Below are 54,830 nucleotides of genomic sequence, written 5' to 3'. Positions count from 1 at the left end.
TTGTGAAAGAGCGGAGCGCTTAAACTTTCCGTCGATAGGAGGCAAGCGACGGGGCTGAAACTATGGCGAACCGGGCAGGACGCCCGACCACAAGCTTTTGCCGATCCCGATTTAGCGGTGGCGCTCAGCTGCGCTCGAAAACGGCGTCGAAAATCGTGGAGCCATCCGACCGTTGCCGCTCGCTCCATCCTTCCTTGTTCAGGAAGGCGACGATCTCCGATCCATGGTGCTCTCCGCGGATGTTCGAACTGATCTCGATGATGATCACGTCGATTTTCTGAAGGAATCCGAGATTCTTGAGCACACCGAGTACGATCGTCTCGGCGCCTTCGACGTCTATCTTGGCGATGATGCGCGATCCGCGGCTCGAATCGAAGGCCCGGGCCATATCGTCGGAAGAAACCGAGGGGACGGTGATGCGGGTGCCTGTCCCGAACATGCTCGCGGCGCCGGAATGCTGGTCGGGAACGGAGAGTTCGACCGACGGCGTTTCCGCGATCGCGGCGTTGAAAGCCGTGACCAGGTCGCGACGCCCGTTGGCCTCGATATTCCGCGCGAGATAGGCGAAAGTCGCAGGATTCGGCTCAAAGGCGAAAACGCGCTCGCAATTCGGATTTGCGGACGCGCAGAGCGCGTACAAGCCCTGATTCGAGCCGATATCGAGGAAGGTGAACGGCTGGTCCTGCGATGCGATAACGTCGCTGATGAAGCACCCGTAGGCACCCACCATGCAGGCTCTATAGGTCGAATCGGTGGGGTTCCATGCCATCCGCGGTCCGTAATAGGACCGCCCGAACTCGCACGGCAGGGATCTCATCGCCTTCAGCCCACGCTGCTTGCCCCGAAATCGCGGCAAGCTTCGGCAATAGAATGTCACGATATTGTCTAGCATTGCGACGGGCTACGTGGCCCGGGCCGAAAGATCAATCGGGAACGGAACGCGGTCGAAGCCCTCTTCAGCGGCCGGGATGCGAAACGGCATCGGCCACCGCCGTTCAGGCGGCATTTTCCATCTGTTCCCCGCGCGCGAAAAGAAACCATCGTTTCCGGCCCTGCAGGCCGAGCGCCGCGAGCGTACCGCTACGAAAGGCCCCCACGTCGATGCCGATGCGATTCGCCTGTTCGTCGGGCTGCAACGTGATACTGTGCCCATGAACTATCATTTTGCCGTGATCGCCCAGATCGTCGAGGAAATCGTCGCGGATCCACCTGAGGTCGGACAGCGACTGTTTTTCGAGAGGGACGCCTGGGCGAATTCCCGCATGCACGAAAGCATAATCGCCAATCTCGATGACATCCTCTCCCTGCCCCAGGAAGTGGACATGGTCCGGCGGAACGAGTTTCGGCAGGCGCTCCGCCACCTCCTCGAAAGATGCTTCGGCGAAACCTGAATCATCCTTCCAATAGCTACGGACCGTCGCTTCCCCACCGATCCGCATGAAATAGCGCAGCCGCCGGACGTCACCGGTCAGCGCGGCGAGAAAGCATTCTTCGTGATTCCCGATGATCAGGCGCGTATCGGGAAATTCGTCGCCGAGCCGCATGGCGCGATCGACGACTTCGGCTGACTGAGGGCCGCGATCAACCAGATCGCCCAGCAATATGAGGGTCACATCGGCAGGGTCCCGAGCGGCATTGTCCGTGCGAATATGATCTACGATCTGACCGAACAGATCGTCGCGGCCGTGAATGTCGCCGATTGCGTAAACGCGCTGGCCTTCGGGGATGGAAAAGCCGCCGAGCGCCGGTTGGGCTGGCCGGCTTTTGCGCTTCCAAAACATGACAAGTGGGACCGATCTACCTAAATTTAATCAACATCGATGCGGAAAAACTGGGCTTTCCAGCGAAAGCTCGCCCTTACCCCCCCATAAGGAACGTGGCAATATACGCCGGGCAAGTCGAAGCGTTGCATTGCTCGTGCGCTGCTGCTGGCAATGGTGTGGCTATGTAGCCAAGAGAGTCGCACCTGGCGCTTCTCTTGACCCCGGTGCGGCGACGTCACAAGGCAGGGACATGTTCGTTCGACTGCAAACATCCGTCGTCGAAAAGCCATGGGGCCGCACCGACATTCCGACCGATTTCGGCGATTTCAGCGGGCGTCGCATCGGCGAAATCTGGTTCGCCCATCCCGACGGCGACGACGCGCCGATCATGGTCAAGTTCCTCTTCACCTCGGAGCGGCTCTCGATTCAGGTCCATCCCGACGACGAAGCCGCGCGTGCCGCCGGCTATCCGCGCGGCAAGGAGGAATGCTGGCTGATCCTCGATGCGAAGCCGGGCGCCGAACTCGGGGTCGGCCTGAACCGCGAGATCAGCCGCGAGGAACTCCACGACGCCGCGCTCGACGGCGGCATTGTCGATATGGTCGACTGGCGCCAGTCGCAGACCGACGATTTCGTCTATAACCGCGCCGGCACGATCCACGCCATCGGCGGCGGACTGACCGTCGTCGAGGTGCAGCAGAATGTCGACTGCACCTATCGCCTCTACGACTATGGCCGCCCGCGCGAACTGCACCTCGACGAAGGGCTGAAGGTCGCAAGGCCCGGCCCGGTCCACGACCCGCGCGACACAGTTGTCGATCCGCATGCGAACCGCATGCTCGTCAGCGGCCCGCACTTCTTTCTCGCGCATCTCGCCGCGCCGGTTGATTCCGCCCTGCTCGCACAGGCACAGGGCGAGCTGACCTTCGTACCGCTGGCGGCGGGCTGCCGTGTCGCCGGCGAACGCGTCGCGCTTGGCGAAGCCGTGCTGCTCACAGACCCCTCGGAGATCGAGATCGACGATGGGGCCCGCGCGCTCCTGACCTGGCCCGCATGACCACCAGCCAGCCCTCCCCTTGCGGCCCCGGCGCCCATCGCCCATATCCCGCCGCATGACCAATCCTCATGCGCAAAGTGCCGCGCCCTGGCACGGAACCACCATCCTTTCCGCCCGCAGCGAAGACAAGGTCGTCATTATCGGCGACGGCCAGGTGTCGATGGGCCAGACCGTAATGAAGCCCAACGCCCGCAAGGTGCGGCGCCTCCACGACGGCAGCGTCATCGGCGGTTTCGCTGGCGCGACCGCCGACGCCTTCACCCTCTTCGAACGGCTCGAGGCCAAGCTCGAGCGCCACAACGGCCAGCTCCTGCGCGCCGCGGTCGAACTCGCCAAGGACTGGCGCACCGACAAATATCTGCGTAACCTCGAAGCGATGATGATCGTCGCCGACAAGGACGTCACGCTTGTCATCACGGGCAACGGCGATGTGCTCGAACCGCTGGGCGGCATTGCGGCGATCGGGTCCGGGGGCAATTTCGCGCTCTCGGCGGCGCGCGCGCTCGCCGATTATGAAAAGGATCCCGCGGTGCTGACGAAGAAGGCGATGGAGGTCGCCGCCGACATCTGCGTCTACACCAACGACCAGTTCACGGCCGAGACCATCGACATCAAGGGCTGACCCTCTATGGTCGCGGGGTGATTCAAACGCTCCCCCGACGCCATTTCGTCGCCGCCTCCGCCGCGCTCGCCCTCCCCGGCTGCGCGACCACGACCGCGCGAACCCCTTCTACCTGCTTGATGCCGGTGAAGGCGTCACCCGACCGCGTCATCCGCACCGTCGCGGGCCTCCGCCCCTATCGCCCGGGCGGCTTCGTCGTGCGCGCCGACACGCTCGGCACCAAGCGCCTCGTCCACAACTACGGCCACGGCGGGTCGGGCATCACGATGAGCTGGGGCACCGCGAAGCTCGCGGTCGAGATGGGCGCGCCCGGCCACAGCGGCCCAGTCGCGGTGATCGGCGCCGGCATCGTCGGCCTGTCCACCGCGCGGCTGCTTCAGGAAGCGGGCTTCCCGGTCACCGTTTATGCCAAGGCGTTGCCCCCCCACACCACCTCGAACATCGCAGGCGGGCAATTCCACCCCTTCGGCCTGTTCAAGGCCGATGCCGTCACCCCCGAATGGCGGCGGCAATTCACTGCGGCGCTCGATTACAGCTGGCGGCGTTTCCAGATCATGGTCGGCGACGATTATGGCGTACGCTGGCTCACGACCTATTCCGAAGGCACGCCCGAGGAACCCAAGCTTCCGACCTTCCCGCCCGCAATGCGCGCGCTTCGCCGGGACGAGCATCCCTTCCCGATCGAGCGGCTCTGGCAATATGACACGATCTACGTCGAAACGGGCCGCTACCTCCGCCAGATGATGCGCGATATCGAGGGTGCGGGCGGTCGCATCGCTGTGCGCGGCTTCGCTTCGCCCGTCGAAATCGCGTCGCTGCCAGAAACGCTCGTCTTCAACTGCACCGGGCTCGGCGCGCGCGACCTGTTCGGTGACACCGAATTGATCCCGATCCGCGGCCAGCTCGCCGTGCTGATCCCCCAGCCCGAAATCCAATACGCCTTTACCGGCGATGCCGGATATATGTTCCCGCGCCCCGACGGGATCGTCATCGGCGGCAGCTACGAACGCAATATCTGGGAGGCCGAGCCCCAGCCCGAGCGCATCGCGCGCATCGTCGCCGCGCATCAGCGGCTTTTCTCCGGATTCCGCTGCCCCGCTTGACTTGAACCGCCCCCTTCCCATCTAGCGGTCACATGAATTTCTTTCTGGAACTCTCCACAAAATGAATAAAGACCTGACCCCGAAGGCGATCGTCGCCGCGCTCGACACGCATATCATCGGCCAGACCGCGGCGAAGCGCGCGGTCGCGGTCGCGCTCCGCAACCGCTGGCGCCGCCAGCAGCTTTCGCCCGACCTGCGCGACGAGGTCAGCCCGAAGAATATCCTGATGATCGGCCCCACCGGCTGCGGCAAGACGGAGATTTCGCGCCGCCTCGCCAAGCTCGCCGACGCGCCTTTCATCAAGGTGGAGGCGACCAAGTTCACTGAGGTCGGCTATGTCGGCCGCGACGTCGAACAGATCGCGCGCGACCTTGTCGAGGAAGCGGTGCGGCTCGAGAAGGATCGCCGCCGCGAAGCCGTGCGCGCCGCCGCCGAGGAGGCCGCGATGGAGCGGCTGCTCGACGCACTCACCGGCAAGGGCGCCAGCGAGGCGACGCGCCAGAGTTTCCGCCAGCGCATCCGTGAGGGTCACCTCGACGAGAGCGAGGTCGAGATCGAGGTTGCCGACACCCCGAGCATGAACTTCGAGCTGCCCGGTCAGCCGGGGCAGATGAGCATGATCAACCTTTCGGACATGCTCGGCAAGGCGATGGGCGGCCCGCCCAAGAAGCGCCGCAAGCTGAAAGTCATCGAGGCCGCGACGCGGCTGATCGAGGAAGAGCAGGACAAGCGGCTCGACCAGGATGATGTCGCGCGCGTCGCGCTCGCCGATGCCGAGGCGAACGGCATCGTCTTCCTCGACGAAATCGACAAGATCGCGGTCAGCGACGTGCGCGGCGGCTCGGTGAGCCGCGAGGGCGTCCAGCGCGACCTGTTGCCGCTGATCGAGGGCACGACGGTCGCGACCAAATATGGCCCGATGAAGACCGACCATATCCTCTTCATCGCGTCGGGTGCTTTCCACGTCGCGAAGCCGAGCGATCTCCTTCCCGAACTTCAGGGCCGCCTCCCCATTCGCGTCGAGCTCGGCGCGCTCTCCGAAGAGGATTTTGTCCGTATTCTCAGTGAGACGAAGGCCGGACTTCCCGAACAATATGCAGCATTGCTCGGCACCGAAGGCGTGACGCTGAACTTCACCGGCGAAGCCATCGCGCGCGTCGCGAAACTCGCGGCCGAAGTGAATGAAAAGGTAGAGAATATCGGCGCGCGCCGCCTCCAGACGATCATGGAACGGCTGGTCGAGGAAATCAGCTTCACCGCCGAAGACAAGGGCGGCACCACGCTCGACATCGACGCCGCCTATGTCGACAAGCAACTCGCCGATGTCGTGGGCGACACCGATCTCAGCAAATATGTGCTTTAGGGTGCAACGGCCAACCGGCGGTTGCGGCCTCTCTTTTCATCGTCATCCCGGACTTGATCCGGGATCCAGAGTCGCGCCGTCATAAGGGCTCCCGGATCAAGTCCGGAATAACGAAGCCAAATAAACGCCTGATCGCTCACCTCAAAGTCCCCCTCCCTCAAGCCGCCACACACTCGAATCCACCCCCGACCAGCAAACCCAAATCCCGCTTCTTTTCAAACCGTCCATTTACCGAACTTCATTTGACTTTCGCGCGCCGTCAGTGCGATGAACGAGTGACACGGTCGAACCTGGGTCAAACGGCCGGCACGGAGACAGCAATGACGGATGAGGACGTCGCCCCCGAACAGGGCGAGTTGGCGATCACGCGCACCGGCGATCGGCTTCGGCTGGCGCGGGAAGCGGCTGGTCTGTCGCTCGCCGACGTGGCGACGCGCACGCGCATTACCCAGCGTCATCTCGCCGCGATCGAAAAGTCCGATTTTTCGGAACTTCCGGGCCGGACCTATGTCACCGGTTTCGCGCGCGCCTATGCCCGCGCTGTCGACCTGCCCGAGGCCGAAATCGGTGCCGCGGTGCGTCAGGAACTCGAAGACGACGAATATGGCTCGCGGCCGCTTTACGAAGCCTATGAGCCGACCGATCCCGCGCGCCTGCCCACCGCGCGGCTGACCTGGACCCTGGTTATCGTCACGCTGCTCCTCGCGTCGGCCTATGGCGTCTGGCGTTTCCTTTCGGTCGAACCCGACGAGGCATTGATCGCCGCGCAAAACCGTGCCGCGGATGAATCCGAAGCGCCACAAGCCGACACCGCCGCGGCGCCTGAAGCCAAAGCGGGCGCCGCCGCCGTCGCGGCGAACGCGCCGGTCGTGCTGACCGGCCTTTCGGAAGTCTGGATCGGCTTCGACGATGCCACTGGCAAAACCGAGAACTGGCGCACGCTCGATGCGGGCGAAGTGTATCAGGTTCCGCCCGCCTATATCGAGCAGTTCACGCTGCGGACCAGCATCCCTCAGGCGCTGCGGGTCACCGTCGGCGGCCGCGATATCGGATCCATCGGGCCGGCCGACACGCTCGTGAAGGGCGTTTCGCTGAAACCCGCGGACCTTGTCGCGCGCACCGAAGGCGGCGCAGCAATCCCCGCGGGACCGCGCCCCAAGGGCTGACCAACAGGGACAATCGGGACCGAAACCCGGTCATTCGGGCCGGTTCGAGCGGCAGCGCACCGAAATGGGTTTGCGCTGGCGCCGATTGCCGCGTTATGGACGGCCAAATTGGTTAATCAGTGGGGACCTAACGGCAGATGATGATGACGCGTCAGATCACTTTCCTCGGAGCCGCAACGATCGCGCTCGCCGCGGCGATGCCGGCGGCCGCGCAGGACACGAATATCGGCAAACGGGTCGAACGGCTTGAAAAGGAGATGCGGGCGGTCCAGCGTTCGGTCTTCCCCGGCGGCAGCCCGACCTTTTTCGAAGGCGAGATCGCGCCCGACAATACGCCCGGCGAACGCTCGCGCGCCAACGCCCCGGTGATCGACCTGACCGCACGCGTCGACGCGCTCGAGGCCCAGTTGCAGACGCTGACCGGCCAAACCGAGCAGAACGCGTTCCAGCTGCGTGAGCTCGAAAAGGCGTTCACCGCCTACAAGGCCGAAATGGATAAGCGCTTCGCCGATCCGGCGGAAGTCGATCCGGCCGCAACGCCCGCGGGCCTCGCACCCACCGTAAGGCCGCTCACGACCGTATCGACCGCGGCAGCGGCGCCGGCGAAAAAACCGGCTGAAAAGCCGGCGGCGAAGCCCGGCGCTGCCGATGCCGCGCGGCTCGCGCTCGTCAAAAAGGTCGAAGTGCCGTCGACCGGCAACGAAACGCAGGATGCCTATGACTATGGTTTTCGCCTGTGGGGTGCGAAACTTTATCCCGAGGCGCAGGCGCAGCTGAAGAGCGTCGTCGCCAAATGGCCGAAGACCAGCCAGGCGAGCTTTGCGCAGAACCTGCTCGGCCGTGCCTATCTCGACGAGGGCAAGCCGAGCCTCGCCGCGGTCGCCTTCTACAATAATTACAAGGATCGCCCGAGCGGTCCGCGTGCGCCGCACAGCCTGATGTATATGGGTGTCGCGCTCGACAAGCTCGGCCGCAAGGCCGACGCCTGCAAGGCGTTCCGCGAACTCGACGAAGTCTATGGTGACAAGGCGCCACAGGATGTCCGCACCGATGCTGCCGCCGCAAAAGCAAAAGCAGGCTGCTGATCGCGACATCGCCGGCCGGCTCGCCGGCGATGTCGCGGCGCTTCTGGGCCCCGACTGGCACCGGCTCCACTATGGCGTGGCGGTGTCGGGCGGACCCGACAGCATGGCGCTGCTCTGGTTGATGACCAGCCTGCTTCCCGGACAGGTCTGGGCGGCAACGGTCGATCACGGCCTGCGCAAGGGGTCGGACGACGAAGCGCGGATGGTCGCGGGTTTTTGCGAGCGCGAGCATATCCCGCACTCAACGCTGCGCCCGCCGACGCCGATCACCGGATCGCAACAGGCGGCGGCGCGCGCCGAACGCTACCGCCTGCTCGAACAATGGCGCGAGGCGAACGCGCTCGACCATATCGTCACCGCGCATCACGCCGACGACCAGCTCGAAACGATCGTAATGCGCCTCAACCGGTCGAGCGGCGTCGGCGGCCTCGCCGCGATCCGCGCGAAAAACGGCCTGATCCTGCGTCCGCTGCTCGACTGGCGGCGGCGCGAACTCGTGCAGGTCGCGCTCGAAAACGACCTGCCCTTCGTCGACGATCCGTCGAACAGCGACGATCGCTTCGATCGCGCGCGGCTGCGCCATGCGCTGCAATCGCAGACCGCGCTCGATCCCGTGGCCTCGGCGCGGTCGGCGGCCTGGCTCGCCGAGGCTGACGAAGCGCTCGACTGGGCGGTCGAACGGCTCATCGCCTCATGGCCCGACGCGTCGGATATCGCGGTGATCCGCGACGAAAGTTATCCGCCCGAAATCTTCCGTCGCATCGTCGCGCAGCGCCTGCGCGCCAACGCGCCCCAGCTCGTCCTGCGCGGCGCTTCGCTCGAAGGCGTGATCGCCGCGATGCACGAGGGTCGCCGCGCGATGGTCGGCGCGCTGCTGATCGACGCCGTGCGCGGGCTCGAAGGGACGATCTGGCGCATTTCCGCGGCACCGCGCCGGAACACGACGAAAAAGGCCTGATTGCCTCATTGTCATTTAACCCGATTATCCTATCTTGATGGGATCAGTTTCGCGATGTTCGCGGGCGACAGGAAAGATTTCCGAATGCAGGACGACAAGGAACCGCAGGGCAACCCCTGGATGAAGAGTGTGATGATCTGGAGCGGCATCCTGCTCGCCATGCTCCTTGTCGCCTCGATGTTCGGCGGTGCTACGCAGCCCGCGGGCAGTCCGCTTGCCTATTCGGAATTCCGTCAGAAGGTGGAGGAAGGCAGCGTCAAGGACGTCGTGCTCTCCGAAGACAAGGTCACCGGCACGCTGTCGAACGGCGACCGCTTCACCGCGAACGTCGTGCGCGACCCCGAACTTTTGAAGATGCTCAACGACAATGGCGTCAAATATGACGGAAAGGCGGCCGAAGTGCCGAATTTCTGGATGTATATGCTCGTCCAGTCGCTGCCCTTCCTGCTGATCCTCGGCATCGCCTTCTTCGTCTTCCGTCAGGTGCAGAAGAACAACGGCTCGGGCGCGATGGGCTTCGGCAAGTCACGCGCCAAGATGCTCACCGAAAAGCAGGGCCGTGTGACCTTCGACGATGTCGCCGGCATCGACGAGGCGCGCGAGGAGCTCGAGGAAATCGTCGAATTCCTGAAAGACCCGACCAAATTCTCGAAGCTCGGCGGCCAGATTCCGAAGGGCGCCTTGCTCGTCGGCTCTCCCGGCACCGGCAAGACCCTGCTGGCGCGCGCTATCGCGGGTGAGGCGGGCGTTCCCTTTTTCACCATTTCGGGCTCGGACTTCGTCGAAATGTTCGTCGGCGTGGGTGCATCGCGCGTCCGCGACATGTTCGAACAGGCGAAGCGCAACGCGCCGTGCATCGTCTTCATCGACGAAATCGACGCGGTCGGCCGCCATCGCGGTGCCGGGCTCGGCAATGGCAATGACGAACGCGAGCAGACACTCAACCAACTGCTCGTCGAGATGGACGGCTTCGAGGCGAACGAAGGCATCATCATCGTCGCGGCGACGAACCGGCCCGACGTGCTGGACCCCGCCCTCCTCCGTCCCGGCCGCTTCGACCGCCAGGTCGTCGTACCGCGCCCCGACATCGAGGGCCGCCAGAAGATCCTCGAGGTCCACACGCGCAAGAAGCCGCTGGCACCCGACGTCGACCTCCGCCGTATCGCACGCGGGACGCCGGGCTTCTCGGGCGCCGATCTGGCTAATCTTTGCAACGAAGCCGCGCTGCTCGCGGCGCGCAAGGGCAAGCGCCTGATCGCGTCGAACGAGTTCGAGGAAGCCAAGGACAAGGTCATGATGGGCGCCGAGCGCCGGTCAATGGTCATGACCGAGGACGAGAAGAAGGCGACCGCCTATCACGAGGCGGGCCACGCGCTCGTCTCGCTCCACGTCGAGCACAACGACCCGCTGCACAAGGTGACGATCATCCCGCGCGGCCGCGCGCTGGGCGTGACGTGGAACCTGCCGGAGCGCGATCGCTATTCGCAGAATATGAAACAGATGAAGGCGCGCCTCGCGCTCTGCTTCGGCGGCCGCATCGCCGAGCAGCTGATCTACGGCAAGGACGAGCTCAATACCGGCGCGTCGAACGACATCCAGCAGGCGACCGACATGGCGCGCTCCATGGTCATGGAATATGGCATGTCCGAAAAGCTGGGCTGGCTGCGCTATCGCGACAATCAGGACGAGGTCTTCCTTGGCCACAGCGTGTCGCGTGCGCAGAATATGTCCGAGGAAACCGCCAAGCTGATCGACGCCGAAGTGCGTCGCCTCGTCGAGGAAGGCGAAAAGGTCGCGCGCAAGGTGCTGACCGACCATATCGACGAATTGCACCTGCTCGCGGGCGCGCTGCTCGAATATGAAACGCTGTCGGGCGAAGAAGCGAAGCGCGCGATCAAGGGCGAGGACATCGGGCGCGAGGACGATGCCGACAAGCGCGGCACGCCCGTTTCGGGTCATGCGGGCGGCATTCCGCAGATCAAGCGCAAGCCGCGGCCGTTCGGCGACGCCAATCCCCAAGGCGCATAGGCTTTCCGGCCTAGCCCTTCGATTCAGGGACTATTCATTGGCGGGGGACAGGTTGCGGCGCATGATCAACGCGAAACATGCGCGCCGCCTCCTGCCCGTCCTGCTTGCCGTTCCGGTGCTGTGCGCCATGAGGCCGGGCGACATGAGCGTGGCGGCTTTCCTCGCGCGCGCGGCCTCGATCGAACGGCTCGGCCCGCTCGCGCTCGCGACGCCGCAGGGCAATGAGCTCAAGGGCGAAGTCGTCGCGGCGGGCAAACGCTACAAGGCGCGGATCGACGCCGAACGCCGCGCCGGCCGCAAGACGACAAGTTGCCCGCCCGAATCGGGCAGCCTCTCCCCCGATCAATGGCTTTCACACCTGCGCAGCTATCCGGTTGCCGTGCGGAGGAAGGTCAGCATCTATTCGGCCTTCGACGCGCTGATGAAGAAACGCTATCCCTGCCCCGCCTGATGCGCCAAAGATCCGGGCAAGGACCAGGGGAGAAAGCGATGACAGGCAAGAGGTGGGGCGTTCTGGCTGCGGCAACGCTTCTGATCGCCGGCGCGCAGCCGGCTCTGGCGCAGAACGCCGGCGCGCTGACGAGCAAAGTAGAACTCGAAAAATCGGTCCCCGGCAGGGACGGCCAAGCCGCGACCAAGACTTACCTTACGCCTGACGTCGTCGTTCCGGGAGACCGGGTGCGCATCTCGCTCGCCTTCACCAATAACGGCTCGAAGCCCGCGTCGGGCGTCGTCATTGCCAATCCGATCCCGAAGGCGCTGCTGTTCGACGGCACGGACGACCCGGCGGGCTTCGGTGTCTCGATCGACGGCGGCAAGCAATTTGCGCCTCTTTCCGAATTATCGGTGCCGATCGACGGCGCGGTGCCCCGCCCCGCCACGGCGGCGGATGTCACGCACGTTCGCTGGAAGTGGACCGACGCGGTCGCGCCTGGCCAGACCCGGACGGTCGCCTTTTTCGGGCGCGTGCGGTAACCCATCGGAATGACGATCTATTGCGACGAATCGGGCGGGCTGAACGCGGGCGCGATGACCTTCTCGGCCGTAATGCTGACGCCTCAGGCCGCGACCGAAATCCACGACCGGTTCCGGGGCGTTACGGGGCTGCGCGGCGAGCTCAAAGGCAGCCGCATCAGTATCGTCGAGCGCGCCTACCTGCTTGAACTGTTCGACCGCGCCGGCGGACGGGCGTGGGTCGCGGTCGCCGAACGCGACAAGCTCGCGCGGAACCCCGGCGGCACGTTGCCGAGCGACCTTGCGCTTTATGCCGCCCTGCTCGATCTCGCGATCGGACGCTGGCTGCCCGAGACGGGCGGCGTCTGCACCGACGTCGTGATCGACGATGGACGTTACGATCCCAAGATACTCGCGGGCGTCCGCGAAGAAATACAGGCAGGCCTTGGCCAATGGGGCCGCGCTTCTCTCGCCGACAGTCGTCGCAGCGACGGCGTCCAGATCGCCGATGTGATCGCCAACAGCCTGTTCAACATCGCGGTCGGCTCGCAGCGCGCGCACCGCATCCAGCGCATCCTCGACCCCATGCTGACATCGCGTGCAATCCGCGTCGCCGAACTGACGCACCTCGAATGAGAAAAGGGCCGCAGTTGCCCGCGGCCCTTTTGGGTGATCGATTGTCGGCCGCTCTTATTCGAAGTCGCCGCCGCCACCGGCAGGGCTGCGCGGCGGCGCTGCGGCGGTCAAGCGAAGCGCTTCCGCCGAGCGGCTGATCGAGCTGATTTCATCGGGCGTATCGTCATCGTCGACGACGACCTTCTGCATCGAACCGACGAGCGTTTCCTGTAGCTCCTTGGGGCGAATCGTCTGCTCGGCGATCTCGCGCAGCGCGACGACGGGGTTCTTGTCGCGGTCGCGATCGATGGTCAGTTCCGAACCGCCCGAGATTTCGCGCGCGCGATGCGCGGAGAGCAGAACCAGGTCGAAGCGGTTGGGAATCTTGTCGACGCAATCTTCGACGGTAACGCGGGCCATATTGTTTCCTTAGATATCGGAGAGGCCAGCCCATGGGGCATGGCGGCAAGCGCTGCGCGCTAGCAGCCCGGCCCTTCGATGTCAATCAAACCCCGTCACCGAAGCCGCCCGCAGATGCAGCCGGAGGCCGTCAGGACAATTGCCGGATTGCTCCTAGTCGGGCGATCCCAGCGCTGGGAGGCCCGGCGCCGCGTTCCCGTAGACGTCGGGCTGGGCCGGCCGCGCAGCGAGCGTCCGAGCGGTTTCCGGATACCAGGTGAACCGGTGGTTTTCTGCAAGAACGGCTTTCACAGGCGTTCCGGCCGGGAGCTCGGCGCTGGTGCCGTGAATGAAAAATCCGCCGAGCGGTGAGACAAGAAGCATGGTGGCGACCGATGCGGCAGTGCCGCTCTTGCCTTCGTCATAGGCCGAACCTGCCAGCCGAACGGGACCGTTGGGCGTTTCGACATAGAGCAACCGGATTTCCAGCTTCCCTTTCTTGCCGACATGGCCGTTGCGCTGCGCCCGCGCTACCTCGCCGACGACCGGAGCGCCGATCGGGATGACGGTTTTTCCGCGAAACGAGATATTTTCGGTGACCTCCAGATAAACCCGATCGCCAGGCTTGTTGTGCTTTGTCGAAAGATCGGTTCGCGTACGCAGCATCACCGGAGTGCCCATGGGCATATAATAGCGCTTCGCCTCGCCCGTCGGAGGTGCCTCGGGCGCAGGCCAATAATATGTCGTTTGCGCCTGTGTTGTTCCAGCGACCATCAATGCAGCCAGCGCCGCCCCTGCTTTCCAAGCCCGCATCTAACTTCCCCTTGGTTTTCAACCCCATGGAAGCCGGGTAACGGCTAAAAGTTAAAAAATATGGGGCGGATCCGCCGCGGACCGGCATGGCGTGACAGGCTGGAGCGGTTATCCCGTCACCGTTCTCCATTTCAAACGACTTCGCCGCCGACGCACTTGCGGCCGTCGCGGCCGCCCGCCTATGAACGGTCAATGAGTGACGCCTGTCCCCCCGCCGACCTGCATCAAAGTCTGTCGGCGGATGTCGCGGGCCACCGCATCGAACTGCTCTTCGACGGCAGCGACCGGTTGGCTCGCCTGCTCGACCTGATAAACGGCGCCGCGCACAGCGTCGATATCATCATGTATATTTTCGAGGGCGATGGTGCCGGCCAACGCATAGTCGATGCATTGCTGCTGGCGGCGAAGCGCGGCGTCCGCGTGCGCGCCGTTATCGACAGTTTCGGTTCGGGCGATACGCCCGACAGCCTGTTCGCCCCGCTGCGCGAGGCGGGCGGCAGCGTCACCTTTTTCTCGCGCCGCTGGCGGTCGACCTATCTGATCCGCAATCACCAGAAGCTGATCCTGATCGACGACTATATCGCGGTCACCGGTGGATTTAACATCGCCGACGACTATCTGAGCCCGCCCCGCAGCGACTGCTGGTTCGACATCGGAATGATCGTAAAGGGTCCGACTGTCGCCAACGCCGCGCGGTGGTTTGCCGAGATTCACGACTATACCGTCCACGACGACGGCAAGGTGCTGACTCTGCGGCGGCTGATCCGCGAATGGCCTGCCGATGGAGAGGCCGTCTCATGGCTCGTAGGAGGGCCAACGCAGCGCCTTTCGCCCTGGGCGCGCGCGGTACGCGCCGATCTGGAGGGCGCGCGGCAACTCGACATGGCGATGGCCTATTTTTCCCCCGGCCAAGGCATGCTGCGCCGACTTGGCCGCGTCGCACAGCGCGGGCGCGCGCGTTTCGTAATGGCCGGCAAGTCGGACAATCCGGCGACGATCGGCGCGTCTCGGCTGCTCTACGGCTATCTGCTGCGAAAGACCGCCGACGTCTGGGAATATCGGCCGTGCCGGCTGCACATGAAACTGATCGTCATTGACGATGTCGTCTATATCGGATCGGCGAATTTCGACGTTCGAAGCCTGTTCGTGAACGTCGAGGTGATGGTGCGGATCGCCGACGCGGGTTTCGCCGGAAAGATGCGCAATTTCCTCGCCGCGCTGCGGCCCGATTGCGAGATTATCACGCCGCAATCGCACAAGGCACGCGCCAGCTGGTTGACCCGGCTGCGCTGGACGCTCGCATGGTTCGTGGTCGGCGTTGTCGACTATACGGTGTCGCGGAAACTCAATTTCGGGCTCGGCGACCCCGACCCGGACGTTTAATCCTTCCAGCCCCAAAAGAGGAAGCAGGGCGGGACATTCACCCATTCGAACGCGTTGTCGATGCGTTGGAAATGCGCCGCGAGGAAGTCGCGCGCGCGCGCGCGGAACTGATAAACCAGAAAGGCGCCGCCGGGGCGAAGCACGCGATGTGTCGCGGCGGCGATCGCCGGACCGACGCCCTCCGGCAACGTCGAGAATGGCAGGCCCGAGAGGACGTAATCGGCCTGCTCGAACCCGTGCGCGCGAATGATCGCCTCGACATCGGCGGCCGAGCCATGAACCGCGATAAAGCGGCTATCGCGAATATCCTTGCTCAGATAGTCGATGAAATCCTCGTTGGTGTCGATCGCGATCAGCGTCGCGTCGCCCGCCATCCGTTCAAGGACGGGGCGGCAGAAGGTGCCGACGCCCGGGCCGTATTCGACGAAGAGTTTCGTGTTCTTCCAGTCCACCGGCTTCAGCATATGGCGGATCAGCGTCGGCGACGACGGCACGATCGATCCCACCATGACCGGATGCTTGATGAAGCCGCGCACGAACATGCCCCACGGCCCGAAAAAGCGCTTGAGGCCCACGCGCAGCCGGCGGGCCAGCGGGGCTTTCGTTTGTTGGGCCTGCGCCCGCGGATTGGTCATGATGGCTTTCGGGTTGTTGCGGTTGATCAAATGCGTGGCAAAATCGTGACGGTCGCGCAAGGAAAGAGTCTGTCTTGACTCTGGACAGACAGGCGCGCGCGTGTAGGGAAAGGCGGCGTTACCGACTGCAAACGAAGGGGGCGGACATGGCGACAAAATCGCGTTCCATCCCTCCGGATCGCATGGCGGTGCTGTTCGCGGTGATGCTCGTCGCCGCGGCAGGCAACACCGCGATGCAGTCGATCCTGCCGGCGATCGGGACCACGCTCCATATCCCCGACGTCTGGGTCAGCCTCGCCTTCAGCTGGTCGGCGCTGCTGTGGGTGCTCACAGCGCCGCATTGGGCGCGCCAATCGGACAAGCGCGGACGCAAGGCGTTGATGGCGCTTGGGGTGGTCGGCTTCCTTTCCTCGATGGCGCTCTGCGGCCTTGTCCTTTGGGCAGGGCTCAAGGGCCTGATCGGCGCCGGGGTCACCTTCATCGTCTTTGCTCTATTCCGCAGCCTATATGGTGGACTGGGCTCCGCCGCCCCGCCCGCCGTGCAAGCTTATGTCGCCTCGCGTACCGACCCCGACGAGCGAACCCAGGCACTCTCGCTCGTCTCGTCGTCCTTCGGACTCGGCACCGTGATCGGGCCGGCGATCGCGCCTTATTTCATTCTCCCCGTCGTCGGCTTGGCCGGACCGATGCTCGTTTTCGCGCTCATTGGCCTGCTCGTTCTGCTCATGCTGCGCTGGCGCTTGCCGAATGACACGCCGCGCTTCGCGGCGCGCGGTGCGATCGCGCCCTACCCCTTGTCGGCGGGGCCTTCGGAACCCACTGGCGAGGAGGAGAACGAGCCCGACGCACCGCCCCAAGAGCGACTTGGGTGGCGCGATTCACGCGTGCGCCCCTGGTTGGTCGCGGGCTTTCTGGGGGGACAGGCCCAGGCGATGATGCTCGGCGTCATCGGATTCCTCATTCTCGACCGCCTGCACCTGCGCGCAGAACCCGATACCGCCGCCAGGCTGACCGGAACGGTCCTGATGGCTGGCGCCTTCGCTACCTTGCTCGCGCAATGGGGGTTGATCCCGCTGTTCAAGCTGACCCCGCGTCCGACGGTATTGTGGGGCTCAGCGCTCGCCATATGCGGCATATTGATGACGGGCCTTGCCGAGGATTTGCACGGGATCGTGATCGGCTTCGCACTCGGATCGCTCGGCTTTGGCCTGTTTCGTCCCGGATTTACCGCGGGCGCTTCGCTATCTGTGCCGCGTCGCGATCAGGGAAGCGTCGCGGGCATGACCGCGTCGATAAACGGATCTGCCTACATCGTCTCGCCAGCGATCGGCGTGCTGCTCTACAACTGGCACCCGATGGTCGCTTACGGCCTGATGGCAGGTTTTTGCGGATGGCTGGTCCTGTGGGGCTGGAAAGCGCTCCGTCAGGACCAGCCAACCTCCTAGTCCTTTACATCGTCATGTTTGCGCTCGCGAACGGGCTTCAGCATGCCGGGCGCGAAGAAGCCGATCGGATCGACGCTCATCGCGGCCTGCTTGATCTCGCCTTGGATCTTTTCATAATCCTTCTCCATCGCCTCGGTCACCGAAGCGCGGGTGTCCTTCAGCGCGGCCTCGAAATCCTCCATCGTCACCGTGTCGCTGTCGAGCGAGCGCTTGAGCGCCGCCAGCCCGGCGCGGCGCGTCAGGTCTTCGAGGTCGGCACCGGTAAAGCGATCCGACCGTTCGGCGAGCGCTGCCAGATCGACATCCTTCGCCAGCGGCATCTTGCCCGTCTGGATTTCGAGGATGCGGCGGCGCCCTTCCCTGTCGGGGACCGACACATAGATCAGCTCGTCGAGCCGTCCCGGACGCAACAAAGCCGGATCGATCAGGTTCGGACGGTTGGTCGCGCCGATGACGACGACCGACTGCATCTCCTCGATCCCGTCCATTTCGGCCAGGATCGTGTTGACGACGCGCTCGGTCACCTGCGGTTCGCCTGACGTTCCGCTGCCGCGCGCGGGCACCAGGCTGTCGAGTTCGTCGATGAAGATGATCGTGGGCGCGACAGCGCGGGCGCGTTGGAAAAGGCGCGCAATCTGCTGCTCGCTCTCGCCATACCATTTCGACAAGAGGTCCGAGGATTTTATCGAGATGAAATTGGCGTCGGACTCGCGCGCGGCCGCCTTCGCGAGCAACGTCTTGCCGGTTCCGGGCGGACCATAGAGCAGAAAGCCTTTGGCCGGACGAATTCCAAGGCGCCGGAACGCAGCGGGGTTTTTCAGCGGCAGTTCGATCCCTTCGATCAGCTTGTCGCGCGCAGCGTCGAGCCCGCCGATGTCGCTCCAGCGCGTCTTGGGAGCCTGCACCATCACTTCGCGCATCGCCGAGGGCTGGACGCGCTTCAGCGCATTGTTGAAATCCTCGCGCGTGACGCGCAATTCCTCGAGCACCTCGGGCGGAATCGTCCCTTCCTCAAGATTAAGCTTGGGCATGATCCGCCGAACCGCTTCGATCGCCGCTTCGCGGGTCAGCGCCGCCATATCGGCCCCGACGAAACCGAAGGTCGTGCGCGACAGTTCGTCGAGATCGACATTTTCGCCAAGCGGCATACCGCGCGTGTGAATGCCCAATATCTCGCGGCGCCCCTTCTCGTCGGGGACGCCGATCACGATTTCGCGGTCGAAGCGGCCGGGACGGCGCAGCGCCTCGTCAATTGCATCGGGGCGGTTGGTCGCGGCGATCACGACCAGGTTCGTTCGCGGTTCAAGCCCGTCCATCAGCGTCAGAAGCTGCGCCACTAGCCGCTTTTCCGCCTCGCCCTGCACCTGTCCGCGCTTCGGCGCGATCGAATCGATCTCGTCGATGAACAGGATCGACGGCGCGGATTTCGCCGCCTGCTCGAAGATGTCGCGCAGCCGCTTTTCGGATTCGCCATAGGCGGACCCCATGATTTCCGGCCCGTTGATCAGGAAGAATTGTGCCTCGCTCTCGTTGGCGACCGCGCGCGCGAGCCGCGTCTTGCCGGTTCCCGGCGGCCCGTGCAGCAGCACCCCACGCGGCGGATCGACGCCAAGGCGGCGGAACAGTTCGGGATAGCGCAGCGGCAGTTCGACCATCTCGCGCAGCTGGTCGATCGTCTCCCCAAGGCCCCCGAGATCATCATAGGTGACGTCGGTGCGGCGCGCGTCCTGCGGCTCCTGATATTCGGGGAGCAGCTCGATTTCGGTATTCTCGTCGATGAAGACAACGCCCTTGGGGCTCGCCGACACGACGAGCAGCCGCACCTCGGCCAGCGCATAGGCCGGCGCGTTGAGCATCTGGCGAAGCTGCGGCGGCATGTCGCCCGACGGCAGTCGCTGCTGACCCGCGGTCGCGACCGTATCGCCCGCGACGACCGGGCGGCCGAAGAAGCTGCGTTTCAGCGCGTTGGCCGAGCCTTGAAGCCGCAGATTTTCTTGCGCGGGTGCGAATACCACGCGGGTCGCGGGGCGCGTCTCGGCGCGGCTCAGAACCACCATGTCGCCCGCCCCTGCCCCGGCATTGGCGCGCTGCAGGCCGTCGAGCCGGATAACCTCGAGCCCCTCATCCTCGGCATAGGGCGCGACGACGCGCGAGGCCGTCTGCCGCTTGCCGTTGATCTCGATGATATCGCCTTCGGTCACGCCGAGTTCGGCCATGGCAGAGCGCGGGATTCGGGCGATGCCGCCGCCGCTTTCCTCGGCACGCGAATTCGCCACCTGCAGTTTCACCTGTTTTTCTTTCACCGCCGCTTCGGCCAATGCGCGTCTCCCTCAAAAGGTCAGAATGCGAAACATAGGTTGTCGTTCCCGATTTGCGACCCCGCATCCCCGTCAAATCTATGACGCACTGCACAAAATTCTGGCATGTCCGCCACGCCCATGTCATCATCGCCAACCGTTATGCCACGCCTCCCCCCTCTCAGCAGCATGGAAGCCTTTCTTGAGGTCGCGCGCCATGGCACGGTCAAGGCGGCCGCGCTCGAACTCGGCCTGTCGATGCCCGCCCTGTCGCGGCGGATCCAGACGCTCGAACATGCGGTGGGGCGTCCGCTGTTCAACAGGCACCACCACGGGCTCAGCCTGACCGAGACCGGGCGCGCTTTGCACGAGCACTTATCGCCGATTCTCGATGAACTTCGCGCGGTGATCGGCCAGGCGGGCAGCCCCGACGCGTCGCTCCGCCTCCATCTCAACGTGCTGCCGCTGTTCGCGCAGCAGCGGCTGTTCCCGCGTCTGCCCGACCTGCGGCGACAACATCCCGAACTGCATATCGATATCGACACGATGTCGCATGGCGAAGCGCGCCTTGGCGAAGGTATTGACGCGGCGATCGCCCTCGCCCGCTCGATCGATCCGATGCTCTATGCCGCGCGCCTCGATCAGGACAAGGTCTTCCCGATTGCGTCGCGGACGCTGACCGACGGCAACCGCGCGATTACGGTGCCCGAGCAGATGCAGCGGATGACGGTATTGCTTCACCGCGAAATGCCCGAAACCTTCTCCGAATGGAAGAAGGCGATCGGCATGCCCTATCTGGAGCCGGCCGGGATCGACTATTTCGATTCGGGCCCGCTGATGCTGGAGGCGGCGGCTCAGGGGATCGGTGTCGCCTTCATGCACGGCCATCATTTCGACGATGCGCACGACCCGCGGCTAGTCCGCCTGTTCGACTTCGACGTCGACAGCCCGTACAGCTATTGGTTCGTCTGCCGCCCGCGCGCTCTGCGCCAGCCGGCGGTGAAGCTGTTCCACGACTGGTTGCTGGCCGCCAGGATTTGACACGCCAATCGTCTCGAAGTGAGGGGAAATGGTGCTGCTGGACAGGATTGAACTGTCGACCTCGTCATTACCAATGACGCGCTCTACCACTGAGCTACAGCAGCAACCGGGATGCCCGCCAACGCATGTTCGCTGGGCAGGCGCGGCCTATGGCGGGGCGCCCCTCGCCTGTCAAGATGCGAGGCTTGACGATGCGGCGATTTCGCGGGCATGGCCTCGGCGTGAGCAAGACGCCCTCCCCCGCTGATCTCGAACGCGAACGCCGCCTCGCCGAAGCGTTGCGCGCCAATCTGCGCAAGCGCAAGGCGCAAGCCCGCGACGCGAAGGCCGAAATGCCGCCGCCTAAAGACTGACCGCCACGGTTACCTCATCGCCTTCGGCCAGGCCCTCCGCTTTGCGGACCGCGGCCTTGACCGGCAGCAGCCAGCCGCCACTCTCCTTGTGCGGGAACACCGAAGTCCGCCACCGGGTGCCGCCGATTCTCGCCTCGACGCGCGCCGAGCCGAATCCCTTTCGTCCGTCCATCCACTGGCCGGTCATTGCCGCCATGCGAATCCTGTCGGCTTCGTCGCCCGCGATCGTCACAAAGAACCAGGCGGCAGGCGCCGTCGCCGATTGCCAGCGCCAGAGCGGCGTCGTGACCGTGAAGTCCTCCACCACCCCTATTTCGCTGCGACCGGACGAACGGGAACCGGGATATTGCAGATATCGGCACCGCCTGCGGGCTGGATGAAGAAGGGATCGCGCCGGTTCGCGCGCGCATCGGCATAGCGTGCAAAACTGTCGCTTTCGGTCGACAGAAATTCGAACCGCGGCTGCTCTGCGGCCGGCAATTCGCTCGCGATGCGGATCGAGACGATCGGCGTGCGCTCGGCCTCGGTTCCATAAAAGCCAAGCGCCTCCGTCCCGCGCGGCAGGCTTGAAAGATGCTCAATCCCGCTGATGACCCGCCCGACGACGGCGATATTGCGATCAAGATGGCGCGGCGCATGGCCGATGACAGCGTAGAGTTCGGCGCCGCTGCCGGTATCGGGTGACATATTCCGTCCGACCCCGACGGCGCCGTAACAATGGATGGGCCACAATCCCGTACTGCCCGCTATCGGCCAACCGTGCGCAAAGCCTTGAAAGTCCGCATAAGGGTCAACTTTTACCCGCATATCTGGTGCATAGATCTTGGGGGGAGCCGACCGTCGCTGCTGCCTGATCAGTTCCTCGATGCGCACCTTGTTGTCGTGCATCGTCTCGATAATCGACATAAGCCGGGCATTATCCCGAACCTGATATTCGGGCTCGGGGACGGCTGCCAATCCTTGGGGCAACGCCTTCTTCTCGGTCGCATCGCCCCATTGCACGACATAATTGTCCTGCACCCGGTTGATGCTCGTCCCGTCCCACCAATGCGCGGAGGCGAGTTTGCGCATATTGCCGATCCAGCCTTGACTGAACGGCGCGGGCATCAGCTGGATGACGATGCGTCGCGGCTTGCCCCCCGCATCGGGCACGAGTTCAATCACCAACAGGTCGGATGGCGCGATCGCAATCCAGTCGCTCACCGGCGCCGCCTCGGCGATTTCTCCGGGCGACGGGATCGGCGACGACTCCAAAGCGCTGACGGGGAGGATGAGCGACGCGGCTGCGGTTGCCGCCAGCAACAGATGTTTCATGCCCGATGTCTGCCACGCCCAATCGGCTTGCGAAAGCCCCGCCAAGCGATTAGGGCGCCCCTTCCAGAGCAAATGCGGAGCGGTGGCCGAGTGGTCGAAGGCGCTCGCCTGGAAAGTGAGTATACGTCAAAAGCGTATCGAGGGTTCGAATCCCTCCCGCTCCGCCACCTCGCTTCAACATTCCGAACTTCGGTGAAGCGCGACGGAAGCTCGGGCGCTGCCTTTTCATGCCGGCCTATAATCCATGTTGCAGGCGAAGCGGCGGGAATGGGCTAATAGATGCTGCACTGACACCGGCCTAGCGACCCTGGACGGTGATGGGCATCCTCTTGCGTAGCCATATCCAAGAGGATTGAAGGGCCCTGCCGCGACGCAGGGCCCTTCTTGCTTTCCGGGCTTCCCGATCGCTAACCCGCCCGATCGGAACCTCGGACAGCGTTTACGGCAGCCGGTCCGCAACCCTCAGCGACTTTGTGACGTTCGGCAAGGTAAGGCGGGAAGGCACCGGCATTTCCGGCGCCATCGGCCGCCGGGAGAAATGGAAAGCAGAGGGATGAACACGAAATCCGAACAGCCGGGGCTGGACATTTTCCTGCGCAAGCTGCTCAGCCACAGCCCGCTTCCGGCGGAGGACCAGGCAGCCATCGCGGCGCTACCCCACAGCGTACGCCACCTCGAGCCCAACAGCTATATCCTGCGCGAAGGCGAACGATCGGGCGTATGCCCGATATTGTGCGCCGGCTTCGCTTATCGGCAGAAATCCACGCAAGAGGGCGGTCGACAGATCGTGGCGCTCAAGATTCCGGGCGACGCCCTCGATTTCCAGTCGCTGTACGTACGAACGATCGATCACAACCTTCAGGCGCTCACCACCGTCGATCTTGTCATCGTCGCGCTGTCCGATTTCGAAAAGTTGATTGCGAACCGCCCTGCGATTGCCCGTGCGATCATCGTCGATATATTGATCGAAGCATCGATCGGCCGCGAATGGCTATTGAATCTCGGCCGCCGGAACGCGCTATCGCGGCTCGCCCATCTTCTTTGCGAACTTCATTACCGCCTTCTCGATACGAAGAGCGACGGACTCGACGCACGCGATGTCCCGATGACGCAGGAACAATTGGCCGATCTTCTGGGCCTGACGCCCGTGCATATCAATCGCACCTTGAAAGAGCTCGAGCGCCGCGGCGCGGTTGCCCGCCACGGGCGCGGCGTTCGCCTTGGCGCGATTGCGACCCTGCGTTCGCTTGCCGACTTTTCCGACACCTATCTCCACCGCAGCAATCTGGCCGATTGAGAGCATCTCATTGGAGTGCGATGACATGACGCGCTATTACTTCCATACCAGCGACGGGTCGCGAGAGTATGACGACGTCGGCGTCGAACTGGCCGACGACGACGCCGCGCGGCGGGAGGCGGTGCGCTACATTGGCAGCCTGCTGCAGGATGAGCCCGACATCATCGAGAACGAGCATGGTTTGCGGGTCAATGTCGTTGACGAGGCGGGACGCGTAAAATTTGCGATCGCAGTCACCGCGCTCGACCCGCGATGGGATACCGCCGAAGAATAATCAGGCTTTTCGCGCCCTCACGGCTTCGGCAATCAATGCAAGTGCGGCGGCGACCGAATGCTCGAGCACGGCTTCGCGCCCGACCTCTCCGAAATGACATTCCTGTTCCCAAAGGCCCTCGCAACGGTCTGCGCAGGCGAGGAACACCAACCCGACCTCCTCATCCTTTTCCTGCGGTCCGCAAAACCCGGTAGCGGCGATAGAGATGTCGGCCATGCTATGTCGAAGCGCACCGCGCGCCATCGCCACCGCGACCGCGGCGGATACGCCTTCGTTTCTTTCGGCCAGGGCACGCTCGACCCCCAGTTGCTCGCATTTCGCGTCGGTGGAATAGGCAACGAAGCCACGCTCCAGACGGGGTCCGAGCGCGGCGTCGCCTGCAAACACGGCGGCGATCCTGCCCCCGGTGCAACTTTCGGCGGTCACGAAGCGATCGGATCGATCAGAAAGACGACGAGCAAGCTTTGCCTTCCGCCGTTCGATCTCGACACGCGGCATCGCTACATTGTGACCAGTTCGGCAGGGGGCAGCCCAGCGGTTTCCGCCTGCCGCTTCAACTCGTCCTTGCGCGCCAGCAATCGCTCGCCGAGCGCTTCGAGGTCGACATCGGCCGCACGCGCCTGCTGGAACATATTGTCGTGCTGCTTTTCTTCCTCCTTTACGTGATGTTTGATCTCTTCCGACAGCACCGTGACCTTGGCTTCGAAATATTCATCGTCGGGTCCCGACGCCAAAATATCGTTTATCAGAAGCTTCGCGCCATCGTGCTCGACATACGCCTCCTTCAACAGATCGTCGTCGATTTTGCCTTTCAGCGCCGGGTAGAAGACCTCTTCCTCGACTTGCGCGTGGATCTTCAGCTCGGTGCAAATTTTTTCGGCGATTTTCGCCTTCCTTTCCGTGCTGCTCGCCTTTTCGAATTCTTCGAACAGCGCTTCGACGGCCCGGTGATCGGCCGCCAGAATATGGGTAACGTCCTTGTCGGTCGGTTGCATTGCAGTCTCCATTCTTGCCCCCGCACCGGCTCAGCGAAAACCGGGCCGTGCCGCAAAAACGCAGCCCGACCTCCAAAGTTCGACGCCTTCTGCAATTCTTGCGGCACGCGCCGACCCGGCGCGTATCGCTCTCGTCAGACGGCCGGCGAAATCGTTCCGTCATTCGGGCGATCCAGCGGGCGATCCAGCTTGTAGGCCTCGGGCGAAAACAGCATCCGCACCCGTTCGATCAGCGCCGACGCTTCACCCAGATGGAGGTAGGTCGCATTGAACGACGCCAATGCCGCCAGCTGAGCGAAATCGGGTATTTCCAGACGCATATTGCGGATTTCCACCGCACAGCGGAGGCGCAATTGCTGGACGATACGGTTCACATGGACCTGCGTCAGACCCATGGCCTCCGCCATCTGTCCTTGGGTCAGCAAAAAGTCGCAGGCCCCGCCGGCAGTGGACGGGACGTCGCGCTGGCGGACATAGATTTCGCAAAGAAGCTGCGCCACGCGCTCCAGCGCATTCCGTTGGCCGATGTTTATGGTCCATTCGCGCTGGACCGCCGTACCGACGATCGCGGCCCAGCATAGCGCCGGTGCCAGATTCGGACATTTCTCGAAAAGCCGTTGCGCTTCCCCACGGCTGATTTCCGCAACCGTCAGGCGCCGCACCGCGGCTAGCGAATGATCGGTGCGCGCGACGGTGAAGAGATCAAGGTCGCAGAGTTCGCCCGGCAGGACGACCCCCAGTATTTGCCTCCGGCCATCGGGCATCTGCTTATATTTCTGCGCCCAGCCAGCCAATATCACCCGGAGTGCGCCGGGCTTTTCGCCTTCGCGGGCGAGATCCGCACCCTTCATATAATCGCGCGCGTTGCGCGCCAGGCTGGCTTCCCAGACCAACCGCTCCCGCGAGGTCAGCAGCCCGTTCACGATTTCACCCAGCCCCATGCGTCCCCCTTGAATTAGGGGGATCAGATGCGCGTTGCGCGCCGCGCCGACATTCACCCATGTTAAGTTGCCGCAAGACTGATGATCGCGCGCGGGGCGGGCATTAACCTATGTTGATGATAGCGGCCGATCTCGCGTCCGACAGAGGCCGGTCTCGCTGAAGCCGCCGGGGCCCGCAGGGGCCGCGGCTACCGCAGTTCGACCCGAATACTGTCGTTATTTGGCATTACATGCCCCGGTCCGGGGACATCGTCGTTCGACGGAAGCAGCTTCCAGACATTATCGGCCGTTTTGGTCATACGCGCCAAAAGCGCCTCGCCTTCCCAAAGTTCGACATGGACGCCGTCGATCTCGTTGCGTGCCACCTGAAAGGCATGGTCGGGACTTTCCGCCTGGAATTCGACGCGACGCGGCGCATTCGACTGATCATCAAGCATCATCATATGAAAAGAACGCATGGCTTGCTCCAAGACCGTCGGGAGCAAGCGCGACCAGGCTCTCGGTATCATCTGATCGGCTGACCCCTTCCAACGGAAAGGCGATAAAGGCTAATGCCGGAACCACGAAAAGCCGAAAAATGTGGAACCGCAGCCGTGAAGCGACGATAGCATCGAACGCTAACCCGCCCTACGCAATTCGTCGTAACATAGATCAACTTTTGGCAGTTTTCGGCCGTTTCTTCATCGACACCCGACCGATTGCTACCAAGGCAGCGAAGCACCAATCGTCGAAAAATGCCCTTCCGCTCTACCACATGACAACGACGAGGAAGGAATGGCGCACCCGGAGCGATTCGAACGCCCGACCCTCAGATTCGTAGTCTGATGCTCTATCCAGCTGAGCTACGGGTGCGTGGAGAGGCGCCTTTAAGGGCCCGTGCGCGGGGGCGCAACCCCCTATTTCGGATTTGTGACCGGCGTGCAGGAAGATTGGCGCCGCGCTGCGCCCAGCGCCCCGATTTCCGAGGGATCCTTGAGCAGCAGGCGGATCAGCGCGATGCCGCGATCGTGGTTCGTGCGCACGATTTCGGAGCCCGCCGAGACAGCCTGACCTTCGCGCGCGACGATGATTCGATAGGGCTTGCCGCGCGCCTCGACATCGTTGCGGACGAAAATGACGTCGGTCGCGGCATCGAAGATGCTGAGCGAGCTGTAGCGCCCCGCCACCGGCGCGACGTCGATCGCGATCGGGCCGGCGGACAGATCATAGGGGCAGCTCGAATAGGCGAGATCGGGGCTTGGCCGCACGACCGGCTGCCGCTCGGGCGCGGCGAGGTTGCCGTGCGACATCTGGTTGACTCCGCCCTGCCCCAACCGGTCGATCGCGATATTCATCAGCCCATAGGGAATAGCGAGAATCGCGGCATAGCCGGTCGCGGCGGCGCCGATCAGGCCAAGGACGAGCGGGCCGAGCCAGCGGCGCATCTCAGCACCCCTCCTTCACGAGGCGCGGCAGCGCGGCCTTGGCCGGATCGGCGCGGAACGCCGCGCCGGGGTTGTACATCCGCAAGGTCAACTGGAAGGGCTGCCCCTTGATCCCCGGTAGCCATGCGGCGTCTCCGGGCTTTTCGGGCGAAATGGTGACGCGCCATTCCCCTTTGTCATCGAGCGGGACATTGGCGCCGTTCACCGACCAGACGCGTGCCGGATTGTCGACCAGATAGCCCCTGTCGTCATAAACGGTGACGCTCCACCACCGCGCATCGAGCGGTTTGCCCGACAGGCTGTAGCGGCAATGGCCGTTGAGCGGCTCGCCGGCAGCATCGCTCCTTGCCATCCAGTAGACGGTTTCCTTCGCGGGCAGCGCGAGCAGCCCCGATCGCGCGACCATTGCGCGCGTCAGCGGATCGGTCGCCTTGGTGCCGTAACCGAGCGACGTCGTCCACGGGCCGTTCCGGATCGCACCATCGCCGAGCCCGCCGCCCGAGAGCGCCCAGGCGCCGCCGAGCCCCACCGCCAGTCCGCCCACCAAGGTGATCGCATAGCGGTGCCAGCTCTTCATGCGCCCTATCCCCTCTGCGCTTACCCCTTTTTCAGGGCCGCCTGTGCTGCCGCCAGACGTGCGATGGGCACACGGTAGGGCGAGGCGCTGACATAGTCGAGGCCGGTCTTTTCGCAGAAATGGATACTCGGCGCGTCGCCGCCATGCTCGCCGCAGATGCCCAGCTTAACCTCAGGACGCGTCTTGCGGCCGCGGTCAGCGGCGATCTCGATCAACTGGCCGACGCCTTCGACATCGAGGCTGACGAACGGGTCGGTCAGGAAGATGCCCTTGTCCACATATTGCGTCAAGAAGCGTCCCGCATCGTCACGGCTGATGCCGATCGTCGTCTGGGTCAGGTCGTTGGTGCCGAACGAGAAAAACTCGGCGCTTTCGGCAATCTCGCCCGCCATCAGCGCGGCGCGCGGCAGTTCGATCATCGTGCCGACCAGATAGGCGATCTCGCGCCCCTTTTCGGCGAACACCGCCTTCGCCTGCGCATCGACGACCGCCTTCATCAGGTCGAACTCGCGGCGCGTCGCGACGAGCGGGATCATCACTTCGGGGATCGGCGCCGCGCCGGTTTCGGCGGCGACGTCGCACGCCGCCTCGAAGATCGCACGCGCCTGCATCTCGTAGATTTCGGGATAGGTAACGCCGAGGCGGCAGCCGCGATGGCCCAGCATCGGGTTGAACTCGTGTAGCTCGTTGGCGCGCGCCTTCAGCGCCTCGATCCCCACCCCCGCGGCCGCGGCGACGTCGGCGAAATCCTCCTCGCGCGTCGGCAGGAACTCGTGGAGTGGCGGGTCGAGCAAGCGGATCGTGACCGGCAGCCCTGCCATCACCCCGAAGATCGCGGCAAAGTCGCCGCGCTGTTCGGGGAGCAGCTTGGCGAGCGCGGCACGGCGGCCATCCTCGCTGTCGGCAAGGATCATCTCGCGCACAGCAGTGATACGCGCCGCATCGAAGAACATATGCTCGGTGCGGCACAGCCCGATGCCCTCGGCGCCGAAATCGCGCGCGACCTGTGCGTCCTGCGGCGTCTCGGCGTTGGTGCGCACCTTCATCCGGCGCACCTTGTCGGCCCATGCCATCAAGGTGCCGAAATCGCCGACCAATTCGGGGAGCAGGGTCGGAACCTCGCCCGCCATCACTTCGCCGGTGGAGCCGTCGAGCGTCAATATGTCGCCCTCGCGAAGCTCGCGCCCGCCGACGCGCAGCACGCGCGCCGCGCCGTCGATCGACAGCCCGCCCGCGCCCGAGACGCAGGGGCGGCCCATGCCGCGCGCGACAACCGCCGCATGTGACGTCATGCCGCCGCGCGCGGTCAGGATGCCTTTTGCGGCGTGCATGCCGTGGATATCCTCAGGCGACGTTTCGACGCGGACGAGGATCACCGCCTCACCCATCGCCGCGGCCTTTTCGGCGCTGTCGGCGTCGAACATGATCTTGCCCGACGCGGCACCGGGACTCGCGGGAAGCCCCTTGGTCAGAACGTCGCGCGGCGCTTTCGGATCGAGCGTGGGGTGAAGCAACTGGTCGAGCGCGCCCGGATCGACGCGGCCCACGGCCTCCTCTTCCGAAATCAGCCCTTCGGCCGCCATGTCGACGGCGATCTTCAGCGCCGCCTTCGCGGTGCGCTTGCCCGAACGGGTTTGCAGCATCCAGAGCGTCCCGCGTTCGACCGTGAACTCGATGTCCTGCATGTCGCGATAATGCGTCTCGAGCGTGTCGAAGACGCGGCCCAGCTCCTCGAACGTCTCGGGCATCGCCTCTTCCATCGACGCCGGCTTGGCGCCTGCCTTTTCGCGTGCGATCTTGGTGAGATATTGCGGCGTGCGGATGCCCGCGACGACGTCTTCGCCCTGCGCATTGATCAGCCATTCGCCGTACCAGGCGCGCTCGCCGGTCGCGGGGTCGCGCGTGAACGCCACGCCCGTCGCCGACGTGTCGCCCATATTGCCAAACACCATCGCCTGCACATTGACCGCGGTGCCCCATTCGGCGGGGATCGAATTCAGGCGGCGATAGACTTTCGCGCGATCGCTTTCCCAGCTTGCGAACACGGCGCCGACCGCGCCCCACAGCTGGTCGTTCGGCTCCTGCGGGAACGGGGCGCCGGTTTCGCGTTCGACGATCGCTTGATATTCCTTGACCAGCGCTTGCCAATCTTCAGCCGACATCTCTGTGTCGAGATAAAAGCCCTTGTCTTCCTTGGCGATTTCCAGCGCTTCCTCGAACTCGGCATGGTCGAGGCCCATGACAACGTCGGCGTACATCTGGACAAAGCGGCGATAGCTGTCCCACGCAAAGCGCGGGTCGCCCGACGCTTCGGACAGGCCAATGACGGTCTTGTCATTGAGCCCGAGGTTGAGGACGGTGTCCATCATCCCCGGCATCGACACGCGCGCGCCCGAACGCACCGAAACGAGCAGCGGGTCGGCAGGGTCGCCGAACTTCTTGCCGGTGATGCCTTCGATATGCGCGATTCCGGCGGCGACCTCTTCGATCAGGCCGGCGGGATATTGCTCGCCATTGGCATAATAAGCGGTGCAGACGTCGGTGGTGATCGTAAAACCCGGGGGCACCGGCAGGCCGATCGAGGCCATTTCGGCGAGGTTCGACCCCTTGCCGCCCAGCAATTCCTTCGAACGCTCGGCCGTGGTCGCGTCGCCGCCGAACAAATGCACCATCGTCGTCATATGTAGCTCCTGCTGCCCCGGGGAGGAGGTTGCGGCTGGATAGGTATGCAATCGCGCTTCGTCGATTCAGTTTTGCTTCGTTCGTTCAAAGGGGCCGTAGGGTCAGCCCTCGATCTTCGAGAAATCGGCGACGCCATGCACCGCGCCGGTAAAGCGCGCGAGCAGGCCGAGGCGATAGGCGCGGACCGTTTCGTCGGGGTGGTTGACCATCACGCCGTCGAAGAAGGCGTCGATCGGGGCGCGGAGGCTGGCGAGCGCGGCCATCGCGTCAGTGAAGTGCTCTTGGGCGACCGCGGCGGAAGCCGCAGGTTCGGCGGCATCGAGGGCGGCAAGGAGAGCAGCTTCGGCGGGATCCAATTCCCCCCTCCCGCTTGCGGGAGGGGTCGGGGGAGGGCCTGTTTCAGCGGAAGCGGGATCAGACATGCCCTCCCCTAGCCCCTCCCGCAAGCGGGAGGGGGACGTCTCGCCCGCCTGTTTCAGAATATTCGCCGCGCGCTTGTAGCCCGCAAGCAGGTTGGTGCCGTCGTTGGTGGACATAAACGCCTGCAACGCCTTCACGCGCGCAAGCAGACGAACAAGATCATCCTCGCCGCCGAGCGCGAACACCGAGTCGATCAGATCGTGCCGGACGCCCGCTTCGCGCTGCTGGACCTTAAGGCGGTCAAATAGGAACGCGATAATCTCCACCAATGTCGCAGCATTTTCGCGATCTCGCTGAATTACTGGAACAGGCGCGTCTGGATCGGAAGGCGCCTCTCTTTTCGGAAACGCGGCCTCAATCAAAGCAGCAGCGTCTTTAGGATCGGCGAGGTGGTGAAAAACGCCAGTTATGCTGTCGAGCTTCTCTCGATCTTCCGACTTATACATCTGCTCCAGTGTGCCGAACATACACTTCATAACAACATTGACCAAACGCAGCCTTAACCCGTTGACCAAGACGATTGCCGAAATGGCGATCCCTGCACGTCGTAGAGCAAACGGATCCTTGGAGCCCGTGGGTCGTTCCCGAATGAGAAAGAAGGATGTCAGCGTATCCAGCTTGTCCGCCAGCGCCACAGCCACCGTAACCGGCGCGGTGGGTACATCATCGCCCTGCCCGACCGGCTTGTAATGGTCGCGGATCGCGTCGGCGACGGCATCGGGCAGACCTTCGGCGCGGGCGTAATAGCCGCCCATCAGGCCCTGTAGTTCGGGGAACTCACCGACCATTTCGGTGACGAGGTCGGCCTTCGCGAGCTCGGCCGCCTGCCGCGCGAGCGCGGGGTCGCAGTTGGGGACAATGCCCTCGCTTGCCAGCCATTCGGCGAGCTTCGCGACGCGCTCGACCTTGTCGGCGACGGTGCCGAGCTTTTCGTGGAAGGTGATGCGATCCAGCTTCTTGGCGTGAGCTTCCAGCTTGGTCTTGCGATCCTGTTCCCAGAAGAAGCGCGCGTCGGACAATCGCGCCGCGAGCACCTTGCGGTTGCCCGCGACGATCTCCGCGCCGCCGTCCCTCGCATCGATATTCGCGGTGCAGACGAAGCCGTTCGCCAGCTTGCCGCTCGCATCGTTCACGACGAAATATTTCTGGTTCACGCGCGCAGTGAGCTGAATGACCTCGGGCGGCACCTCCAGAAATGCTTCGTCGAAGCGGCCGAGCAGCGGCACCGGCCATTCGGTGAGGCCGGCATTCTCGATCACCAGTCCCTCGTCCTCGACGAGCGCCAGCCCGGCGTCGTCAGCGGCCTTCGCGGCGCCGTCGCGGATGATCGACTGGCGCTCCTCATGGTCGACGATGACGTGGCAGGCGCGCAGCTTTTCGGCATAGTCCGACGCTGAACCGATCGTAATCTCGCCCGGGCAATGGAAACGGTGGCCGCGTGTCGCGAAACCGGCGGAAATCCCGCTAACTTCACACGCAACGAGCTCCTCGCCGAAGATCGCGACGATGCCCGACAGCGGACGCACCCAGCGCAGGCTTTCGCTGCTCGCGCTGTCCTTGCCCCAGCGCATCGACTTGGGCCAGGCGAAAGCGCGGACGATCGCGGGGATCGCCTCGGCGAGCACCTCGGCGGTCGCGCGGCCGGGCTTGTCGATCACGGCGAAATAGACGCCGTCGCGGTCTTCGAGCTGGTCCTGCGTCAGCCCGGTCTTGCGCAGGAAGCCTTCGAGTGCCTGCGGCGGCGCGCTGCTGCGCGGGCCTTTCAGTTCTTCGCTGACCGCGGCGGTCGCTACGGGAAGGCCCTTGGCGATCAGTGCGAGGCGGCGCGGGGTCGACCAGATGGTGAGGTCGCCGGTCTCGATGCCCGCGGCAGCCATCTGAGCGCGGAACAACTTGTCGAGCTCGGTGCGCGCGCCGGCCTGCATCCGCGCCGGGATTTCCTCGCTGCGCAGTTCGAGAAGAAAATCGGTCACAGCGTCCACCCCGGATATTTAGCGGTCCAGCGTTCGGACTGGCTGTCGATCCACGCCTTGCAGCTGCCTTTTGCGAGGTCGCGGACGCGCGCCATATAGTTGGCGCGTTCCTGCACGCTGATCACGCCGCGCGCCTGGAGCAGGTTGAAGAGGTGGCTCGCCTCGATTGCCTGGTCATAAGCGGCCAAGGGCACATTCGCTTCGATCGCGCGCTGGCATTCGGCCTCGGCGGCCTTGAAGCCCGCGAAGAGAGTATCGGTGTCGGCAACCTCGAAATTCCATTTCGAGAACTGCTTTTCATTCTCGAGAAACACGTCGCCATAGCTGACCGCCGCAACATCGCCGACCGCGTCGGAGAAGCGCAGGTCGTACACATTGTCGACGTTCTGGATATACATGGCGAGGCGTTCGAGGCCGTAGGTCAGCTCGCCCGCGACGGGCTTGCAGTCGAAACCGCCCATCTGCTGAAAATAAGTGAACTGGGTGACTTCCATCCCGTCGCACCAGACTTCCCAGCCCAGCCCCCACGCGCCAAGCGTCGGCGATTCCCAGTCGTCCTCGACGAAGCGGATGTCGTGGAGAAGCGGATCGATGCCGATCGCGGCGAGGCTGCCGAGATATTGTTCCTGCAGGTCGGCGGGCGACGGCTTCAATATCACCTGATACTGGTAATAATGCTGGAGCCGGTTGGGGTTCTCGCCATAGCGGCCGTCGGTCGGGCGGCGGCTCGGCTGGACATAGGCAACGTTCCACGGCTCGGGGCCAAGGCTGCGCAGCGTCGTCGCGGGGTGGAAGGTTCCCGCCCCGACGCGCATGTCATAGGGCTGGAGAATCGCGCAGCCACGCGCGCTCCAATAGGCATGCAGCGTCAGGATCATGTCCTGAAAGCTGAGTGGTGTCTTGTCCGCCCCGTCGGCCACGGCCGGTATCCCTTCGCAGGTGCAAAAATCGCCGCCGCATTGGCCCAGCGGCGGCGCACGGTCAAGGCTCCGCGCCGTTCGCCACATCGCGAAAAAGCGCGCGCCAGTCAGGTCTACAAAACTTTTTGTAAGGTCTTGTTGACATAGTCAGCGAATCACGACATATAGTCATGGACACCTGACATACAGACAGGTGAACATGACCCATATCCAGTGATCCAAGGAGAATGCACATGAAGACCCGCGCGCTGATCCTCGCCCTCTCGCTCACCGCCGCAGTGGCGCCGGCGGGCGCGGCCGAAACCGAAAAAGCATCGGTCGAGGTTCGCATCGACGACCTGGACCTCGCCAACGCGACCGACCGCGAGCGCCTGGAGCTCCGGCTTGAGAGCGCCGCGCGCCGCCTTTGTCATTCGGGCCGTCGCGGCCTGGCCGAAAGCGCGCACCGGTCGGCATGCGTTTCGGAGGCCCTCGCTGGGACCGGACCGCAAGCCGAGCGCGCAATCGCTCGGGCGCAGAATGGCAGCCGGCTCGCGCTGCTGATTATCGGCGGCGCCCGATAAGCGATGGAAATCGCCGTTTCGCTCCCGCCGTACCTCCCCGGTTACGGCTGGCGACTTGGGCTGGAGCGCGCCTCCCTCCGGCGGCGGGCTCCAGTTCCTTGTCTGGCGAAGCACGATCCGCATCGTCCGCCCCGATCCAGCCATTCCGAAGGACTGGACGAAATTCCGCTTCCCCGGCATTTCGATGCGCTATGGGAAGCCCGACGATCCTGCGGACGGACATGCTGGCGAGGCGCCGATGAACAATAAACTGAAAGTGTTGCGCGCGATGCGGAACTGGAGCCAGGCGGAACTTGCCGACCGGCTCGATGTCTCGCGGCAGGCGGTGAACGCGATCGAAACGGGGAAATATGACCCGTCGCTACCGCTGGCCTTCAAGCTTGCGCGGCTATTCGAAATGCCGATCGAGGAGATTTTCGACGATGGACATGAAGGGCATGACAATGGCGAATGAGGAAAAGGAGGCGAGCGCGGCCGCGCTGATCGGCTGGCCGATCGCCATCATCATGGCATCGACCCTGCTGCTTGGCGGCTTTTCCGGATATAATCAGGCCACGGTCGACCATGGCGGATCCCCGTTGGCCGGTTGGGTCGGGCCCCTCGTCGCAATGAGCCTCGCGGTCATAGGCTTCACGGCCTATTTCCGGCGCTATGCGCCGACGATCCGCCGGTGGTCGCCCCGCAAGCGCCGTTACTGGCTGGCGCTGGCCTTCTGCGCCATGATCGGCGGTATCATCGGCGGCCTTCTCGTAGCCGACCAGCCCGCTGGCGGCTCGTCGATCGACATGATGAGCGATGGTCCGCTCAGCGCGAGATTCGCCATAGGCGCCGCGCTGACCTGGATCGTCGGGCTGACGATCGGAATGATCGCCTACCACCGTTCGATCGACGATCATGAGGAGCGCGCATGGCTGTGGGCTTGCGTCGCGGGCTGGTACGCCTTCGTCTTTCCGGCCCCGGCGTGGTGGGTGCTGCACCGCGCCGACCTTGCGCCCTCGGTCGATGTGGCGGTCCTGTTCAGCTTCTCGCTGATCGTCAACGCCCTTGTCTGGCTGTGGTTGAAGTTCCGCTGATGCCGATACGCCCTGTCCCCTTCTCTCCCTTCTCCGGCCACAAAGGCCCGATGATGAAAGGCCTCCACATGTCCAAATGGTTCAAGACGCTCACCGCCACCTTCCTGGCCATCCCCTTTGCGCAATGCGCGCTGGTGCCGGGCGGCAACCTCGCGATCGCGGCAGAGCGGGCGAGCCCGGCACCGGTCGCCGCCCCGCCCACCGCGACCGACGCCGACCCCGCGCTGTGGGTGGTGAAGGACGAGGATACGACGATCTATCTCTTCGGCACCGTCCATGTGCTGAAGCCCGGCCTTGGCTGGTTCGACGAAGCGGTCAAGACCGCGTTCGACGAATCCGATCAGCTGATGCTCGAGATCGTGATGCCCGAGGATCAGGCCGAAGTCGCGAAGACGATGATGCCGCTGGCGATCGACCGGAGCGGCAAGACGCTGTCGTCGCGGCTCGACCCGGGGCAGCTCGCGGCCTATCAGGCCGCTATGGCGAGCGTCGGCCTGCCCCCCGCGCAATTCGACATGTTCGAACCGTGGTTCCCGGCGATCACGCTGTCGGTGCTCCCGCTCACCAAGCTCGGCTACGACCCCGAACAGGGCGCCGAAAAACGGCTGACAGGCTTCGCCAAAACGGCGGGCAAGCCGATAGCGGGGCTCGAAACGCTTCCCGAACAGCTCGGCTTCTTCGACACCCTGCCCGAAACGCAGCAGATCGCCTTCCTCAATGCGGTGGTGAAGGACCTCGACAAGCTGGGGCCGCAGCTCGACAAGATGGTCGTGCTGTGGGCCAAGGGCGACCCCGACGGCCTCGCCAATGCAATGAACGAGAGCCTGGCGGCGACGCCCGAACTCGCCAGGACGCTGCTGTGGGACCGCAACGCGCGCTGGGCCGACCAGCTCAAGGCGCGGATGGACCAGCCGGGAACCGTGTTCGTCGCGGTCGGCGCCGGACATCTCGCGGGCGAGCATAGCGTGCAGGATTATCTGAAGGAACGCGGCCTGACCGTGGAGCGGGTCGAATATTGAGGCGGCCGTCGCATCTGGCCCGACGATGGGGTCGCCGCGCCGCGGCGGCCCTTTTTCCGCTGCTGCTGACGGGGTGCGGTACCGGCGAGCCGGGGCCGGAGGCGCGGCCGGCGATGTGGCAGGTCGCGGACGCGGATACGAAGATCTATATTCTCGGCACGATGCACGCTCTGCCGAGCGGCACCGACTGGGACGGGGCCCGGGTGGCAAGCGCGATCGCAGCGGCCGACGAGCTGATGATGGAACTTTCGCCCGCCGAACTCGCTGCCGCGGGCGAGATATTCCAGAAGCTCGCTCCGCGCGAAACCCCACTGGCGATCGAAGAGCGCCTTTCGGGCAAGGCGCTGAGCGGCTTTCGAGCACTCGAAGCGAGCGGCCGCAGCTTTGGCGAGGACGGGCTCGATGATTGGGCGGTAATGGTCCTGATGGGTCAGCGCGTCGCCCAAAATGCCGGCCTGTCATCGGCCGATGGCGTCGAAACGGGCCTTACGGAAAAATTCGAAGCCGCGGGTAAGTCGATCGGCGGTTTCGAGACCGCGCGCGACCAGCTCATGCTGTTCGAAACGCTCGATCCGCAGACGCAGCGCATCCTTCTCACGCGGGCGGCCGAGGAAGCGGGCGATGCGACGCGGGAGGTCGGCGCGCTGACCGCGGCATGGGGCCGCGGCGACGTCGGGGCGCTCGAGAAAGTGATCAACGAGGACATCGACAGCGTGCCCGCCGCGCGAAAGGCGATCATCACCGACCGCAACCGGCGCTGGAGCGCATGGGTGAAGCGGCGGATGGAGCGGCCGGGGATCGTATTGATGGCGGTGGGCGCAGGGCACCTGGTGGGAAGCGACGGTGTTCCGGCGATGCTTGAGGCCGGCGGGATGACGGTGACGCGGGTGCAGTGATCAGGTGTCGGCTTTGGGGTGGGTAGCGGACAGGCGGCTTCTCATTAAAAGCTAGCAAAAAGGGGAATCCTCAAGCCTCCCCGTGGCAATCGGCACGAGTCAACGACATTGATTTCAGGTCATACTCAACGTCGATGTAGTTACACCCCCCGTCGTTGACGTCTGGCAGGGAAACGTCGTCATTCAGCCAGCGACGCTCTCCCGCTTTCATCCCCTCAGGAGGCGGGCAGCCCAATAGAACTTGTCCGTTGTTTGGTTCGCTATCCTTGGTAGCCTTACAAAACCGCTCGTCAGGTTTTTCGTCAGGAACGAAATAGAAAGCCACGACGCGAGTAGATGACGCATATTTATAGGTGCGAGAAAACTGGTTCAGCGGCCTCGCCCCCGAGGGCATTTGGATGTCATGTTCGATGGCATCCATAATTTCTGTATGCTGGGGCTGTTCCGGTGACGTGCATCCGGCAATCATGAATGTTGCCGCGAGAGATAAATGGAACTTCATGCTCGCAACATTCGACGCCTCCATGCATGGACGCAAGTGGCTATCTGCCATTGCGCTATAAGTGTCCGCTACCGGTCGATGTTGTTGAAAAAGTCGGCATTCGGAAACGGCTTGAAACAATGGTGCGCAATGAGACGCTACCGAGCAGCATCGATTCATAGCCGGCAATAAATTTGGCCCAAAGATTCATCACGACGACAGAAAATTACGGGGTCCGACTTTTTCAACGGTATCGGTCGAAACCTGCCCCCTTCCCCGTTCCGCCCACCAACGCTTGCAATTCCGCCGCTTCCCCGCTAAGCGCCGCGGCTTCCGTCATGGTCATCCCTGGAGGCGTGGCGGAACTGTGTAACTGTTTCTCGGAGAAATATTATGAGCGATCAGCTGACGCTGACGGCCGAGACGCGCGAACGCGGAGGCAAGGGAGCCTCGCGTGAACTGCGTCGTGAAGGCCGTGTCCCCGCCGTTGTCTATGGCGGCAAGGAAGAACCCCTGATGATCCACGTCGAGGAAAAGCTGCTAATGAAGCAGCTCATGACGGGTCACTTCATGAACTCGGTCGTGATGATCGACGTCGGCGGCAAGAAGATTCGCACTCTGCCCAAGGACGTCGCGTTCCACCCGGTCAAGGACCGCCCGATCCACGCCGACTTCCTGCGCATCGCCAAGGACGCGACGGTCCAGGTCGCGGTGCCCGTCTCGTTCCAGAACGAAGAAGCTTCGCCCGGTCTGAAGCGCGGCGGCGTGCTGAACGTTGTTCGTCACGAGCTGGAACTCGTTTGCGACGCGGACAAGATTCCCGACGAGATCGCGATCGACGTGACCGGCTTCGACGTTGGCGATTCAATCCACATCAGCAACGTCACCCTGCCCAAGGGCGTCGAAAGCGCGATCACCGATCGCGACTTCACCATCGCCACCATCGTCGCCCCGTCCGCGCTCAAGTCGAGCGACGGCGACACGACGAAGGATGAAGGCGAAGAAGCCGCTGCCGAAGGCGGCGAAGAAGCCTAAGCATTCCGGACCGCCCCTTCCGCTTGCGGAAGGGGCGTTTCCGCCGGACCCGGGAAAGGCACGATCATGCAGCTCTGGGTCGGCCTTGGTAATCCCGGGCCCAAATATGCGATGCACCGCCACAATGTCGGCTTCATGGCCGTCGATGTCATTGCCGACCTTTACGACTTCCCCGCCCCGGCCAAGAAATTTCAGGGCTGGATCCAGGAAGGCCGCATCGGATCGCAGCGCATCCTGCTGCTCAAGCCCGGCACCTTCATGAACGAAAGCGGCCGCAGCGTGCGCGCCGCACTCGATTTCTACAAATTGACGCCGCAGGACGTCACCGCCTTTTACGATGAGCTCGACCTCGCCCCGATGAAGGTGAAGGTCAAACAGGGCGGCGGCGCGGCGGGCCACAACGGCATCCGCAGCATGATCAGCCATATCGGCGAGGATTTCCGCCGGGTGCGCATCGGCATCGGCCATCCGGGGCACAAGGACCGCGTGACGGGCCATGTCCTCGGCAATTATCACAAAAGCGAGATGGAGCCGCTGATCGACCTGCTCGGTGCGATCGCCGCCGAGGCAAAATGGCTCGCCGACGGCGACGAGGTACGGTTCCAGAGCGATCTGGCGCTGCGATTGCAGGGCTGAAACGCCCATTTGGCGGCGCATCCGAACTGAGGCATGATGGCATCCGAAAGGAGCCTTCCATGCCCCACCGTCCCAACCCCGGCCGCCGCGAGCTGATCGCCGGCGCCGCCGCGCTCGCCGCGGCCGTTCCCGCCCTGCTTCACGCCGCAGGCCCCACCGCTTCGCTCAAGGGACGGACGGTGCTGATTACCGGCTGTTCGAGCGGTTTCGGGCGCATCGGCGCACTCCACTATGCCGCGCTTGGCGCCAAGGTGATTGCAACGATGCGAAACATGCCGCGCCCCGAGGCGGACAGCCTCGCCGCAGAAGCCGCCAAGAACAGGCTCGACCTGCATATCGTAGAGATCGACGTGACCGACGACGCTTCGGTCGCGGCGGGAACCGCCAAAGCCCTCGAACTTGCGGGCGGCCGCATCGACACGCTGGTCAACAATGCCGGGGTCGGCATCACCGGGCCGGTCGAGGTGCAGGATATGGAGGCGACGAAGCTGATCTTCGAAACCAATGTCCTTGGCATCCATCGCATGCTGCGCGCGCTGCTACCCCAGATGCGCGCCGCGAAGAACGGGCAGGTCTTCAACATCTCGTCGCAGCTCGGCCGCGTCATCGTTCCCGGCGGCGGCCATTATTCAGCGACCAAATTCGCGGTCGAGGCCTTGTCCGAGCAGCTCGCCTATGAGCTGGTGCCGCACGGGATCGATGTGACGATCATTCAGCCGGGCGGTTATCCGACCAGGGTCTGGGTCAACCGCAACATCTATACCGGGGCGCTGAAGGAGCGAAGCAATCCGGCGTTGCTCGCCGCTTATGAACCCTTCACGCGCGGCATGGGGACCGAGGACGGGAGCGGGCGAAGCGCCGACCCCGCCGACGTGCCGCGCGCGATCGCCGAAATCATGGCGATGCCCGCAGGCAAGCGACCGTTGCGCCGCGCGGTCCATCCCGGCAACAAGCCGCAGGAAGCGATCAACCGCGTGTCGGCCGAAGTCCAGCTGGCGTGGCTCGGCGGTGGCGCGCTCGGACCGCTGGTCAAGGCGGTCCACGACTGAAGGTCGTCACATGACCGTCATATAAGTCATTGCATTCCGACGCTTTCAGGCCACGCGAATGAAACGAACCTCTGCAATCGGTGCGCTACCTCCAGACCGGGACGATCGAGTCCCGGAGCCAACCGAAACACAGGGGAACTGCATGTCTCATCTTACCGACAAAGCCCGTGCGCCTTATCGCGGCGAAACCGGAGGCCTTCCGGGTCCCGACAGCCTCGAGGCGATCGTCGCGGAGAATCCGACACGTCGCACGCTGCTGCGGAACGGCCTCTTCGGCCTGTCGGTGATCCCGGCGATGGCGCTCGCGGCGTGTGACGATGACGGCGACCCGATCGTGACGGTGCCGCCGACGCCTACCCCGACGCCGACACCCACCCCGACCCCGCCGCCGAGCTTCGCCGTCAGCTTTGCCGCCGTTGCCGCCAACCAGGACGACCGGGTGACAGTGCCCGAGGGCTACACTGTCGATGTGCTGCTCAAGGCCGGCGATTCGGTCGAAGCCGGCACGCCCTATTCGGGCAGCTTCCCCGCGAGCCCCGCAGTCGCCGAGAAATGGGCCGGCGGCAACCATGACGGCATGGAATATTTCGCGCTTCCCGACGTCGATGCCAATGTCGGCGGCCTGCTGGCGATGAACTTCGAATATCCCGACTTCAACATCCTGATGGCGGACTATGACCCCGCCACGGCGACCGCCGATCAGAAAGCGATCGCGCTCTCCGCAGTCGGCATCGGCGTCATCGAAGTCGCCAAGGGCAGCGACGGCAAATGGGGGGTCAAGGACGGATCGACTTATAACCGCCGCTACACCGGCAACGGCAGCTATCGCGCCGGCGGTCCCGCCGCAGGCCTGCTCTCGGGTTCGATCAAGGGCATGCTCAACAATTGCGCGAGCGGCCGGACGCCGTGGGACACCTATCTCACCTGCGAAGAAACGACGGACAATTATCTCGACCCGACGCAGCCCGAGAATAATTATGGCTGGGTGGTCGAGATCGACCCGTTGCGCGAACTGGCGCAGCCGACCAAGCGTACCGCGATGGGCCGTTTCAGCCATGAAAACGTCGCCTTCATGTCGAGCAGCGATCGCCGCGTCGCCTTTTACATGGGTGACGATTCAACCCCGGGCTGCATCTATAAATTCGTCCCGGACCGCGCCTGGAGCGACACCAACCGTGCGGCCAACACCGACCTGCTCGACTATGGCACGCTCTATGTGGCGCGCTTCAACGGCGACGGCACGGGCGAATGGCGCGCGTTGGTGGTCGGCGAGAACGGCCTGACCGCAGGCGCGTCGGATCCGGGCAATGTCAGCCAGAACGAAACGCCGCCGGCGCCGACGCCGGTCGATTTCAACAATCAGGCCGACGTGCTGATCAAATGCCAGCAGGCGGCGCGCGTTGCGGGCGGCACCGTGATGGATCGCCCCGAATGGCTGACCGTCGCGCCCGACAACAGCGCGATATTCTGCACGCTGACCAACAACAGCGGCCGCCGTGTCACCGATCCCGCCAACCCGCGGATCCGAAACTTGCATGGGCATATCCTGAAGTTCAGCGAAGAAGGCAATTCGCCGCTGGCGACCAGTTTCAGCTGGGAAATCTTCCTCACCGCGGGCGATCCGTCGCTGGCGGCGGGCGGCAGCAACCTCGTCGGCAATATCGACGGCGACACCTTCTCCAGTCCCGACGGCCTGCGGATCGATCCAGAGGGCCGCATGTGGGTGCAGACCGACCACAGCGTTCCGGGCAATTCGGGCGTCGACGGCACCACGATCGACCAGGCGTTCGGCCACAATGCCATGTTCTACGTCGACCAGGAGAGCAAGCAGTCGAAACGCTTCCTTGTCGGACCGCTCGGCTGCGAGATCACGGGTCTGGCCTATACGCCCGACCTCACGACCTTCTTCGTCAACATCCAGCATCCGACTGGCGACTGGCCGGTTGCGGGCGAAGCGCCGCGGTCTTCGACCGTCGTGGTGCGCCGGACCGACAATCAGCCGGTCGGCAACTGATTGCGCTGGGGGTCGGTCCGCGCGGCGGGCCGGCCTCCCCCCTCGTTCGGCTACTCGGCTTTGGTCGCCGCCCGCCTCGGCGGGGGCGGCGCCGAGCCATCGCGCGTCTGCGACATTAGCGTCACGCACATCGTGCGATGCACCGGGTGACGGCCGCAGGCGATCCCGGCATAGCGGTGCGTTGGACGTAGCAGGCTGTGCCGATGACCGCGACCGGGCACGCCATCGTCAATCAGCAGCTGGTCGACGACGCCTTCGGGCGTGTGATGGCCATAGGTGATGACTTCGCTGACATAGGGGCCGCCGCCCCGCGCGCGCATCCGCTCGCCAGGGCCGCTGCCGCGCGTATAATGACCCACCGCGCCCGAGCGCGACTGGACCGCGACATGGTCCGCCGCCGCGCGGGCGAGCGGGTCGCTCCACTCGAGCGTGGGGAGCGGCTTTTCGCGGCGGAGGTCGCGGATCGCTTCGTCGACCGCCGCGACGCCCTCACGCGTCATGATATCGATCTCGCCGTCGTCGTACCCGATGAGCAGCTTGCCTTCGAAACGCGGGCGATAATCGCTCAGATATTCGGCATAGCCGGCGGGATCGCTGCGAAAGCGGTTGAGCTCGGCGAAAACGCCTTCCTCGAAGCGGCTCTGCGCAGCGACGGCCGCGGTCACGCCAAAGGTCAGAAGGATGCCGGCTGCGAGGAGGCGGGGTTTTGTCATGACTGGCGCGATAAAACGGCAAGTCTGAACGGCGCGCAACGGCAAAGACTGGCATCGGGCACGACTTGGCGCTAGGGGCGCTGCAACACCGGCCCTTCATCAACGGCAGCCGGGCCTCACGGAGTTTTTATGGGTTTCAAATGCGGCATCGTCGGCCTGCCCAATGTCGGCAAGTCCACCCTGTTCAACGCGCTGACGGAAACCGCGGCGGCGCAGGCGGCGAACTATCCCTTTTGCACGATCGAGCCGAATATCGGCAATGTCGCGGTGCCCGACCCGCGCCTTGAAAAGCTGGCGGCAATCGCAAGCAGCAAAAAGATCATCGCGACGCAGCTCGCCTTCGTCGACATCGCGGGCCTCGTGCGCGGTGCATCGAAGGGCGAAGGGCTCGGCAACCAGTTTCTCGGCAACATCCGCGAAGTCGATGCGATCGTCCATGTGCTGCGCTGTTTCGAGGATGACGACATCCAGCATGTCGAGAACAAGGTCGATCCCGTCGCCGATGCCGAGACGGTCGAGACCGAGCTCCTGCTGTCCGACCTCGAAAGCCTTGAGAAGCGCGTTCCCGCCTTCGCCAAGAAGGCGGCGCAGGGCGACAAGGAAGCGAAGATCGCCGCGTCGGTGCTGGGCCAGGCGCTCGACCTGCTCCGCGACGGCAAGCCCGCGCGGCTGGTCGAGCCCAAGGACGACGAGGAAGCCCGTGTCCTGCGCACGGCGCAGCTCCTGACCTCGAAGCCCGTCCTCTATGTCTGCAACGTCGACGAAGGCAGCGCCGCGAACGGCAACGCCTTTTCGGAAAAGGTCTTTGCCAAGGCTGCAGCCGAGGGCGCGCAGGCCGTCGTCGTCTCGGCCGCGATCGAAAGCGAGCTGGTGACGATGGACATGGCCGACCGGCTTGAGTTCCTCGAAGAGATGGGCCTGCACGAAACCGGCCTCGCGCGGGTCATTCGTGCGGGTTACGAGCTGCTCCACCTTATCACTTTCTTCACCGTCGGCCCGCAGGAAGCGCGCGCCTGGACCGTCCACACCGGTGCCACCGCCCCCGAAGCCGCCGGCGAGATCCACAGCGATTTCCAGAAGGGCTTCATCCGTGCCGAGACGATCGCCTATGACGATTATGTCGCGCTGGGCGGCGAAGCGCGCGCACGCGAAGCGGGCAAGCTGCGCGCCGAGGGCAAGGCCTATGTCGTGCACGACGGTGACGTGATGCACTTCCTGCACAGCTGATCTGTTTCGTGAATTGAAGGCTGGTCGGCTTTGGAGAGGAAAGCGGACGCTCTTCTCTTTCCGCTCGTGTCGAGCGAAGTCGAGACACCCCTCGACCTGACGTCTGGCCCGAGGGGCATCTCCACTTCGCTCGATGCGAACGGAGCGGGGAGGCTGCATGTCAGCCTCCGGTCGTAGCCGTCGTTTCGGCGCAGGCTAAGGCTCAAACGCCGCCAGGATCGGGCACGGCCCCTTGTCGCTCGCCGCGCATTGGTCGGCGAGGCGCGCGAGGGCGGCGCGCGTTGCGGTCATCTGCGCGATCTTTTCGTCGAGCACTTCGATCCGCTGGCGCGCGAGGGTGCGGACGCGGACGCGATCGTCGCTCGCTTCCAGTGCCAGCAATTCGGAAATCTCGTCGAGTGTGAAGCCCGATGCCTGCGCCGAGCGAATGAATTTCAGCCGTCTGAGGTCATCCTCACCATAACGGCGTATCCCGCCCCCCCAGCCATCGCCGCCGGAGCGCGCGGGCGTATCGAGCAAGCCGCGGCGCTGGTAATAGCGTATGGTTTCGACCCCGACCTGGCCCGCGGCGGCTAGTTTGCCGATCGTCAATTGCATCGCTTGACTCCGTACTATGGTACGGACACTATATGGGGGGCATGAAACGCCAAGCAACCCTCCATCGCATGGTCATGCCGGAGCACATCTGCCCCTATGGCCTTAAATCAAAACATCTGCTCGAAAGCCGCGGCTTCATAGTCGACGATCGCTGGCTGACGACGCGTGAGCAAACCGACGCGTTCAAGGCCGAGCATGGCGTCAAGACGACGCCGCAGACCTTCATCGACGGGGTGCGGATCGGTGGCCACGACGACCTCCGCCGCCATTTCGGGCTGAAGGTCGCCGACCCCGACGCGACAAGCTACACGCCCGTCATCGCACTGTTCGCGATGACCGCGTTGATGGCGCTCGCTGCGAGCTTCGCGGTCGAGGGCAGCGCCTTTACCTTGCGCGCCGCCGAATGGTTCATCTCTTTCAGCATGATCGTCCTCGCGCTGTTGAAATTGCAGGACGTCGACAAGTTCGCGACGATGTTCCTCAATTACGATCTGCTCGCGCGGCGCTGGGTGCCCTATGCAAGCATCTATCCGTTCGCCGAGGGGCTCGCGGGCGTGTTGATGACCGCGCACGCCCTGCCCTGGATGTCGATCCCGCTCGCGCTGTTCATCGGCGGCATCGGCGCGGTGTCGGTATTCAAGGCGGTCTATATCGACAAGCGCGACATCAAATGCGCGTGCGTAGGCGGCAGCAGCAAGGTGCCGCTCGGCTTCGTCTCGCTGACCGAGAATGTCATGATGGTCGCAATGGCGCTGTGGATGGCGCGGATGTGGTTTTGATCCGAGGCCCATCGGTCATTGATGTAACGCGGGGCTCGGCTATCGAGGGGCATTGATTCGCCCCACGGAGCCCCGCCATGTTCGACCGCCGCCATTTCATTGCCGGGGCCACCCTCGCCGGCCTTGCCGCACCCGCAATCCTGCGCGCCGAGGGCGGGATCTTCCGCGAGTTCCCGTTCAGCCTGGGCGTCGCGGCGGGCGACCCTGCGAGCGACGGCTTCGTCATCTGGACGCGCCTCGCCCCCGAACCGATGGAACGCCACGGCGGAATGCCGCTCGCGAATTTCCCTGTTGACTGGGAGGTGGCAAGCGACAGCGGCTTTCGCGACGTCGTCGCCAAGGGCACCGAACTCGCGCGGCCCGAGCTCGCGCACAGCGTCCATGTCGAGGTCGCGGGGCTGCAGCCCGATCGGCCCTATTATTACCGCTTCACCGCCGGTGGCGAACGCAGCCTGCGCGGCCGGGCGCGGACGCTGCCCGCGCCGGGCGCCAAGACCGATGCGCTGAAATTCGGCGTTGCGGGATGCCAGCATTTCGAGGCGGGCTTTTTCGGCGCCTATCGGCACCTTGCGCGCGAAGATCTCGCGTTCGTCTATCATTATGGCGACTTCATATACGAATATAGCGAGGAATATCTGTTCAACACCGGCCTGCCGACGCGGCCGGTGCGTAAGCACGCCTTTCGCAACCTCATCGACGTCAATGATTTCCGCAGCGCCTATGCGCAGCAGCTTGGCGATATCGACCTGCAGGCGGCGCGCTGCACCCATGCCTTTCTGTCGAGCTTCGACGACCATGAGATCCGCAACGACTGGGTATCGGATGTCGATAATTGGAAGCTGGGCCTCGACGGCAACGACCCCGAGGCCGCTCCGCCCGAGGTCTTCATGCTGAAGAAACAGGCGGCGATGCAGGCGTGGTATGAGCATATGCCGGTGCGCAAGGCGCTGTTGCCGCGCGGCGGGATGGTCGCGATGAACCGCGAGTTTCGGTATGGCGACCTGATGGCGATGCAATTGCTCGACACGCGGCAATATCGCAGCGACCAGCCGTGCGAGGACGGATTCAAGCCCGCCTGTCCGGGCGTGTTCGACAAGAATGCCGAGGTGCTCGGCAAGGCGCAGGAGGAATGGCTGGGCCGTAACCTGGCGAAGGGCGGTGCGACGTGGAACGCCTTTGCGCAGCAGGTCACGATGATGTCGCTCGACCGGCGGCGCAAGGCCGATGAGCCGAAGAAGATCGTCAATCTCGATAGCTGGGCGGGCTATGAAGCGCCGCGCGAGCGCATCCTGTCGCGCATGGCCGGCCTCAAGAACAATGTCGTCCTTACCGGCGACGAGCATCAGAATTTCTGCGGCGACCTGGTGCTCAAGGACAAGGTCGTCGGCGCCGAATTCGTCGCCACGTCGATTTCGAGCGGTGGCGACGGCAGCGACCGGCGCAACGGAACCGACGTGTTCCTGGGTCAGAACCCCGAACTCAAATTCGCGAACGACCAGCGCGGTTATCTGGTGTGCGACGTGGGCCGCGAGGCTTGGCAGACGCATTTCATGGTGGTCGACAAGGTGACCACGCCGGTGAACACGCTGTCGAAGCGCGCGACGGGTATCGTCGAGCGCGACATCGCCGGGATCAAGATGGCGTGACCTGTCGCCAGACGGTCACACAAGAACCATAGCCGACCGCGCATGAACCGCCTTCTCTCGCTATTGCTCGCCCTCGCCCTTCCCCTCGCCGCGCAGGCGCAGGACGCGGGCGTCCGCGATCCCGTCACGATCCTGATCTCGATCGACGGCTTTCGGGCCGATTATCTGGACCGGGGGATCACGCCCAACCTGTCGCGACTGGCGACCGAGGGCGCGCACGGCAAGCTGCGCCCGTCCTTCCCGACCAAGACCTTCCCCAACCATTATGCGATGGTCACAGGAAAGCGCCCGGACAACAATGGCATTGTCGGCAATAATATGATCGACCCGCGGCGACCCCAAGTGAAGTTCAGCCTCGGCGACCCGAAGCAATCGCTCGATCCCTTCTGGTGGGACGAGGCCGAACCCGCGTGGATCACCGCAGGCAAGGCGGGCGTGCGCACCGCCACGATGTTCTGGCCGGGCAGCGAGGTCGCGATAGGCGAGCACCGACCACCCGACTGGCTGCGCTATGATGAGCATGTCGGCTATGCCCAACGCGTCAATACCATCCTCGACTGGATGCGCCGCCCGGCCGATATTCGTCCCGCTTTTGCGACGCTCTATTTCGAGGCCGTAGATAACGCGGGGCACAAATTCGGCCCCGACAGCGCCGAGGTCAACGCCGCGATTTCCGAAATCGACAAGCGCATCGGCGACCTCACGGCGGGTCTCGCCGCGATGGGGCAGCGCGCGCACATATTGATCGTCGCCGACCACGGAATGCGCGCGATCGACGAAAGCCGCATTGTCCAGCTTGCCGACCTGATCGACCTTGCCAGCATCGTCGCGGTCGAAACGGGCCCCTATGCGGCGATCGAGCCCGCTGCCGGGACCGATGACCGCGTTTACGAGGCGCTGTTGAAACCGCACGATCACATGACGTGCAACCGCCGTGAGGAGCTGCCCAAACGGCTCCACTATGGTCACAATCCGCGCGTCGCTGCGATCATCTGCATCGCCGAACCCGGCTGGTCGATCATCGCGGGCACGCCGAGCTGGCCAATCAAAGGCGGCGCGCACGGCTATGACAATCAGGACTCCGAAATGCTCGCGCTGTTCGTCGCGAGCGGCACTGGCCTGAAAGGCGATGTCGGCATCGTCGACAATATCGAGGTTTATCCGCTGTTGATGCGGCTGATCGGCGTCACGCCGTTGCAGAGCGATGCAAGCGGGGTGCTGGCGAAACGCCTGCCCTGATCAGTCGCGCAGCACCGCCATCGCATGGATCGACGCCGCCGGCGCATTGACGATCTGGAGCTGGTAGCGCCCCGGCTTGACGTCGAATTCGACCATCTTGCGGATGCCCGAGCAGGCGGGGCCGTGGCCGTGCGTGACCGATTTCATCACTGTGCCGTCGCGGACGAGGTCGATCCACGCGCCGGCGTCGAGCGCGACGATCAGGCGCCCGGCCTTCTTCACCGCGACCGGGATCATACCTCCGAATTTATATACATCAGGCTTGCGTTCGGGCGCGACGCCGTAGCGCAGGCTTTCAAACTTGTGCAGCGGCAGGGCCGTCCGCGCCGGCCCCAGCGGCGACCAGTCGGCGCCGAGGTCGTCGCCATAGGCGTATATCGTTTTGCTCGACGCGTTGCGCGCCCAGTCGGCGAGTTCGGGCGGCAGCGCTGCGGCAACAGAACAGGCGGCGGCGGGAAGTGCTGGCGCCGCCGCCGCACCGTTCGCCGCAGTCAGGGTCGCGACGATGGCCAAAACAGGAAGTCCACACCAGAACCGCATTTTCAGCCTCCCGCATCTTGCTCCGGCCGTTGCTCGGCCCAGCCCAATATGGCGTCGAGCGCCGGACACAATGTCTGCCCCCATTCGGTTAGGCCATATTCGACCTTGGGCGGCACCTGATGGTGGACGATCCGGCGGACGATGCCGTCGCTTTCCATCTGCCGCAACTGCTGGATCAGCATTTTCTGCGAAATGCCCGGAATCGCGCGTTCGAGATCGGAAAAACGCAGCAGCTTGCCGCCAAAAAGATGGAAGAGGATAACGAGCTTCCAGCGTCCTTCGAGCATGCGGAAGGCCTGCTCGACACCGGCCGCGGCGCTCGTGGCGGTGTATTCGACCTTACCCAAAGCTCAGTACCTTACTTTTTCGTGCGTTCTTGTCATTTGGGAAGCTTAGAAACATCTTGGTGCGGAGACAATCAACGACGCGAAAGGACCCCGCCATGCCGCTTGATATTCCCGCACCTATTGCCGCCTATTTTGCCGCCGACCGCGCGGATGCGGCGGCGGTCGCCGCTTGTTTCACCGACGACGCGATCGTCAAGGACGAAGGCAGGACGCATCGGGGAAAAGAAGAGATCGCGGCGTGGAAGCGAGAAATCGCGGCGAAGATCAGCTATACCAGCACGCCCATCGCAATTGCCGAGCAGGACGGGAAAACCGTCGTCACCTGCCACATCGTCGGCAATTTTGCCGGCGGCGAGGTCGACCTGAGGCACTTTTTCGTCACTGAGGGCGAAAAAATTTCGTCGCTGGAAATCATTCCCTGAACGAGGGTCACTTCCGCCCGAACAATTTCTCGACATCGTCCATCGCGAGCTTCACCCAGGTCGGGCGCCCGTGATTGCACTGGCCCGAATGCGGCGTGACCTCCATCGTGCGCAACAGCGCGTTCATTTCGGCGACGCTCAGCGTGCGCCCCGCTCGCACCGACCCATGGCACGCCATCGTCGCGGCGACCAGTTCTAGCCGCTCGTTGAGGCCCAGCGCTGCGTCGTAACCCGCCAGATCGTCGGCGATGTCGGTGACGAGTTTCTGGCAGTCGATCGCCCCCAGCATCGCCGGGGTCGCGCGCACCATCACCGCGGCGGGACCGAAGCGTTCGAGCTCGACGCCGAGCGCGGCGAGCTGCGGCGCCGCGGCCTCGAGCCGGTCGCAAGCAGGTTCGTCGAGTTCGACGACCTCGGGCAGCAGCAGGCCTTGCGACGGCACCGCCTGCCCGCCCATGCCGCGACGAAGTTGCTCGAGCACCAGCCGTTCGTGCGCGGCATGCTGGTCGACGATGACGAGCCCGTCCTCGGCCTCGGCGACGATATAGGTTTTCGCAATCTGGCCGCGCGCGATGCCGAGTGGGTGCGCCTCGGCCTCTGGCACAGGTGCGACGGCGACTTCGGCGCGGCCCATCGGCAAAGCATCGCGCGGCGGCGCGAAATCGACGATGCGTTCGTGGAGCAAAGCGGTCGTTGTTCCATCGTCCCCGCCGAACATCGCCCGGTTTTGGAGATGCGGCGCGGGCGCGACGAACAAGCCCGGCGACTGCGGCGCCACGGGTTCCTGCTGCCACGCCGCAAGCGCCGCCTCGGCGGGCCGCTGGACGCTGCGAAAACCATGTTCGTCGAGCGCGCGGCGCAAGCCCCCGACGATCATCCCGCGGACAAGCTGCGGGTCGCGAAAGCGCACCTCGGTCTTCGCCGGATGGACGTTCACGTCGACCTCGCTGGTCGGCACGTCGAAGAACAGCGCGACGACCGGGTGACGATCGCGCGCGAGTAAATCGGCATAGGCGCCGCGCAGCGCGCCGACGAGCAGCCGGTCCTTTACCGGGCGCCCGTTGACGAACAGATATTGATGATCGGCGATGCCGCGATTGTAGGTCGGCAGGCTGATCACCCCGCCCAGATGCACGTCGCCGCGGTCGATATCGACCCCGATGCTGTTCGCGGCGAGATCGCGCTGGGTCAACGCCGCGACGCGCGTCAGCTGGTCCTGCCCGCCTTGCACGTCGAGCACGCGGCGCCCGTCATGCTCGACGGTGAAGCCGATATCGGGCCGCGCCATCGCGAGCCGCCGCACCACGTCGAGGCAGGCGGCATATTCGCTGCGACCGCTGCGCAGGAACTTGCGCCGCGCCGGAACCCGCGCGAACAGGTCCTCGACCATCACACGCGTGCCCTTGCCGAGCGCGGCTGGTCCCTCGGCGACGAGAACGCCATTGTCCACGACACGCTTCCAGCCGTCGCCGCCCGCCAGGCGGCTTTCGAGCGTCAGCCGCGCGACGCTCGCTATCGAAGGCAAGGCTTCGCCGCGAAAGCCCATCGTCGTGACATCCTCGATCGCGTCGGTCGGCAGCTTCGATGTGGCATGGCGTTCAAGCGCGAGCGCCATGTCGGCGCCGGTCATCCCGCACCCGTCATCCTCGACCTCGAGCCGCGAAATTCCGCCCTCGGCGATTCGCACCGAAATGCGGGTCGAACCTGCATCGATAGCGTTTTCAACCAGTTCCTTGAGCGCGGCGGCGGGTCTTTCAACCACTTCACCGGCTGCGATCCGATTTACTAGCTTTTCCGGCAGGCGACGTATTGACATGGCCGCTGTCCTAGCGCAGTCGAACGCAAATCGCGACCCATCCGCACAGCCCTGATCATTTTGTCCAGCCACCCCTTGTGGACGGGCCGGAATCTCCCCCTGATTGCAGCTGTCGCCGGCGGGGCGCGCCGGTAAATCACGACAGGGGCGTGTCCGTCAGGGGCGCGGCTTCGATGACAGGAAGCAGTATCGATGTCCTTCTTTTCTCGCTGGTTCAAATTCAATTCCCAAGACATGGCTATCGATCTCGGCACCGCTAACACGGTCGTCTATGTGCGCGGCAAGGGCATCGTGCTCAACGAACCCTCGGTCGTCGCGGTCGAGACGCTGAACGGGATCAAGCGAGTGAAGGCGGTCGGCGACGACGCCAAGTTGATGATGGGCAAGACCCCCGACAGCATCGAGGCGATCCGCCCGCTGCGCGACGGCGTCATCGCCGACATCGACGTCGCCGAACAGATGATCAAGCATTTCATCACCAAGGTGCATGGCGGCAAGCCCAACGCGTTCCGCAGCCCCGAAATCGTGATCTGCGTCCCCTCGGGCTCGACCAGCGTCGAACGCCGCGCGATCCGCGACGCCGCGTCGAACGCTGGCGCGAGCGAAGTGTGGCTGATCGAGGAGCCGATGGCCGCCGCGATCGGCGCCGACATGCCCGTCACCGAGCCGATCGGTTCGATGGTCGTCGACATCGGCGGCGGCACGACCGAAGTTGCCGTGCTCAGCTTGCGCGGTCTCGCCTATACCACGTCGGTTCGCGCGGGCGGCGACAAGATGGACGAGGCGATCGTTTCCTACGTCCGCCGTCACCACAATCTGCTGATCGGCGAAGCGACCGCCGAGCGGATCAAGAAGGATTTCGGCATCGCGCGCATTCCCGCCGACGGCGTGGGCCTGACGATCCACATCAAGGGCCGCGACCTTGTGAACGGTGTGCCCAAGGAAATCTCGATCAACCAGGCACAGATCGCCGAAGCGCTGTCCGAACCGATCGGCACGATCGTCGAGGGCGTGCGCATCGCGCTCGAGAATACCGCGCCCGAACTCGCCGCCGACATTGTCGATCAGGGCATCGTCCTGACCGGCGGCGGCGCGCTGATCGCCGAGCTCGACGAGTTGCTCAAGGATGCGACCGGCCTGCCGGTCACCGTGGCCGACGACCCGCTGACCTGCGTCGCGATCGGCACCGGCCGCGCGATGGAAGACCCCGCCTTTCGCGGCGTGCTCCAGCAAGCCTGATCGGACGGTAGCGCTTCACTATGGTCCGCCCGGCACATCGACGTCCGGGGCAATCCCGAAAGGCTCAGTACAGCCTGTTCGTTGCCTATGTCATCGCGGTGACGGGGGCGGTGGCGGGACTGTTGCTGGCGATCCTGTCGGTCGTTGACCCCGTCGGCTTCGCCCAATTGCGCGTGGCGAGCCAGGAAACCACCGCACCCATCGCGCGGGGATCGCGATCGATCATCGGGTCGATCTCGGGCATCGACGACACGGTCGGCGCCTATGTCAGCGCGGGGACGCAGAACCGGCGGCTGCGCAAGGAACTCGCCGACACGCGGCGCCAGCTCGTTGCGACCAGTTCGTTGCAGGAAGAGAATCGCCAGCTGAAGGCGCTGCTCAAGCTGCAGGAAACCGACAAGACCGCGCTCGCCAACGGCTATCTGCTCACCTCGACCTCGACGAGCAGCAAGCGCATCGCGCTGCTCAGCATCGGACGCAACCTCGGTGTCGCCGCGGGCCAGCCGGTGCGCGGCGCCGACGGGCTGATCGGCCGCGTGCTGTCCAGCGGACCGTCGGTGTCGCAGGTGCTGCTACTTACCGACGTCGACAATATCGTTCCAGTTCGCCGCGCGCGCGACGGCCTGCCCGCGCTCGCCAGCGGACGCGGCAACGGCGACCTCGACGTGCGCACGCTCAACATCGCGAACAACCCATTCAAGCCGGGCGACATCCTCGTGACGTCGGGCACGGGCGGGCTCTATCCGCCGAATATCCCGGTCGCGATCGTCGTGCGGCGCCAGGACGACGGCGCGCTCGCGCGCCCGCTCGCCGATCCGGGCAAGGTCGATGCGGTGGCAGTGCTGCGTCCCTATACCCCCGACAATATCGAGGCCCAGGGCCGGCCGGCGCCCGCCCCCCTCCCTGCCCCGGCACCATGAACCAGAAGGGGCCGCGTCTCGGCGAACCGGCATCGCTGTGGCGGATGCGCATCGTACCGATCGCGAGCGTGATGTTCGCCTCGGCCTTGCCGCTGATGCTGCCGCTGATCGCCAACTCGCCCGTTCTGCCGCCGCTCGGGCTGCTGTTTTTCCTGTGTTGGCAATTGCTGCGTTCCGAGATGTGGCCGGTGTGGATCGGCCTGCCGCTCGGCCTGTGGGACGATCTGTTCAGCGGCGCGCCGATCGGAACCGCGGTGGGCTTGTGGACGCTGGCCAGCATCGCGATTGCCTGGTCGTCGCAGCGCATCTATTGGCGCGGTTTTTTCCACGATTGGGCGATCGCGGCGCTGCTGGTCGCGGCCATCCAGTCGGCGGCGGCGCTGATCACCCATCCGCACGCGGACGCCGGCCGGGTGCTCGGCCTCGTCGTGCCCCAGATCATCGTTTCGGCATTGCTCGTGCCGCTGTTCATGCGCTTGACGGGCAAGTTTGACAATTTCCGCCTGAAACGCCGATAGACTGGTTCCAACGCGCCGATGCCCAAGAAGAAGAGTCCGCCGATCACCGAAGCCTGGAGGGGCCTGACCTTCACCCGCCGTGCGCTCGTCGTCGGCGGGGCGCAGGCGGCTGTCGGCGTCGCGCTAGCGGCGCGGATGGCCTATATTTCGGTCATCGACAATGA

At 64.3% G+C, this 54,830-nt stretch carries 58 protein-coding genes and 3 tRNA genes (1 of these 61 cut by a window edge); 36 read left to right on the top strand and 25 right to left on the bottom strand.

Features of this window, described 5'->3' with window-relative positions; translation table 11 throughout:
• Positions 1–124: 124 nt before the first annotated feature.
• Both VSX79_RS07425 and VSX79_RS07420 read right to left on the bottom strand, forming a co-directional pair.
• Positions 125–730, bottom strand: a complete 606-nt coding sequence (locus VSX79_RS07425) for an FkbM family methyltransferase (RefSeq protein WP_179496741.1) — start codon at positions 728–730, stop codon at positions 125–127.
• A gap of 265 nt (positions 731–995) precedes the next feature.
• A complete protein-coding gene (locus tag VSX79_RS07420) occupies positions 996–1,781 on the bottom strand; it encodes a metallophosphoesterase family protein (protein ID WP_179496743.1) in 786 nt (261 codons plus the stop codon).
• Positions 1,782–2,013: 232 nt separating this feature from the next.
• Here VSX79_RS07420 and VSX79_RS07415 point away from each other — a divergent pair, with 232 nt between their 5' ends.
• The 11 genes from VSX79_RS07415 to VSX79_RS07365 all read left to right on the top strand — a co-directional run bounded on the left by VSX79_RS07415 (position 2,014) and on the right by VSX79_RS07365 (position 12,735).
• Complete coding sequence (locus VSX79_RS07415) at positions 2,014–2,820, top strand: class I mannose-6-phosphate isomerase (RefSeq protein ID WP_326915040.1); 807 nt, start codon at positions 2,014–2,016, stop codon at positions 2,818–2,820.
• Positions 2,821–2,875: 55 nt separating this feature from the next.
• A complete protein-coding gene (gene hslV / locus VSX79_RS07410) occupies positions 2,876–3,442 on the top strand; it encodes an ATP-dependent protease subunit HslV (RefSeq protein WP_326915039.1) in 567 nt (188 codons plus the stop codon).
• Between the two features lie 119 nt (positions 3,443–3,561).
• On the top strand, positions 3,562–4,545 hold the full coding sequence (locus VSX79_RS07405; protein ID WP_326915038.1) for an FAD-dependent oxidoreductase: 984 nt from the start codon (positions 3,562–3,564) through the stop codon (positions 4,543–4,545).
• Positions 4,546–4,606: 61 nt separating this feature from the next.
• Positions 4,607–5,908, top strand: coding sequence for an ATP-dependent protease ATPase subunit HslU (gene hslU / locus VSX79_RS07400; protein ID WP_326915037.1), 1,302 nt, complete (start codon positions 4,607–4,609; stop codon positions 5,906–5,908).
• A 320-nt stretch (positions 5,909–6,228) separates the two neighbouring features.
• On the top strand, positions 6,229–7,074 hold the full coding sequence (locus tag VSX79_RS07395; RefSeq protein WP_179496751.1) for a helix-turn-helix domain-containing protein: 846 nt from the start codon (positions 6,229–6,231) through the stop codon (positions 7,072–7,074).
• A gap of 140 nt (positions 7,075–7,214) precedes the next feature.
• Positions 7,215–8,159 carry a tetratricopeptide repeat protein gene (locus VSX79_RS07390; RefSeq protein WP_179497438.1) on the top strand — a complete coding sequence of 315 codons (945 nt, stop codon included), beginning with the start codon at positions 7,215–7,217 and terminating at the stop codon, positions 8,157–8,159.
• Positions 8,113–9,117, top strand: coding sequence for a tRNA lysidine(34) synthetase TilS (gene tilS / locus VSX79_RS07385; protein WP_326915035.1), 1,005 nt, complete (start codon positions 8,113–8,115; stop codon positions 9,115–9,117). The genes VSX79_RS07390 and tilS overlap by 47 nt, the downstream gene beginning before the upstream one ends.
• 84 nt (positions 9,118–9,201) lie before the next feature.
• Entirely contained in the window at positions 9,202–11,145 is a 1,944-nt protein-coding gene (ftsH, locus tag VSX79_RS07380; RefSeq protein WP_179496761.1) for an ATP-dependent zinc metalloprotease FtsH, read from the top strand.
• A gap of 61 nt (positions 11,146–11,206) precedes the next feature.
• Complete coding sequence (locus VSX79_RS07375) at positions 11,207–11,596, top strand: hypothetical protein (RefSeq protein ID WP_326915034.1); 390 nt, start codon at positions 11,207–11,209, stop codon at positions 11,594–11,596.
• 38 nt (positions 11,597–11,634) lie between these two features.
• Entirely contained in the window at positions 11,635–12,120 is a 486-nt protein-coding gene (locus VSX79_RS07370) for a hypothetical protein (RefSeq protein WP_179496765.1), read from the top strand.
• A 9-nt stretch (positions 12,121–12,129) separates the two neighbouring features.
• On the top strand, positions 12,130–12,735 hold the full coding sequence (locus VSX79_RS07365; protein ID WP_326915033.1) for a DUF3800 domain-containing protein: 606 nt from the start codon (positions 12,130–12,132) through the stop codon (positions 12,733–12,735).
• Between the two features lie 54 nt (positions 12,736–12,789).
• Here the strand turns inward: VSX79_RS07365 and rpoZ are convergent, their stop codons facing one another.
• Both rpoZ and VSX79_RS07355 read right to left on the bottom strand, forming a co-directional pair.
• Entirely contained in the window at positions 12,790–13,134 is a 345-nt protein-coding gene (gene rpoZ / locus VSX79_RS07360; protein ID WP_179496769.1) for a DNA-directed RNA polymerase subunit omega, read from the bottom strand.
• A 153-nt stretch (positions 13,135–13,287) separates the two neighbouring features.
• A complete protein-coding gene (locus VSX79_RS07355) occupies positions 13,288–13,794 on the bottom strand; it encodes a hypothetical protein (RefSeq protein WP_326915032.1) in 507 nt (168 codons plus the stop codon).
• Between the two features lie 324 nt (positions 13,795–14,118).
• On the opposite strand from VSX79_RS07355, the gene VSX79_RS07350 reads away from it, so the two are divergent.
• The gene (locus VSX79_RS07350) at positions 14,119–15,309 is read left to right on the top strand and encodes a phospholipase D-like domain-containing protein (RefSeq protein ID WP_179496773.1); all 1,191 of its coding nucleotides are present in this window, start codon (positions 14,119–14,121) and stop codon (positions 15,307–15,309) included.
• Here the strand turns inward: VSX79_RS07350 and VSX79_RS07345 are convergent.
• Positions 15,306–15,944 (bottom strand): class I SAM-dependent methyltransferase, encoded by a 639-nt coding sequence (locus VSX79_RS07345; RefSeq protein WP_179497440.1) that lies wholly within the window; start codon positions 15,942–15,944, stop codon positions 15,306–15,308. The two genes, VSX79_RS07350 and VSX79_RS07345, sit on opposite strands and share 4 nt — an antisense overlap.
• Before the next feature lie 146 nt (positions 15,945–16,090).
• Here VSX79_RS07345 and VSX79_RS07340 point away from each other — a divergent pair, with 146 nt between their 5' ends.
• Complete coding sequence (locus VSX79_RS07340; protein ID WP_326915031.1) at positions 16,091–17,389, top strand: MFS transporter; 1,299 nt, start codon at positions 16,091–16,093, stop codon at positions 17,387–17,389.
• On the opposite strand, the gene VSX79_RS07335 is transcribed toward VSX79_RS07340, so the two are convergent.
• Positions 17,386–19,707 (bottom strand): CDC48 family AAA ATPase, encoded by a 2,322-nt coding sequence (locus VSX79_RS07335; protein ID WP_326915030.1) that lies wholly within the window; start codon positions 19,705–19,707, stop codon positions 17,386–17,388. The two genes, VSX79_RS07340 and VSX79_RS07335, sit on opposite strands and share 4 nt — an antisense overlap.
• A gap of 141 nt (positions 19,708–19,848) precedes the next feature.
• Here VSX79_RS07335 and VSX79_RS07330 point away from each other — a divergent pair, with 141 nt between their 5' ends.
• The gene (locus VSX79_RS07330; protein WP_179496779.1) at positions 19,849–20,727 is read left to right on the top strand and encodes a LysR substrate-binding domain-containing protein; all 879 of its coding nucleotides are present in this window, start codon (positions 19,849–19,851) and stop codon (positions 20,725–20,727) included.
• 29 nt (positions 20,728–20,756) lie between these two features.
• Here the strand turns inward: VSX79_RS07330 and VSX79_RS07325 are convergent.
• Positions 20,757–20,831: transfer RNA gene (locus tag VSX79_RS07325), tRNA-Thr, on the bottom strand.
• A gap of 87 nt (positions 20,832–20,918) precedes the next feature.
• On the opposite strand from VSX79_RS07325, the gene VSX79_RS07320 reads away from it, so the two are divergent.
• A complete protein-coding gene (locus VSX79_RS07320) occupies positions 20,919–21,080 on the top strand; it encodes a hypothetical protein (protein WP_326915029.1) in 162 nt (53 codons plus the stop codon).
• On the opposite strand, the gene VSX79_RS07315 is transcribed toward VSX79_RS07320, so the two are convergent.
• On the bottom strand, positions 21,070–21,384 hold the full coding sequence (locus VSX79_RS07315) for a DUF1905 domain-containing protein (RefSeq protein ID WP_326915028.1): 315 nt from the start codon (positions 21,382–21,384) through the stop codon (positions 21,070–21,072). The two genes, VSX79_RS07320 and VSX79_RS07315, sit on opposite strands and share 11 nt — an antisense overlap.
• A 5-nt stretch (positions 21,385–21,389) precedes the next feature.
• Entirely contained in the window at positions 21,390–22,394 is a 1,005-nt protein-coding gene (locus tag VSX79_RS07310; RefSeq protein WP_326915027.1) for a peptidylprolyl isomerase, read from the bottom strand.
• 76 nt (positions 22,395–22,470) lie between these two features.
• Here VSX79_RS07310 and VSX79_RS07305 point away from each other — a divergent pair.
• The 3 genes from VSX79_RS07305 (at position 22,471) to VSX79_RS07295 (ending at position 23,965) form a co-directional block, all read left to right on the top strand.
• Positions 22,471–22,561: transfer RNA gene (locus tag VSX79_RS07305), tRNA-Ser, on the top strand.
• A 386-nt stretch (positions 22,562–22,947) separates the two neighbouring features.
• Positions 22,948–23,691 carry a Crp/Fnr family transcriptional regulator gene (locus VSX79_RS07300; protein WP_179496787.1) on the top strand — a complete coding sequence of 248 codons (744 nt, stop codon included), beginning with the start codon at positions 22,948–22,950 and terminating at the stop codon, positions 23,689–23,691.
• A 25-nt stretch (positions 23,692–23,716) separates the two neighbouring features.
• The gene (locus tag VSX79_RS07295; protein WP_326915026.1) at positions 23,717–23,965 is read left to right on the top strand and encodes a DUF6894 family protein; all 249 of its coding nucleotides are present in this window, start codon (positions 23,717–23,719) and stop codon (positions 23,963–23,965) included.
• Here VSX79_RS07295 and VSX79_RS07290 read toward each other — a convergent pair whose 3' ends face one another.
• From VSX79_RS07290 to VSX79_RS07245, 10 genes are all read right to left on the bottom strand, one after another.
• Positions 23,966–24,463 carry a CinA family protein gene (locus VSX79_RS07290; protein WP_326915025.1) on the bottom strand — a complete coding sequence of 166 codons (498 nt, stop codon included), beginning with the start codon at positions 24,461–24,463 and terminating at the stop codon, positions 23,966–23,968.
• A 2-nt stretch (positions 24,464–24,465) separates the two neighbouring features.
• Positions 24,466–24,960, bottom strand: coding sequence for a hemerythrin domain-containing protein (locus tag VSX79_RS07285; protein ID WP_326915024.1), 495 nt, complete (start codon positions 24,958–24,960; stop codon positions 24,466–24,468).
• Positions 24,961–25,094: 134 nt separating this feature from the next.
• Positions 25,095–25,958, bottom strand: coding sequence for a Crp/Fnr family transcriptional regulator (locus VSX79_RS07280; protein WP_326915023.1), 864 nt, complete (start codon positions 25,956–25,958; stop codon positions 25,095–25,097).
• A 131-nt stretch (positions 25,959–26,089) separates the two neighbouring features.
• Positions 26,090–26,359 carry a hypothetical protein gene (locus VSX79_RS07275; protein WP_179496806.1) on the bottom strand — a complete coding sequence of 90 codons (270 nt, stop codon included), beginning with the start codon at positions 26,357–26,359 and terminating at the stop codon, positions 26,090–26,092.
• Between the two features lie 317 nt (positions 26,360–26,676).
• Positions 26,677–26,753, bottom strand: a tRNA-Arg gene (locus VSX79_RS07270).
• Between the two features lie 44 nt (positions 26,754–26,797).
• On the bottom strand, positions 26,798–27,325 hold the full coding sequence (locus tag VSX79_RS07265) for a DUF1254 domain-containing protein (protein ID WP_326915022.1): 528 nt from the start codon (positions 27,323–27,325) through the stop codon (positions 26,798–26,800).
• Position 27,326: 1 nt separating this feature from the next.
• A complete protein-coding gene (locus VSX79_RS07260) occupies positions 27,327–27,902 on the bottom strand; it encodes a DUF1214 domain-containing protein (protein ID WP_326915021.1) in 576 nt (191 codons plus the stop codon).
• Positions 27,903–27,922: 20 nt separating this feature from the next.
• The gene (gene ppdK / locus VSX79_RS07255) at positions 27,923–30,583 is read right to left on the bottom strand and encodes a pyruvate, phosphate dikinase (protein WP_326915020.1); all 2,661 of its coding nucleotides are present in this window, start codon (positions 30,581–30,583) and stop codon (positions 27,923–27,925) included.
• 102 nt (positions 30,584–30,685) lie between these two features.
• Positions 30,686–32,977, bottom strand: coding sequence for a glycine--tRNA ligase subunit beta (gene glyS, locus VSX79_RS07250; RefSeq protein ID WP_326915019.1), 2,292 nt, complete (start codon positions 32,975–32,977; stop codon positions 30,686–30,688).
• Complete coding sequence (locus VSX79_RS07245) at positions 32,974–33,855, bottom strand: glycine--tRNA ligase subunit alpha (protein WP_326915233.1); 882 nt, start codon at positions 33,853–33,855, stop codon at positions 32,974–32,976. Before VSX79_RS07245 ends, glyS begins: the two co-directional genes overlap by 4 nt.
• 275 nt (positions 33,856–34,130) lie before the next feature.
• Here VSX79_RS07245 and VSX79_RS07240 point away from each other — a divergent pair, with 275 nt between their 5' ends.
• The 5 genes from VSX79_RS07240 (at position 34,131) to VSX79_RS07220 (ending at position 37,448) form a co-directional block, all read left to right on the top strand.
• Positions 34,131–34,460, top strand: coding sequence for a UrcA family protein (locus VSX79_RS07240; protein WP_326915018.1), 330 nt, complete (start codon positions 34,131–34,133; stop codon positions 34,458–34,460).
• A gap of 238 nt (positions 34,461–34,698) precedes the next feature.
• Positions 34,699–34,914, top strand: coding sequence for a helix-turn-helix transcriptional regulator (locus VSX79_RS07235; RefSeq protein WP_326915232.1), 216 nt, complete (start codon positions 34,699–34,701; stop codon positions 34,912–34,914).
• Complete coding sequence (locus VSX79_RS07230) at positions 34,898–35,533, top strand: hypothetical protein (protein ID WP_326915017.1); 636 nt, start codon at positions 34,898–34,900, stop codon at positions 35,531–35,533. The genes VSX79_RS07235 and VSX79_RS07230 overlap by 17 nt, the downstream gene beginning before the upstream one ends.
• 68 nt (positions 35,534–35,601) lie before the next feature.
• Positions 35,602–36,552 (top strand): TraB/GumN family protein, encoded by a 951-nt coding sequence (locus VSX79_RS07225; RefSeq protein WP_326915016.1) that lies wholly within the window; start codon positions 35,602–35,604, stop codon positions 36,550–36,552.
• A gap of 113 nt (positions 36,553–36,665) precedes the next feature.
• Positions 36,666–37,448, top strand: a complete 783-nt coding sequence (locus VSX79_RS07220; RefSeq protein WP_326915015.1) for a TraB/GumN family protein — start codon at positions 36,666–36,668, stop codon at positions 37,446–37,448.
• Between the two features lie 70 nt (positions 37,449–37,518).
• Here VSX79_RS07220 and VSX79_RS07215 read toward each other — a convergent pair whose 3' ends face one another.
• Positions 37,519–37,950 carry a hypothetical protein gene (locus tag VSX79_RS07215; protein ID WP_326915014.1) on the bottom strand — a complete coding sequence of 144 codons (432 nt, stop codon included), beginning with the start codon at positions 37,948–37,950 and terminating at the stop codon, positions 37,519–37,521.
• 372 nt (positions 37,951–38,322) lie between these two features.
• Between VSX79_RS07215 and VSX79_RS07210 the strand changes: the two genes are divergently transcribed.
• The 4 genes from VSX79_RS07210 to VSX79_RS07195 all read left to right on the top strand — a co-directional run bounded on the left by VSX79_RS07210 (position 38,323) and on the right by VSX79_RS07195 (position 42,663).
• The gene (locus VSX79_RS07210) at positions 38,323–38,964 is read left to right on the top strand and encodes a 50S ribosomal protein L25/general stress protein Ctc (protein ID WP_326915013.1); all 642 of its coding nucleotides are present in this window, start codon (positions 38,323–38,325) and stop codon (positions 38,962–38,964) included.
• 66 nt (positions 38,965–39,030) lie between these two features.
• The gene (gene pth / locus VSX79_RS07205; RefSeq protein ID WP_179496826.1) at positions 39,031–39,600 is read left to right on the top strand and encodes an aminoacyl-tRNA hydrolase; all 570 of its coding nucleotides are present in this window, start codon (positions 39,031–39,033) and stop codon (positions 39,598–39,600) included.
• 59 nt (positions 39,601–39,659) lie between these two features.
• On the top strand, positions 39,660–40,649 hold the full coding sequence (locus VSX79_RS07200; protein ID WP_326915012.1) for an SDR family oxidoreductase: 990 nt from the start codon (positions 39,660–39,662) through the stop codon (positions 40,647–40,649).
• 142 nt (positions 40,650–40,791) lie between these two features.
• Positions 40,792–42,663 (top strand): PhoX family protein, encoded by a 1,872-nt coding sequence (locus VSX79_RS07195; RefSeq protein ID WP_326915011.1) that lies wholly within the window; start codon positions 40,792–40,794, stop codon positions 42,661–42,663.
• Between the two features lie 50 nt (positions 42,664–42,713).
• On the opposite strand, the gene VSX79_RS07190 is transcribed toward VSX79_RS07195, so the two are convergent.
• Positions 42,714–43,376 carry a CAP domain-containing protein gene (locus tag VSX79_RS07190; protein ID WP_179496832.1) on the bottom strand — a complete coding sequence of 221 codons (663 nt, stop codon included), beginning with the start codon at positions 43,374–43,376 and terminating at the stop codon, positions 42,714–42,716.
• A 129-nt stretch (positions 43,377–43,505) separates the two neighbouring features.
• Here VSX79_RS07190 and ychF point away from each other — a divergent pair, with 129 nt between their 5' ends.
• Positions 43,506–44,603 carry a redox-regulated ATPase YchF gene (ychF, locus tag VSX79_RS07185; protein WP_326915010.1) on the top strand — a complete coding sequence of 366 codons (1,098 nt, stop codon included), beginning with the start codon at positions 43,506–43,508 and terminating at the stop codon, positions 44,601–44,603.
• 195 nt (positions 44,604–44,798) lie between these two features.
• On the opposite strand, the gene VSX79_RS07180 is transcribed toward ychF, so the two are convergent.
• Positions 44,799–45,200: a MerR family DNA-binding protein gene (locus tag VSX79_RS07180; RefSeq protein ID WP_326915009.1), complete on the bottom strand. Its 402-nt coding sequence runs from the start codon at positions 45,198–45,200 to the stop codon at positions 44,799–44,801.
• A gap of 41 nt (positions 45,201–45,241) precedes the next feature.
• On the opposite strand from VSX79_RS07180, the gene VSX79_RS07175 reads away from it, so the two are divergent.
• The 3 genes from VSX79_RS07175 to VSX79_RS07165 all read left to right on the top strand — a co-directional run bounded on the left by VSX79_RS07175 (position 45,242) and on the right by VSX79_RS07165 (position 48,864).
• The gene (locus tag VSX79_RS07175; protein ID WP_326915008.1) at positions 45,242–45,979 is read left to right on the top strand and encodes a glutaredoxin family protein; all 738 of its coding nucleotides are present in this window, start codon (positions 45,242–45,244) and stop codon (positions 45,977–45,979) included.
• 77 nt (positions 45,980–46,056) lie between these two features.
• On the top strand, positions 46,057–47,625 hold the full coding sequence (locus VSX79_RS07170) for an alkaline phosphatase D family protein (protein ID WP_326915007.1): 1,569 nt from the start codon (positions 46,057–46,059) through the stop codon (positions 47,623–47,625).
• A 42-nt stretch (positions 47,626–47,667) separates the two neighbouring features.
• Complete coding sequence (locus tag VSX79_RS07165; RefSeq protein WP_326915006.1) at positions 47,668–48,864, top strand: nucleotide pyrophosphatase/phosphodiesterase family protein; 1,197 nt, start codon at positions 47,668–47,670, stop codon at positions 48,862–48,864.
• On the opposite strand, the gene VSX79_RS07160 is transcribed toward VSX79_RS07165, so the two are convergent.
• Complete coding sequence (locus tag VSX79_RS07160; protein ID WP_326915005.1) at positions 48,865–49,404, bottom strand: hypothetical protein; 540 nt, start codon at positions 49,402–49,404, stop codon at positions 48,865–48,867.
• 2 nt (positions 49,405–49,406) lie between these two features.
• Complete coding sequence (locus VSX79_RS07155) at positions 49,407–49,751, bottom strand: winged helix-turn-helix transcriptional regulator (RefSeq protein ID WP_326915004.1); 345 nt, start codon at positions 49,749–49,751, stop codon at positions 49,407–49,409.
• A gap of 95 nt (positions 49,752–49,846) precedes the next feature.
• Between VSX79_RS07155 and VSX79_RS07150 the strand changes: the two genes are divergently transcribed.
• Positions 49,847–50,173: a nuclear transport factor 2 family protein gene (locus VSX79_RS07150; RefSeq protein WP_326915003.1), complete on the top strand. Its 327-nt coding sequence runs from the start codon at positions 49,847–49,849 to the stop codon at positions 50,171–50,173.
• 7 nt (positions 50,174–50,180) lie between these two features.
• On the opposite strand, the gene mutL is transcribed toward VSX79_RS07150, so the two are convergent.
• On the bottom strand, positions 50,181–51,989 hold the full coding sequence (gene mutL / locus VSX79_RS07145; protein ID WP_326915002.1) for a DNA mismatch repair endonuclease MutL: 1,809 nt from the start codon (positions 51,987–51,989) through the stop codon (positions 50,181–50,183).
• A gap of 192 nt (positions 51,990–52,181) precedes the next feature.
• On the opposite strand from mutL, the gene VSX79_RS07140 reads away from it, so the two are divergent.
• The 4 genes in view from VSX79_RS07140 to mrdA are tightly spaced (at most 20 nt apart) and all read left to right on the top strand, a layout consistent with a single transcriptional unit that may run on beyond the window.
• Positions 52,182–53,228 carry a rod shape-determining protein gene (locus VSX79_RS07140; RefSeq protein WP_056370044.1) on the top strand — a complete coding sequence of 349 codons (1,047 nt, stop codon included), beginning with the start codon at positions 52,182–52,184 and terminating at the stop codon, positions 53,226–53,228.
• Between the two features lie 20 nt (positions 53,229–53,248).
• Complete coding sequence (gene mreC, locus VSX79_RS07135; protein ID WP_179496848.1) at positions 53,249–54,148, top strand: rod shape-determining protein MreC; 900 nt, start codon at positions 53,249–53,251, stop codon at positions 54,146–54,148.
• Positions 54,145–54,666: a rod shape-determining protein MreD gene (locus tag VSX79_RS07130; RefSeq protein ID WP_179496850.1), complete on the top strand. Its 522-nt coding sequence runs from the start codon at positions 54,145–54,147 to the stop codon at positions 54,664–54,666. Before mreC ends, VSX79_RS07130 begins: the two co-directional genes overlap by 4 nt.
• A gap of 18 nt (positions 54,667–54,684) precedes the next feature.
• Positions 54,685–54,830, top strand: the 5' end (the start) of a protein-coding gene (gene mrdA, locus VSX79_RS07125) for a penicillin-binding protein 2 (RefSeq protein WP_326915001.1). The gene runs 1,762 nt beyond the window's last position; only the first 146 of its 1,908 coding nucleotides appear in the window; it begins with the start codon at positions 54,685–54,687; the stop codon falls past the right edge of the window.

The organism is Sphingopyxis chilensis, from assembly GCF_035930445.1.
GTDB classification, from domain to species: domain Bacteria; phylum Pseudomonadota; class Alphaproteobacteria; order Sphingomonadales; family Sphingomonadaceae; genus Sphingopyxis; species Sphingopyxis chilensis.
This window is presented reverse-complemented; position numbering and strand designations above follow the sequence as displayed.

Excerpts from the sequence above, each read along its gene's own strand:
- rpoZ (WP_179496769.1), bottom strand. The coding sequence starts at position 13,134 with ATGGCCCGCGTTACCGTCGAAGATTGCGTCGACAAGATTCCCAACCGC.
- VSX79_RS07390 (WP_179497438.1), top strand. The coding sequence starts at position 7,215 with ATGATGACGCGTCAGATCACTTTCCTCGGAGCCGCAACGATCGCGCTC.
- VSX79_RS07310 (WP_326915027.1), bottom strand. The coding sequence starts at position 22,394 with ATGAAACATCTGTTGCTGGCGGCAACCGCAGCCGCGTCGCTCATCCTC.
- VSX79_RS07225 (WP_326915016.1), top strand. The coding sequence starts at position 35,602 with ATGTCCAAATGGTTCAAGACGCTCACCGCCACCTTCCTGGCCATCCCC.
- VSX79_RS07340 (WP_326915031.1), top strand. The coding sequence starts at position 16,091 with ATGGCGACAAAATCGCGTTCCATCCCTCCGGATCGCATGGCGGTGCTG.
- VSX79_RS07190 (WP_179496832.1), bottom strand. The coding sequence starts at position 43,376 with ATGACAAAACCCCGCCTCCTCGCAGCCGGCATCCTTCTGACCTTTGGC.
- tilS (WP_326915035.1), top strand. The coding sequence starts at position 8,113 with ATGTCCGCACCGATGCTGCCGCCGCAAAAGCAAAAGCAGGCTGCTGAT.
- VSX79_RS07240 (WP_326915018.1), top strand. The coding sequence starts at position 34,131 with ATGAAGACCCGCGCGCTGATCCTCGCCCTCTCGCTCACCGCCGCAGTG.
- VSX79_RS07355 (WP_326915032.1), bottom strand. The coding sequence starts at position 13,794 with ATGGGCACTCCGGTGATGCTGCGTACGCGAACCGATCTTTCGACAAAG.
- VSX79_RS07245 (WP_326915233.1), bottom strand. The coding sequence starts at position 33,855 with ATGATCCTGACGCTGCATGCCTATTGGAGCGCGCGTGGCTGCGCGATT.
- VSX79_RS07370 (WP_179496765.1), top strand. The coding sequence starts at position 11,635 with ATGACAGGCAAGAGGTGGGGCGTTCTGGCTGCGGCAACGCTTCTGATC.
- VSX79_RS07170 (WP_326915007.1), top strand. The coding sequence starts at position 46,057 with ATGTTCGACCGCCGCCATTTCATTGCCGGGGCCACCCTCGCCGGCCTT.
- VSX79_RS07420 (WP_179496743.1), bottom strand. The coding sequence starts at position 1,781 with ATGTTTTGGAAGCGCAAAAGCCGGCCAGCCCAACCGGCGCTCGGCGGC.
- VSX79_RS07415 (WP_326915040.1), top strand. The coding sequence starts at position 2,014 with ATGTTCGTTCGACTGCAAACATCCGTCGTCGAAAAGCCATGGGGCCGC.
- ychF (WP_326915010.1), top strand. The coding sequence starts at position 43,506 with ATGGGTTTCAAATGCGGCATCGTCGGCCTGCCCAATGTCGGCAAGTCC.
- VSX79_RS07215 (WP_326915014.1), bottom strand. The coding sequence starts at position 37,950 with ATGAAGTTCCATTTATCTCTCGCGGCAACATTCATGATTGCCGGATGC.
- VSX79_RS07260 (WP_326915021.1), bottom strand. The coding sequence starts at position 27,902 with ATGAAGAGCTGGCACCGCTATGCGATCACCTTGGTGGGCGGACTGGCG.
- ftsH (WP_179496761.1), top strand. The coding sequence starts at position 9,202 with ATGCAGGACGACAAGGAACCGCAGGGCAACCCCTGGATGAAGAGTGTG.
- VSX79_RS07210 (WP_326915013.1), top strand. The coding sequence starts at position 38,323 with ATGAGCGATCAGCTGACGCTGACGGCCGAGACGCGCGAACGCGGAGGC.
- VSX79_RS07175 (WP_326915008.1), top strand. The coding sequence starts at position 45,242 with ATGAAACGCCAAGCAACCCTCCATCGCATGGTCATGCCGGAGCACATC.
- VSX79_RS07195 (WP_326915011.1), top strand. The coding sequence starts at position 40,792 with ATGTCTCATCTTACCGACAAAGCCCGTGCGCCTTATCGCGGCGAAACC.
- VSX79_RS07180 (WP_326915009.1), bottom strand. The coding sequence starts at position 45,200 with ATGCAATTGACGATCGGCAAACTAGCCGCCGCGGGCCAGGTCGGGGTC.
- VSX79_RS07140 (WP_056370044.1), top strand. The coding sequence starts at position 52,182 with ATGTCCTTCTTTTCTCGCTGGTTCAAATTCAATTCCCAAGACATGGCT.
- VSX79_RS07320 (WP_326915029.1), top strand. The coding sequence starts at position 20,919 with ATGCGGCGATTTCGCGGGCATGGCCTCGGCGTGAGCAAGACGCCCTCC.
- VSX79_RS07230 (WP_326915017.1), top strand. The coding sequence starts at position 34,898 with ATGACAATGGCGAATGAGGAAAAGGAGGCGAGCGCGGCCGCGCTGATC.
- VSX79_RS07220 (WP_326915015.1), top strand. The coding sequence starts at position 36,666 with ATGTGGCAGGTCGCGGACGCGGATACGAAGATCTATATTCTCGGCACG.
- VSX79_RS07235 (WP_326915232.1), top strand. The coding sequence starts at position 34,699 with ATGAACAATAAACTGAAAGTGTTGCGCGCGATGCGGAACTGGAGCCAG.
- VSX79_RS07165 (WP_326915006.1), top strand. The coding sequence starts at position 47,668 with ATGAACCGCCTTCTCTCGCTATTGCTCGCCCTCGCCCTTCCCCTCGCC.
- VSX79_RS07425 (WP_179496741.1), bottom strand. The coding sequence starts at position 730 with ATGGTGGGTGCCTACGGGTGCTTCATCAGCGACGTTATCGCATCGCAG.
- VSX79_RS07285 (WP_326915024.1), bottom strand. The coding sequence starts at position 24,960 with ATGCAACCGACCGACAAGGACGTTACCCATATTCTGGCGGCCGATCAC.
- VSX79_RS07265 (WP_326915022.1), bottom strand. The coding sequence starts at position 27,325 with ATGCGCCGCTGGCTCGGCCCGCTCGTCCTTGGCCTGATCGGCGCCGCC.
- VSX79_RS07150 (WP_326915003.1), top strand. The coding sequence starts at position 49,847 with ATGCCGCTTGATATTCCCGCACCTATTGCCGCCTATTTTGCCGCCGAC.
- VSX79_RS07375 (WP_326915034.1), top strand. The coding sequence starts at position 11,207 with ATGATCAACGCGAAACATGCGCGCCGCCTCCTGCCCGTCCTGCTTGCC.
- VSX79_RS07295 (WP_326915026.1), top strand. The coding sequence starts at position 23,717 with ATGACGCGCTATTACTTCCATACCAGCGACGGGTCGCGAGAGTATGAC.
- VSX79_RS07275 (WP_179496806.1), bottom strand. The coding sequence starts at position 26,359 with ATGCGTTCTTTTCATATGATGATGCTTGATGATCAGTCGAATGCGCCG.
- VSX79_RS07405 (WP_326915038.1), top strand. The coding sequence starts at position 3,562 with ATGCCGGTGAAGGCGTCACCCGACCGCGTCATCCGCACCGTCGCGGGC.
- mutL (WP_326915002.1), bottom strand. The coding sequence starts at position 51,989 with ATGTCAATACGTCGCCTGCCGGAAAAGCTAGTAAATCGGATCGCAGCC.
- mreC (WP_179496848.1), top strand. The coding sequence starts at position 53,249 with ATGGTCCGCCCGGCACATCGACGTCCGGGGCAATCCCGAAAGGCTCAG.
- ppdK (WP_326915020.1), bottom strand. The coding sequence starts at position 30,583 with ATGACGACGATGGTGCATTTGTTCGGCGGCGACGCGACCACGGCCGAG.
- VSX79_RS07130 (WP_179496850.1), top strand. The coding sequence starts at position 54,145 with ATGAACCAGAAGGGGCCGCGTCTCGGCGAACCGGCATCGCTGTGGCGG.
- VSX79_RS07330 (WP_179496779.1), top strand. The coding sequence starts at position 19,849 with ATGCCACGCCTCCCCCCTCTCAGCAGCATGGAAGCCTTTCTTGAGGTC.
- VSX79_RS07395 (WP_179496751.1), top strand. The coding sequence starts at position 6,229 with ATGACGGATGAGGACGTCGCCCCCGAACAGGGCGAGTTGGCGATCACG.
- VSX79_RS07300 (WP_179496787.1), top strand. The coding sequence starts at position 22,948 with ATGAACACGAAATCCGAACAGCCGGGGCTGGACATTTTCCTGCGCAAG.
- VSX79_RS07160 (WP_326915005.1), bottom strand. The coding sequence starts at position 49,404 with ATGCGGTTCTGGTGTGGACTTCCTGTTTTGGCCATCGTCGCGACCCTG.
- VSX79_RS07350 (WP_179496773.1), top strand. The coding sequence starts at position 14,119 with ATGAGTGACGCCTGTCCCCCCGCCGACCTGCATCAAAGTCTGTCGGCG.
- VSX79_RS07200 (WP_326915012.1), top strand. The coding sequence starts at position 39,660 with ATGCCCCACCGTCCCAACCCCGGCCGCCGCGAGCTGATCGCCGGCGCC.
- pth (WP_179496826.1), top strand. The coding sequence starts at position 39,031 with ATGCAGCTCTGGGTCGGCCTTGGTAATCCCGGGCCCAAATATGCGATG.
- VSX79_RS07345 (WP_179497440.1), bottom strand. The coding sequence starts at position 15,944 with ATGACCAATCCGCGGGCGCAGGCCCAACAAACGAAAGCCCCGCTGGCC.
- hslV (WP_326915039.1), top strand. The coding sequence starts at position 2,876 with ATGACCAATCCTCATGCGCAAAGTGCCGCGCCCTGGCACGGAACCACC.
- VSX79_RS07290 (WP_326915025.1), bottom strand. The coding sequence starts at position 24,463 with ATGCCGCGTGTCGAGATCGAACGGCGGAAGGCAAAGCTTGCTCGTCGT.
- hslU (WP_326915037.1), top strand. The coding sequence starts at position 4,607 with ATGAATAAAGACCTGACCCCGAAGGCGATCGTCGCCGCGCTCGACACG.
- VSX79_RS07365 (WP_326915033.1), top strand. The coding sequence starts at position 12,130 with ATGACGATCTATTGCGACGAATCGGGCGGGCTGAACGCGGGCGCGATG.